This window comes from Agrobacterium tumefaciens (assembly GCF_013337285.1).
Lineage (GTDB): Bacteria > Pseudomonadota > Alphaproteobacteria > Rhizobiales > Rhizobiaceae > Agrobacterium > Agrobacterium burrii.
The window spans coordinates 229,167-286,837 of sequence record NZ_SUPW01000007.1; the positions used below are offsets into that span (position 1 = coordinate 229,167).

Here is a 57,671-nt window from a genome sequence, read left to right on the forward strand (position 1 = left end):
AGCAGCATGACCCCGACCATGAGGACAAGCGAAATCTTGCGCGCCGCAAACCATGCCAGCACCAGAAAGGCAAGCAGGACCAGCCACCATGGCAGGCCGCGCAATATCCATTCCATGAACAGGATAACCTGCAGAATGGTCTGCGAAATCGCCTTGAACACGAAGCCATAATTGACGACCAGCGACTGGACGAACTCATTGATCGGGCCACGAATGGAAATATGAAAAGTCTCAGGAAACATCGGGTGGCGTCCTCGCACTTTGCCGTCTTCCGTCCCCGACGGTCACGGCTCTGACGGGAAAAGAAAAAGCCGCATGCCAATCCGGTATGCGGCCCCGTGATTGCTACTTGATCGCGGCTTCGATGCGGGTTTTGGCCTCCGGCGACACCCATGCGCCCCAGATATCGCCCTTGGTCTTCAGGAAGCGCGTCGCTGCGGCTACCGCATCGGCCTTTTCGTCAACCATGTAAGCGAGGCTGGAATTGACCTCCTCGAGCGGGAAGGTCGCCTTGCCGAGGATTTCGATGATATCCGGCGCAGCCTTGGCGAAGTCGCTGTTGACGCCATAAGCAACCTCAACCGCAGGGAAAGCGCATCCCGCCTCCCGCTTGCCATCGGCGCTTGTCAGGTCCTTCCAGCAGGCTTCGGTGTAGGCCGGCTCGGAAAGCTGCACGAGCTTGTATTTGCCCATGATTGCGGTCGGGCTCCAGTAATAGAAGAGCAGCGGTTCGCCCTGAAGATAGGCGGCGCTGATCCCCGCATCCAGCGCCGTGCCCGTGCCGGGGCGGAAGTTCACGTAGGTCGTGTCGAGCTTGTAGGCCTGAAGCTTGGCGGTATTGACACCCTCACAGGTCCAACCCGATGGGCAATTGAGAAAACGCCCCTTGGACGGCTCTTCGGGATCCTGAAAGAGGGCGGCGATCTTCGGATCGGAAAGCTGCTCGACACTTTTCAGGTCGGGGGCCTTTGCCTCTATGCCCTTTGTGGCGTCGCCCTTGATCAGATATTCAGGAACGAACCAGCCTTCGGAGGCGCCCACGAAGGTCTTGCCGACCGAGGTAACCTGTCCTGCGGCAGCGGCCTTGTTCCAGACGTCGGACCGGCCGATCCATTCCTCAGCGAAAATCTGAACGTCGTTATTGGCCGTGGCCTGTTCCAGGGTCACCGAATTGCCGGGAATGGAATCAACCTTGCAATCATATCCCTTCGACAGAATGGCCTTCATGACTTCGGTGACGAAGGCGCCGCTTTCCCAGTCGATGCCGGCGAAAGTAACGGTCTTCCCCTCGCCGCAATAGCTGGCTGCATGGGCCGACCCCAAGGGCAGCGCCGCAAACAGGGCAGTGGCGGCAAGCGCGAATTTAAATTTTGCATTCAACATCTTATTCCCCTTTTTGATTGATGGTTGGCATGTTGTCGGCACAAATTCATGCGGTGCCGGCGCAGGATCTCCCTGAAAGTATGATGAACGAATATCGACCTTTCGTCGGGTCAGCAGGACCGTTCGCAGCAGGCCCGAACAAGACACCTATTCCCTGCCGGCAACGAAAGTAACTTTCCTTAAGTTCACTATACAACTTTGATGAAACAGCTTCGGTGATAGAGAATGGCAGCAAGCCGGAACGGCAATGGAAGAACGACTGGAGAGCCGGCATCGTCCGAACCCTGAACGCGGCCAATCCAGCCGTCTCGCGCCGAAACCTATGCGGTCGTCTGCAAACCACCGGAACCATAAACGGTTCATAACCACGCATTCACAGCTCTTTCTCCCAATATCGGCGAGCCAGCCTGCATTCTCCTTTCGGAGCCGGTCGGCACGCGGACATCCTCACCTCAACCACTCACGAGAAAAATGCGCCTGCAAAAGATCGATTTTTCAACTCCCATCGATGCTTCACAAGTTGTATATGTAACTTTGCATGGTTTTAGGAGACAAGCAAGTGCAAAGATGATATTTTGCATGCGTCCGTAATGCTGGTTATATTTTAGGCAATCTGCCGATTTTTAGGGAGTTTAAATGCCGTTCGTGATCGAAAGCGACCTTGCTACATCCAGCGAGTATCCTTCCCTGCCGCTCTATGAGCGTGTGAAAACGCAAATCAAGGCGAAGATCGCGAGCGGCGAATGGCCCCTCCACCACCGGGTCCCTTCCGAAAACGAGATGGTGGAGATGCTGGGCGTCAGCCGGATGACGGCAAACCGCGCGCTGCGGGAACTTGCGACCGAAGGTGTCATCGTACGTGTTCAGGGACGCGGTTCATTTGTCGCATCGAAAAAAAGAAGCGCCGCCATGATGGGTGTGCGAAACATCGCCGACGAGATCAAGGAACGAGGCTCTTCCCACCAGGCGAGCCTGATCCTGGCGCAGACCGAGGTATGCGGTCCCGATCTTGCCTCGGCGCTGGAGATCGACGTTGGTGCCAAGATTTTCCATTCGATCATCGTTCATCACGAAGACGACGTGCCGATCCAGCTGGAAGACCGTTTCGTGAATGCAGCGGTTGCCCCGGACTATTTACAGCAGGATTTCAGCTCCATGACCCCGAATGCCTATCTGACGGCATTGGCGCCAATTTCCCGAACCGAACAGTTCATCGAAGCCGCAGCGCCCCAGCCATGGGAATGCAAATTGCTGGCGATCGGCCGGCACGAGCCCTGCCTGCAGGTTCGGCGGCGGACCTGGTCTTCCAGCCGCGCGGTAACATCGGTACGGTTATTATATCCCGGAAGCCGCTATCGACTCGAAAGTCAGGAATAAGGGCTGTCAATGTGGCCATTGGCCAAAGGGTCACAATCTGGCGTCTTCATCCAAGTGTGCACCATCACATCGAACCTCGCTGCGAGGAAATGGGCAAGCTACTGATTAGCTAAGTTTTTTCGAGAACTTATCTATTTTCTCATCCGCGAATACCACAGAATTTGCGGTTGTACTTTATGCTGTATTTCATCCTGTAGTTTTCTAGGTTCCGTCGTTAAGGATTTGTTAACCAAATCGAGACGAGTATTAGATTATTCTAATTACCCGCTATTGGGGTGATCCTGCGTTATGACCGAGGAAATCAGCAGCGCAGCCGCTTGGGGAGAGAGCATGAAGTTCGCAACATCAGGCTACCTATTATCACTTGCGGCGTGCGCCCTTGCGCCGTCATCAGGCATGGCGCAGGTCGCCACCTCAAACTTCACGGTACAGATCACCATTCAGGCAGCATGCCAGATAAACTCGGCCGGCAATCTGGATTTCGGCACCAATGGTGTCATCAGCAGCAATATTGACGCGACCAGTCAGGTCGTCGTTCAATGCACCTCCAGCACACCCTTCAGTCTTGGCCTGAGCGCCGGCGCCGGTTCGGGCGCCACTGTCGCCAGCCGTCTGATGACCTCCCCGGCGGGTGCCACCATTGCATACTCGCTCTATACGACTGCGGCACATACCACGGTGTGGGGCAATACCGTGGGGACGGATCGCCAGACAGGAACGGGAACCGGAGCGCCGCAAACATTCACGGTCTATGGGCGCGTACCTGCCCAGACGACACCTGCGGTCGGCGTCTATACCGATACGGTGACGGCCACGCTCAATTACTGATCGCCATAGGGAGGATCGCGCATGCGTCTTTTTACCTTAGCGGCTGCGTTTATTGCCGGTTTGAATGTCTCACCTTCACACGCCGCATCTTTGCGGGTTTCACCAGTCATTCTGGATTTAAGAGCGCCCGCGGCGGCGTCCAGCCTGCGCATATGGAATGATGCGAAAACGCCCATCAACGTTCAGGTCAGGATATTCCGCTGGACCCAGCAAAACGGCTCAGACGTCTACACCGCGGCAGGGGACGTCGTCGCCAGCCCGCCAATGACGCAGCTGAAACCGGGCGCCGAGAACCTTATCCGCATCGTCCGGCTTTCCAAAACCCCCATCAGGGCGGAAGAGAGCTATCGCGTCATCGTGGACGAATTGCCCGCTGCGGGGAGACCCCAGTCCGGCACCGTCAATCTGGTCGTTCGCCACTCCATACCGGTTTTCTTTTCGCCCGCTTCCACAGGCGATGCCGAGCCGGTCTGGTCGATAACGCCACAGGGCAAAGGTTACAGGGTGTCCGTTGCCAATAATGGTCAGAAACGGATACGGATCGCCAACCTGAAAGTTCTGGGCAGCAACGGGCAAGCGGTTGCCCAGCAGCAGGGCCTGGTGGGCTACGTGCTCGGCAAATCCGGTGCAAGCTTTCTTGTTCCGGCAACCGGCGGCAAAAAAGCTGGTGGCGCACTGAAGATTTCGGCTGAGAGCGAAGGCGGCCCCGTCAATGCGACGGCGCGCGTCAACGGCGGCTGACCTTGCCGTTTTGACGATTGCAGGTTTGACGATCTTTTCATCGAGCAGTTTATCCGTGGCGCAGGATTTGCCCCCTGCGACGCCGCCCGCTTCTTTTGCCGCAAAAGAAGCGGGGCAATTGCAGCTCGAAGTCTACATCAATGATGTTTCAACGGAACTGATCGCCACATTTCGTCAAAACGACGCCGGGTCGCTTCTTATCGAACCGGAGCAGCTGAAGAACATCGGGATTTCTCCGATTGAAAGCGCTGCAGGCGATGATGGCTGGATCGATGTCTCCAGGCTGCCGGATGTGGTGACGCATTATGATGAAAGCACGCAGTCGGTCCATTTCACCCTGCCCACGGCGGCACGGGCGAACAAAGTCATCGACGCATCCGGCAGGAGCGCTGAGGAGGAAGACGAGGATGTGCAGGACAAGGCCACAAGCGATTTTGGAGGTCTGGTGAATTACACGATCTACGGCTCGTCCGGCGGCAACAAGTGGTCGGACCTGACCGACTTCAACGGTGTCTCCGCCCTTTTGGAAAGCCGGGTGTTTGGCCCGCTGGGCGTGCTGTCTTCGTCTCAGGTCTTGAGCACATCCCGCCTGTCGCAATTTGACACCCAGCGCCTCGACACCACCTGGAGCTACTCCGATGAGGACAGCCTGACGACATACCGGGCCGGAGACCTGATCACCGGCGGGCTGAGCTGGACACGTCCGACGCGGTTGGGCGGTTTGCAGATCCGCCGAAACTTCGATCTGCGACCGGATATCGTCACCATGCCGATGCCTGAATTTGCAGGCTCCGCAGCGGTACCTTCCACCGTCGATGTCTATGTCAACAATATCCGCCGCCTGTCGCAGGATGTTCCCGAGGGGCCATTCTCCATCACCAATCTTCCGGTCATCAGCGGTGCGGGCAATGCAAGACTGGTGGTGCGGGATGCGCTGGGGCGCGAAACCGTGTCCGAAACGCCTTTTTATACCTCGCCGGATCTGCTCGCGCAGGGTCTCATCGATTTTTCCGCCGAGCTTGGCTTTGCCCGGCGCAATTACGGCACTTCGTCTTTCGACTATGATGACAGACCACTCGGTTCTGCGACGGTGCGTTATGGATTATCGGACGGGTTGACGCTGGAGGGTCACGCCGAAGGCGGTGAGGATTTCTACAATATCGGCTTCGGCGGCGTCTTCACGCTTGGAGCCCATGGGCTGGCGGCGGTTTCGGGCGCATCGAGCCGTTTCGGCGCGGAAAGCGGTTATCAGCTTTCCGCGAATGTCGAAGCCGAATTGCTTGGAGTACGGTTAAACGCGCGCTCGCAACGGACATTCGGCGACTATAACGATATGGCATCCGTTTCCGCCGATACATCGAAAGTCCGCACGATAGCCGGCCTGCTCAGTGCGCGGCCGCCGCGTGCGCTCGACCAGATTTCCGTTTCCACGCAACTCGGTTTCGATGAGACGAGCCTCAATTTCTCCTACACACAGCTGGAAACTTTCGATGAGAGAAAATCCCGGCTGCTTGGCCTTTCCGCCACGCGACCCTTCGGCGAAAACGGCAATATCTTCATCACCGCTTATAAGGACCTCGAGGACAGCCATTCCTACGGCATCTATGCCGGTCTCTCCTGGTCGTTCGGCGGCGGCGTCTCCGGTTCGGCCGGCATGTCGTCCGATGCGGACGGATATTCCCTAACGGCCGAAGTCGGAAAATCCGAGGAACAGGCGGAGGGAAGTTATGGCTGGCGTCTGCGCGGTTCGATGGGCGGCAACGATATCGCCTCCGCCTCCGGCAGTTATCGCGGCAGCGTCGCACGTGTGTCTGCCGGTGTCGATCAATTCAACCGCACGACACAGGCCTATGCCCAGATCGACGGATCGATAGCGCTGGCCGGCGGCGATGTCTTTATTGGAAACCGGATCGATGACGCCTTCGCCGTCGTGGATGCCGGCGCGCCCGGCGTCGATATTCTGCTGGAAAACCGCCCCATCGGCCAGACGAACCGACGCGGAAAAATACTGCTTCCGAACCTGCGGTCCTATGACGTCAACAACATCACGCTGGACCCGAGCAATCTTCCCGTGGATGCCCGCATCGACACGACAAAACAAACGGTCACACCGACAGAGCGCGCGGGAGCAGTCGTCAACTTCGAGGTGGAAACCGGGGGGCAGGTGGCGCTGGTGACGCTGAAGGACGAAAGCGGCCAGTTTATCGAAACCGGATCGACCGGCAAGATCGACGGTGAGCGTGACTTCATCGTCGGTTATGACGGGCAGGCCTATCTCGATAATATCGGCGAAACACATCGGCTTTCCATCACGCAACCCACGAAGGGAGAGTGCGAAGCGCAGATTACCGTTTCCCCTGCCGCCAAGACACGCGCCACCCTTGAAGCCATATGCAGGAGCGTTCAATGAAGGTTCTGACCCGCGCTGCCCTTGCCATCGCCGCTTTCCTATTCGGAACACCGGTTCTGGCGCAAAGCTGCAGCTTCAGCATGTCGGACATGAGTTTCGGCTTCGTCAACCTTACAAGCGGCAGCGCCGTGGATACCACCGCAACATTGTCGGTGACTTGCTCCAACCCTTTGTCGCTGGCGCTTTCCATCCGCATCTGCCCCAACATCAACGCCGGCAGCGGCGGGCAATCGGGCGGTATCCGACGGATGCTGCAAGGCAGTAACATCCTCAATTATCAGCTGTACCAGAATTCCGGACGCACAACGCCCTGGGGATCGGTCACCCAGCCCGCGCTCGGATCACCTCCGCCTATCGATATGGCGCTGCCTCTCCTCCTCAACAGCACGAGCCGTACCGTTTACGGCAGGATTACCGCCGGTCAGGCCGCCGCAGCCCGTGGCCCCTACCTCTCCAGCTTTGCCGGCGCCGAGACCAATTTTACCTATACGTCATTTCTTTTATTGGCACCGAACTGCTCCGACATAACCCAAAACCCGACACAGGTGCCATTCAACGTTACGGCTGCGGTATCACCGACCTGCATTGTCTCGGCGCAAAACATCAATTTCGGCAGTCATGGCGTTCTCAACACCGCAGTCGACGCAACGGGGGCCATCGCTCTTACCTGCACCAGCAACCTGAATTACAGCGTCGCCCTCAACGGCGGCCTGAGCAACAGCCCACCGGCTTCGCGCCAGATGGTGCTGGCCGGCGGATCGATAACCTACGGGCTCTATCGCGACGTCAACCGCACGAATGTCTGGGGAAGTACGGCTGGCCAAATCACCACCGGCACCGGAACCGGCAGCCTGCAGACACTGCCCGTCTATGGTCGCGTCCCGGCGCAGAATACACCGGCGCCGGGAGTTTACAGCGATACCGTCGTTGTGACGGTGAGTTACTGAGTGATGTACCGCGCCGATTACCCATGCAACGCCGCGGTAAGCCAGGACGCCGCGCGGTCGATCGTCATTGTCCTTCGCGATTTGAACGGCAGGACAACGTTGTAGTGGGTGCCGGAAGGCATTCGGGTGTCATCAAAGGGTGCCCTGATCGCCAAAAACTGGACCGTTTTTGATTGGAGTTTTTCGCGCCAGAATCCCGGCGCGGATCAGCGAGGCGACCTATTTCAATTGGCGTAAGAAATATGCAGGCCTTCTGCCTGACGATATGCGTCGCCTGAAGGCTTTGGAAGAGGAGAACAGCCGCCTGAAGCGGATTGCCGCCGACCTGACGCTGGACCGGGAAATGTTGCAAGACGTTATCCGCGCAAAGCTCTGAGGTCTGCACGCAAGCGTAAGCTGATCGGCGGGATGCAGGTTGATTGGGGGATTTCGATTGACGGGCTTGCAAAGTCCTGAGGTTCGACACCTCGAACTACCACGAAGTTGAACGGCAGGGGGTCGTCAATTCCGGTGTCGGGAGCGCGTTGAGGCAACCGTGTTAGGGCCTTCAGACAGGTGAGTGGGTCGACGCCACAGGCGCGACGAGTAAGCATCAGGCTGCAGATCACCGCGCTGGCCTTGGCGCCCTCGACGCTGTCGCTGAACAGCCACGATTTTATTCCGGTCGCAAAAACTCTGATATCGCGTTCAAGAATGTCGTTGTCGATCGGCATTCTGCCGTCACTGGTATAGCGCGTCAGAGACGCCCACTGGTTTAGAGCGTGGGACACGGCGTCATCCAGCTTGGTGTCCGGGAAGACCTTTGGCGCAATGTTGTCGAGCCACACCTTTAGGGCGTTCAGGAGGGGCAAGCTGTGCTGTCGGCGGAAACGGCGTATACAGTCGACCTTCGTCTCCCCGGCATATGGGATGTTGTCTCCTGCCTGCTTTTCGATCCGGTAGAGTTGCTCGAAGAACCGGAGTGCCTGTTCCGGCGGTACGCCGGCCCGCTCGAAGGTCTGGGCAACGCGGTAGAGCGGTGCGCCATCGACGTATTTGTGAACAAGCGTGAAGGCCAGCGTTGAAGCCGTAGCAATGCTGCCAGGCAGGGGTCGTGTCGGCATCGGAGCGATCACGACAGGCGTGTTGATCCCCCGTGCGGTCGCAATGGCGGCAAGCGTACTTGAGCCGAACATTCTGCAGAGCCTTGTTGCCCCATCCCAGATGGGGCTCGACCCAGTGAGCGCGTCGAAAAATTAAAATATTAAACTATCGCCATTGCGTATTTCTCAGATTATTTGTAGTAATAATTAGAGGTATATTGTTTATTTAGAATATTATTTGAAAAATTGAAAAAATACTTAGCCGTGATGAAATTCGAGAATTACGCGGCATTGTCGTGTGGAGGCACGTCCAAACAAGGAAGAGCCGGAATTAGGCCTCCGCGGAAGATACTACAAAAGACCCGGAAGGAAATTTGTGTGACGACATTGGCCCACGATACTGGTTCGCAACGTTCCGAAAGCGAAAATGTCGCAACTGGTTTGCGCGTTCGGCTGCTTGAAGAGCGCGATACGACCCAGGTGCGCGAAATCATGAAGCAGCATCACGCTTCGACAGTTTTTCGCGATCAGGCATTTTCGGACTGGAAGCTCAACGAGCATTTCAATCTGATCCTGTCACGCCCTCCGCGCATGGTTTGCCCTGTGGCGCTTTGGAATGGCCGGCCGGTTGGCGTGGCATGGGCAATTGCCGATTCCTATATGCTGAGCGATGGGCCTTTGTTTGTAACCGTACAGGTCATTGCTGTGGATTTGACGTTGCCTGCAATCCGTCGTGCGAAAGTGTTTCTGGCACTGGTGGCGGCCATCAAAAAATGGGCCGCGTCTCTCCATGCAAGCCACTCATTCATTCACGTGACAACCGGCTCGCGTATTGAGGCAACAGATCGGTTGATGAAAGCTGCGGGGGCTATGTTAGTGGGTGGGGCATATGTTACATAAAATTTCGAGTTTATTTTAATAAATATCATTATTATCAAAAAACACGGAATCCGCATGAAAAGGATAGCCATATTATTCGGATACACTATATATATATTATTTATTTCCTTTTTTGTACTCATTGTTGCGGGATTGTTGTGGTACGGGTTCACAGACTTAAGGGGATCTCAAACATATTTCGAGGGAAACCCTGCTGAGTACCATCTTTGGGCCAATCGCCATGTAAGGACAGCTACACCGGATATGATAATCCAAGATTATTATAATAATGGGTTTAAAACTGTATGTGTATTTCCGAATGATGAAAGCGATCCAAAGCAAAGTGCAGCTTTCGAAGGAATCTCAATAAAAAAAATAGTTGGCGGTGAGGATGTTGATGTTTTCCCGCTTGGTTATCTTTTTCGTGTTTACTGGGTCAATAAATCTGGTGAAGCAATCGTGTGGAACTTTGATGAGCGTCGATTTGCTATCTCGTTTGGACCGGAACCACGGAATCACGACAAATTTGGTTGCAGGTTTGATTTGGTTGCTCGTGTTTCTTTTACAATTAAGGACGGAATTGTGGCGGCGTACATAAGTGATAACCATTTGGGGATAAGTGATGGATTGGTGGAGTGACGTTAAAGAATGGTCTTATAGCAACTTTACCCCTGCAGGTTGGGAAGATTGGGCCAAGTCTCAAAACGCTCACTATCAAGACGCAGCGGTAAGTTTGAATTCTAAAAACAATTTAGGATTTACCACGGAGAATATGGACTCATTGAAGCACACTATCGCCGCAGCTTATGGGGCCAACGCTGAAGGTAGATTTACTACAAGTCTTAGAGGATATGGCAATGAGATTGTTGCCGGAGCGAAAGGGAGAGACGGGTGGAATGAACACATCAAAGATATGTATAATAATGAGGTGGGGATGGCCGCGGCTTCGTGGCTGAAAGGCAGTCTAAATCGACCGGCCACCAACGCAGACATTGATGTTGTAGTAAGTCGACTAGCCAGAGCCGGCGAAATCGAGCGATCTGCTACCAAGTCAGAAGGTAGTTGGGGAAACGCGTTGAAGGCGGTCGTCTACCTTGGCGTTCCATTGAATTATGCCGCCCATCGCAATGTGTATGCTGCCTTAGACAAAATGAAACCAGACATCCTCAATGAGTTGAAAATGTCAGCTCAGTGCTTCCCTGCTGATGTTCTCATCACATCCGGCTCCGGCAAATCTGTATTCATATCCGACCTTCGTATCGGCGACGTCGTTTTAGCTTTCGATCCATCAACTGCCCTTGGGCGCGGCGCCTTCGTGCCGCGTCGGGTTACGCATCTGTTCCGCAATGTGACGACGTCTTGGCTGAAACTGACGTGGCAGGAAGCCGGCGAACCGCATGAACTCATCTGCACCCCCGGCCACCATTTTCTCGATCAATTTGGCAATTTCCCACCAATCGAAGAATTGATAGCGGCAGGCCGGGCGACCCTCGTTCTAGCATCGGGCGAGCTTGTCGAGGTTTCCGCCGAGCGCATTGTTTATTCGGTCGAGACGGCTGATCTGTTCGAGAAGGCCAAAGTCCAGGGCGCGGTGGCGGGCGCCACCGCCTTTCAGCCCGTTGTTGTAGAGGGCTGGCAGACTTATAATTTCGAAGTTGAGGACCTTCACACCTACGTTGCTGGTGGTGTGCGAGTTCACAACATTTCCGCCGATTGGGCGCACGATGAGGATCGAGCTCTTGCAAAAACCCTACAGGCTCTCGTTGTCAGTAAGGTACCTATCGAATATGCGGTTAGCCTCGGGCAAGGCGTCAGGGGTGTTGATGAAGATCGACGGACGGGGCAGCTTGTTGGCTTTACAACGGCCGGTCGCGCCATTCCATTAGATCGTACGGTTTATACTACTTTGCTTGCCGAGCGTGGCGGCGAGACCGCTTCTACCATAGACCGAGCTGAAATCGCAGCGCGCGGAGCAATAGAAAGAGGCGCTAGCAGATCTGATGCTCGAGCGGCGGCCTATGGCGAGGCGCAAAGGTGGGGTCTCGATACATACGAAGGCTTTGACCAAGTAATAGACCGTGCGATGAGACAACAAGCTGCTTCTCGAGGGACGAAAACCGGCGCGCAACCGTCCGGTTCCTCCGGCAAGGGCGGCGGCGGTGACGGCCAGTCGGAAAATTCCAGATCCTCAAGTAGATCGGAATCGTCCTCCGGCAGTTCCGGCAAGCCAATTCTTCTCGATCTAAACGGCGACGGTCTTTCCATTGACAGGCTGCGTGAATCCTCACAATTCATCGATTTTGACGGCGACGGTTATCTGCGACGCACGGCTTGGGCACAAAATGGTGACGGCGTACTCATTCTGGATGCAAACGGCGATGGCGTGATCACAAGGTCCAGCGAATTTGTATTTACGGATTGGGACCCGTCAGCTTCCGGCGATCTGGAAGCCGTCAAGAATGTTTTCGATACGAACCGGAATGGCAAGCTCGATGCTGGGGATACGCGTTGGAATGCGTTCAAGGTGTCGATCAATGGTCAGCTCAAATCATTGAAGGAACTGGGCATCGCGTCCATCGATCTGACGCCCAAAGGTAGCGGGCAGAGTTTTTCCGACGGCTCGGCGATTGTTGGTACGACCACTTTCACGCGGTCTGATGGCAGCACGGGTATGGTGGGTGACGCAATCCTTGCAAACGATCAAAACGACTACAAAATTTCTCGCTCAACCACGAAGAATGCCGATGGCACATCCAGCGAACTGATCGTCGGTTACGCCAAAGACGGCAATGTCGCGTTCCGCAATCTGGTTGGCAAAAGCGCAAACGGTTCGACCGTCACGACGAAATTCGATGATGATGGTGACGGTATTTTTGAGCGCAGCCAGAGCAAGTTTGTTTCGATCGAAATATCCGGAAATCGTATCGAGACCGTCAAGAATTTCAACCCCGACGGCTCTTTGACCAATAGCGATAAAACCGACAGAAGCCCTAATGGGCGAAAAATCACGACAACACTCGACAAGAATGGAGACGGCGCGGCGGACGAACGGCAGCTGCTGGAAAGTTTTGCAGATGGTTCTTCCCGGACAATCACTCAGCAACTGCATCTGGACGGCGCGGCATCGAAAACCGTTATCATAAATGTCTCCGCCGATGGTTTGAGCAAAACAACGTCCACCGATCTGACGGGCGACGGCGTTGCGGACCGTTATGTTTCGGACATCAAGACGTCAGGAAAAACGGCGCAGGAACGGGTGGTTACCGAGCTCGCGGGCAACGGCGCCCTCCTCTCCAAAGAAACCACCACGACCACGACTATCGCAGCCGCTGTAACAACTCTGACCGACAACGATTTCAATGGCGACGGCAAGCGCGATCGCTATGTTCAGGAACGGACATCCACTGATAACGTCGGCGACGTCATCACGAAACGCACGAGCTACAGCAGTAACAACGCCGTTCTGAAAGAGGAAGTTTTCCGAGTAACGGCTGACGGGCGTTCAAACTTCAGTTCTACAGATATCGACGGCGACGGCAAAGTCGATACCTATACCTCTGATATCATCGCTTTGGATGCTGCAGGCGCCTGGGTGCGGACCAAGAGAGCGAGAAGCGCCGCCGGACCGCTTCTTTCCCAGTGGACTTTCAAAATGCAGCCTGATCGCAAAAGCTACATAGAAACATTCGATATAAATGGCGACGATTTGTTCGATAAAAGTCTGGTTATGACGACCGGATCCGACGGGGCCACCACCACGACGGAAACACGCTTCAATACCGACCGCTCGGTCGTTTCCCGTTCGTCGATTGTTACGTCATCGAATGGTAATTCTACAACAGTCACGAATGACGCCAATGGCGATGGCGTCATTGATAGTAAGATTGTCACCACGAAAATCACGGCACCTGACAAGAGTTCCACCGTGACGACACAGACCCTGACGGGGAATGGCAAGCTTGTCTCGCAAACGATATCGAAGACAAGCCCGGATGCGACGAGCCGGAACTTTTCCGAAGATCTCGATGGCGATGGAGTTGCCGATCGCCAGACAGTCGATAGCGTCGTGCTCAATAGCGACGGCAGTCGTCAGAGAACGGTCACGATCAAAAGCCGCGATTCGACGCTTCTCGAGCGCACGACGACCGATATTTCCGCCGACCGTCGAACAACTGTCGTCACAGTCGATTCCAATGGCGATGGGATTGTCGATCAAACCACAAAAGAAAGCACGCTTGCCGACGGCCAAACCGTGATTGAGGAAAAACTCTTCACGCGAAGTGGTCAAGCCTATAAATCTTCCACGAAAACTGTGAGTGGCAACGGTTTAAAAACCACCGTCGGCACTGACACCAATGGCAACGGCGTGATTGAGTTTACAACCGTTACCGGGACCGTCATGAATGACGACGGAAGCCGAACCGAGACAACCAAAAATGTCAACGCCAATCAGAGAACCTTCTCCAGCTCCACGAAGATAGCGAGCGGCAACGGGCTTGCCACCACCGTCGAACAGGACCTGAACGGGAGTGGCAAGGCGGGAGATGGTCGCGTCGTACAATCCACCACTTACAATGCAAATGGGTCGATAACGAAATCTGAGTCCAGCTATAGCGGCAAAACTCTGATCAGCAGGCAGGAGACCGTGACAAGCGGTAACGGCCTGGGCACCGTGGTTTCGCGCGATGTCGACGGCGACGGTGATCTGGATCGGGTTCTTACCACGCTCCGGGTCATCAATGCGGATGGCTCAACCTCGGATCAGGAACTTGTCAAATCAGGCAATGGAAAACTGCTGTCAAAAACGATGACGACTGTCAGCACGGATCAGAAAAGCAAACAAACGGACTCTGACACGAATGGTGACGGCATCGTCGATCGTCGCATGACAACGTCCATCCGTGCGGATGGCGTCGAAAGCCAGACGACCGAAACGCTGTTTCGTCCCGGAACAGTTTCCAGCCGCCATGTAACGGAGGTGTCGGCCAACGGCTTTTCCGCATCCTGGCGCACCGATCTTGACGGTGATGGGACCTTCGAGGTGACCGGCACTGATATCAGTGCGATTTCAGTAGATGGTGGCCGAACAAGAACAGTTTCCCGGACGCGTAGCTACGATGGTCAGTCCCTTAAAGAAACGACTTTCACAAGTGCGGACGGTTTGACAAAGCGTGTCTCGTGGTCTGAGGGCTCTTCCGTCAAAAAGACCCAGCTGGACGTGAAAGTGCTGGAAGGCGACGGCGACACGACGCAAACGACCACGATAACAAAATCCGACGGTACCCTTGCGAGCCGTGAGGTCCGGAAGGAATCGAAACATGGTCTTGTTTCGACGCTTTCGCGCGACACCGATGGTGACGGCAAAATCGATCAAGAAATTACAAAATCGGTGCAAATCGATGGCAGCATAGAGCAAAAATACAAAGACTTTGCCGTAGACGGCAGGATAGCTGCCACAAAGACGGTAAACAGCCGCCTGGATGGCGTTGCGCGTGAGATCGTTGAATACGATTTCAACGGCGATGGTGTTCTGGACAAAAAAATCCAATCCGAAACCATCATCGGAAACGAGGGTGAAAAAGGCGTATGGTCGTTTGACTGGGTCATGACTAAAAGTGGCTGGAAACTCACCAATAGGTGGTTTTCCAATGAAAACGCGGACGGTCTCCACACTCTGAAAGACTTCGATATCGGCGGGGATCTTTCCAAGGACTACTATACGGTCGACTGGACACGGTTCGAAGAAAACGGCGAAAGGTTCCGAACTCTGGATGCTCGCCGCAATGATGTATTGGAGAGCAGGCGCGTTATCGCAACCAGCGCGAACGAGTTGACGACCATCACACTGAAGGACATGACTGGAGCCGGAAAGTTTGTGCGGACATCCACCGATGTTACCGTCCATACTCCTGACGGAATGCTACAACGAACGGTTCTCAACGTCAGACCTGACGGAACCGAATTGTCGCACTTAACGACGACCACGACGGCGGACGGTCAAACAACAGAAACAATTGAACGACGGGCCGGCCTGGCCCCGCGCAAGACCCGCTCATCTACCACTCTCCTGGCTGACGGCTCCACTACCGATGAAATTGCGCAATTTAGTATCGATAACCAACTGCTTAGTAAAACCTCAATTATAACACGCCCCGATAAACGAAGAAAAGTAACGTCTATCGACGCCGATGGCGACGGCATCATCGACCAGAAGCGAGGAGAAACACTGGAATGGTGGGGAGAAAAAATATCGGACACGACGAATTTTGGAGCGAAGGGCGCCGTTCTTCAGCGTATCGTTTCGGTGACGGCGGCGGACGGTCTTTCCTCGTTCATGACATGGGACTTGAATGGTGACGGGATCCTCGATCAGAAAAGAGTCGAAACAATCAGGCTGAACGCCGACGGCAGCCGTTTCATCACTCAGACCGACACCGATCTCATCAAGAAGAAAACCAAATCCGTTTCCACCGACGCTATGAGAGCAGATGGAAGACTTCGTACGATCTCCAAGGATCTCAACGGCGACGGTGTTTTTGACCAGATCGAGACCATAGAGACGACAATAACGGGCCAGACAAAATCAAAAATCGCTAACAATGTCACAGCCCGCGACATCAAATACCTGACGCCCGGTGGAGTAATCTGGAAAAATGCGATTGCGCATTTCGTGGAAAGCGAAAACTCTCTCGATGGTGATGTGCGGACCTCACGTTATGACTATGATGGGGACGGCAAGTTCGAGACTGAGGTGATCTCCCGCTCCAATATTGATGGCTCCGTTAGCGCCGACGCTGTGGAAACAACCGCCAGCGGTTCCGTTGTGGCGAAGGGATCGATATTCACTGCGGCGGACGGTCGGACGACCATTCTTACCAAGGATATGGATAGTGATGGCGATATCGACGAGCGGCAGACCTCCATCACCAGAGAAGATGACTCGATTCTTCTCAGAAAAGAGACGTTGCGACAGGATGGAACCGTGTCCGCTTCGGTTCTAGACCAAGTGGACTTAGTTGGAACGCTGACCTCGCGCACAACTTTCGACGATCTCGGGCGCAAAGCTCACCAAGTGACGACAGAATTTGATGGCAGTTCTCGAATAACGGCCTTCGATGCTGCCACGGGCGGCGTAACGAGCGTCAGCAAGGTGTCCTCGGCGAATGTTTTAATATCCGCGACCTTGTACGATTACGCGAACAACAAGGAATGGATCCGGATCGAGCAGACATTTGATGTCGAGGGCCGCAAGACTAAAGAAAAGCAGTTTCTCGATAATGGGACTTCGGTTACGATCTCCTTTGTCTCTGAATTTGACGGTGCCGGGCGAAAAACCATCGAGAAGCAATTCCTCGATAATGGGACTTCGATCACGATTTCCTTTGTCCCTGAAACCAGCGCGCAGATGAAGTCCGAGCATTTCGATGCGGCTGGTGTGAAAACAGGGTCGATCGAATACGACGTCCTCAACACTCAGCCTTGGCGCGAAATGCAACTTTCCTACAATGCGAGCGGCAATGTATTGACCCAAACTGAATTTAAGGACGATGGGGTCAGGATCGAATACACCTACGATGCAGCAAGCACTCAAAGTTGGTCGAGGCGCAGTAACCAATTTGATAGTTCCGGTCGTCATTCGTCTTTCTATCAACTCAACGATGACGGTACTGCGAATGCAATGACACTGGATGCGACCAACGTGCAACCGTGGTCGAAAGTTGAGCAGCTGTTTGATTCCGTCGGACGAATGACCGTTAATGTCGAATATATGGATAACGGATATCGAACCGACTATACATATGATCCTGCCGACAGTCAGCCTTGGCAACGTTACACTAGTCAATTCGACAGCAATGGGCGACATTTTTATTCCCATCAACTGAATGATGATGGCACCGCAAACGTACTTCATCTGGATGTGACGAATGTGCAACCTTGGTCAAAAGCGGATCAACTATTCGATGCGGCCGGGCGAATGACCATTAATATCGAATATTTGGATAACGGACATCGAGTTGAATACGTATATGATTCTGCTAACAGCCAAGCTTGGAACCTATTCTTTAATATGTATGATGGATCAGGAAACAACTACTATACTCAAAGACAATACGATGATGGAACGGTTATATTCATAGAGATAGATGTCTACGATACCAAAAATTATTTTCGACGATACGAGAGAGATCAAGATAGCTCTGGACGGATTAACTATATTGATGTTGTATACGATGACGGCACAAGAAAGGTCACTTTATTTGGCGATATGTGGGGTCGGTGGGAAGAAAAAAAAGTACTGATATTTGACAGAGAGGGAAGTATTACTTGGGAATATGACCAATATAATCAGCCCGAACCCTACCAAGGTTTTCACGAAAGTGACCAAGACATGAGCCCGGTCGTTATTGATCTAAACAATGACAGCCATATCGATTTGAGGCCGATTAGTCTGAGTAGCGACGGCCCTGCGACTGGTCCGACCCATTTTGACTGGGACGGAGACGGTCTAAGCGACGCTACTGCCTGGGCTGGTCCTCAAGATGGCTTCCTTGCGATTGACTTGGCGGTAGACGGCTCCTCCGGTCCCGACGGTCAAATCAACCAAGCAAAAGAACTCGCATTCACCCTATGGCCGACAGAAGAGCAAGGCGCGACCCACTCTGACCTGCAGGCACTTCGACTTGTCTTCGATACCGATAGCGACGGTTTGCTGAGTGTCGAGGATGCCCGCTGGAGTGAATTCCGGATCTGGCAGGATATTAACCAGAACGGGGTCAGCGAGGCTGGGGAGCTTTCGGCGCTCGATCAGCTTGGTATCAAATATATCAACCTGATACCGACGCCCGAGGGCGCCAGGAATTTTGCCGATGGTTCGGCCATAACCGGGACGAGCTTGCTCGAAAAACTTGATGGTAAAACGCAGCTCGTAGGAGACGTCAGGTTGGCCTATCGGCCTTCCCCGGCCTTTGCCTGATCATTTGCTTGTTGATTTTCATAGCGGCATTTCCGGCCGGTAGTTTGTTCCGGGAATGCCGCACCTCTTTGTTTCACCGCGTTTAACGCGACATAGTTTTCTGGAATTGCTCCAGGCACGCCTCTGCGCGACCGAGAAAATTTATCCATATTTGAATTGACAAATGGACACAGGCATACCGAATTCATCTTCTTCGGCAATGGACACCGATGCGGGACTAGCGTCGCTTGCGGCGGTCGCGGCGTTTTTTAGAGTCTCCTGTAATCCTGCGGATTTGGCGCGGGAACTGGCTCTGACGGCGCCGGCCGCGCGCGACGATATTTTAAGGGCGGCAAAGCGTGTCGGCCTCAAGGCGAAGCCTGTCAATGAGAAGCGCTTTTCCGCCGGCAGGGTTCTTCCGACGCCCTGTATCGCCGTCCTCTCTGACGGCAGCTTTGCGGTCTTTGCAGGAAAGACGGATGAGAATAGCTATCGGCTGGTCGATCCGCTGAGCTTTACGAGCCGGTCCATAGGCGTCGATGAATTGCTGTCTCTCACCTCAGGAGACTTCATTCTGCTGCAAAGGGGCTTCTCGGATGCGTCAGCATTCCAGCGGCGTTTCGGGTTCGTCTGGTTCCTTCCGTCCCTGTGGCGTTACCGCAGCGCGCTGGTCCACGTCTTTATCGCGTCGCTTTTCCTGCAGTTCTTCGCGCTCATCACCCCTTTGTTTTTTCAGGTTGTGGTCGACAAGGTACTGGCCCACCGAAGCTATTCGACGTTGACGGTATTGGTCGTCGGACTTGCCGCAATCGGCCTCTTTGAGGTCATTCTTCAATATTTGCGAACCTACGCGCTGACCCACACGACCAACCGGATCGATGTCGAGTTAGGGCGCCGGCTGGTCCGGCATCTCCTGAATTTGCCGCTGAACTATTTTGAAACGAGGGCCGCCGGCCAGACCATCGCGCGTGTTCGCGAGCTTGAAACGATCCGTGACTTTTTGACCGGACAAGCACTTTTTTCGGTTCTGGACCTTATTTTTACGGTGGTGTTCATCGCGGTGCTATTTGCCTATTCCAGCGTGCTGGCCTGGATCGTGGTCGCCTCCATCCCGTTTTTCGTCTTTATCGGATTTGTCATCCGGCCTTCCCTGAAACATCGCATCGATGAAAAATTCGATCGCGGCGCGCTCAGCCAGCAATTGCTCGTCGAATCCGTTATTGGCATGCAGACTCTGAAAGCCGCCGCGGTCGAGCCGGTGGTCGCGGCGCAGTTGGAAGAGCGTCTGGCGGCCTATGTGCAATCATCTTTCGCGGCCACCATGCTGGCCGCAAAGGGCCAGACGACCATCCAATATGTCAACAAGATCACCTCCGCCGCCCTGCTTCTGTTTGGCGCGCAGGCCGTCATTGACAATGAGCTGACGGTGGGCGGGCTGGTGGCGTTCAACATGATCGCCGGTCAGGTGTTCCAGCCCGTTTTGCGCCTATCGCAGCTTTGGCAGGATTTTCAGCAGGTGCAGGTTTCCGTCGAACGCCTGTCGGATATTCTGAATGCGCCGGAGGAACCGAAACCGGCGGTTCCTGTCAGCCTTCCTGCACCCAAGGGCTCCATCACATTCAAGACCGTGAACTTCCGATATGCGAGCGATGGTCCCGATATCCTTAAGAATATTTCCCTTTCTGTCCGCCCGGGCGATGTTATTGGCATTGTCGGTCCGTCCGGGTCTGGAAAGTCGACCCTGACAAAACTTTTGCAGCGTTTTTACCTGCCTTCAAGCGGCCAGATCATGGTCGATGGACAGGACATCGCCCACGTCAACCCCGCATGGCTGCGTTCGAATATCGGTGTCGTGCTGCAGGAAAATATGCTTTTCAATCGCACGATCCACGAAAATATCAGCCTTACCAATCCCGCTATGTCGCGTGCGGCCGTCATCAATCTCGCCCGCCTGTCGGGTGCCGATGAGTTTGTCGCCAAGCTCCCGAAGGGTTATGACACAGTCATCGAGGAACGCGGCGCGAACCTCTCCGGCGGCCAGCGGCAAAGGCTGGCGATCGCCCGGGCGCTGTCCAGCAATCCGCCGATCCTAATCCTGGACGAGGCGACCAGCGCTCTCGACTATGAAAGCGAGCGGCTGGTCCTCGCCAATATGCGTCATATTGTTCAGGGCCGAACGGTGTTGATCATCGCCCATCGGCTTGCGACCATCCGCACGTGTAACCGCATCATTGGCATGGCCGATGGACGGATTGTCGAAGAAGGCAGCCACGATGATTTGCTTGCCCGGGATGGCGGACTGTACAGGCACCTTTGGGAACTGCAGACTGGATCAGGCCGATGAGGAGTCGCAGGCTACGCCCTCAAAAGGCGTTAAACACAAAAGTCAGCGCTGATTATAGCGACTTTCTCCCCGCCGCCCTCGAAATCGTCGAGAAACCCGCCTCGCCCCTTCGGTATGTTCTCATCTGGTTCATCTGCATCCTCTTTGTTGCGGCGTTCGTCTGGAGCTATTTCGGCAGGATCGACATCGTCGCAACCGCGCAAGGAAAAGTGCAGCCATCCGGCAGGGTAAAGATTGTACAGTCGACACTGGCGGGGCGTGTCATTTCCGCGCCATTCGCAAATGGCGCGGAAGTCATGGCAGGTGACTTGCTGGTCAAACTCGACGATGTGGAGGTAAAAGCGGAGGAAACCCGTTTGGTCACCACGCTTCAGGCACTGATGGCCGAACAGGTGCGCCGCACATCGGAACTAACCGCCCTGAAGACGTATACCGCGAATGGCACGCCCGAGATTGTCACCGATATGGCATTGCAATTCGCCGAGGATACACCATTGGAGGTTCGCCATCGTGAGGGGGCGATTTTGACGGCGAACCTGCAGCAATTGAAAGAAACGTTGCGCAATCTCGTCGCGCAGATGCGATTGCAGTCGGCGACGATAGAGCGCCTGCAAGCCATGGTGCGAACCCAGGAAAATTTGATTGCAACGTTGAACGAGCGGGTGGCGATGCGATCCGGTCTGGTAGAACGATCGGCGGGACGAAAATCCGACGTGCTGGATGCAACACAGGCTTTACGAGAAGAAGAAGCGACTTTATCCGCTCACAATGGACAATTGCTGGAAGCACAGGCAAGCCTTGTCGTTGCGGAAACTGAGAAGAAAAAAACGCTTTCAACATTCATCGCCGAGAATGTTCAGAAGATTGGCGATCTCGCCCGGCAGGCGGACGAAACGCGACAGGAATTGGTGAAGGCGCAAAAGCGGCAAAGCGCTACCGCCATTCACGCCCCTTTAGATGGTATAATACAAGCCTCTGCAATCACGACCACCGGTCAGGTGATTTCCGCCGAAACGGAAATCATGCGCATCGTCCCTGGGAATTTACCGCTTGAGATCGAGGTGTTTCTCGCAAACCAGGATGTGGGCTTCGTGCAACCCGACCAATCCACTGTCATCAAAGTGGAGACATTTCCTTTCACCCGTTATGGAGTGCTCACAGGGCGGGTGAAATCGGTCGCGCAGGACGCGATACCAAACCCCGATGCGCAGGCCATGGAAGAACAGGCCGCTCCGCAATTCAGAAGCGTCGTTCCCTTTGGAAATGTCCAGAGGCTTCAAAATCTCGTTTATCCGGCGACGATCGTGCCCGACACCGCCGGGATAGAGGTGGGTGGCGTAAGCCGCCAGCTTGTTCCCGGCATGGCCGTTTCCGTCGAAATCAAAACCGGAAGCCGGCGGATTATCGATTATTTCTGGTCACCGGTAGTGCAGATCGCTTCAGAGGCGTTGCGGGAAAGATGACATCAAGGCGTGGATATATCTTTCGTAAGGAAATTTTATTTGTACTTAGTGACCTGCCACTGCGATTTTTTTTCCAAAATGGATTAGGATCCGGTCCATTGCGGACCACTTGTGAAGAAGCAGTAATTTACGGAAGAGCAAATCATTGCGGTGTTGAAAGAGTAGGAGGCCAGAGCGAAAGCGGCTGATCTTTGCCGTAAACACGGGATTTCCGAGGTGACATTTTGCAACCAAAAGGCGAAATCTGGCGGCATGGAGGTGTCTAAGGCCAAGCGCCTGAAGGCGTTTGAGGACGAAAACATCAGGCTGAAGAAACTGCTCGCCGAGCAGATGCTGGATACCGCCGCATTCCGCGAGCTTCTTTCAAAAAAATGGTCGGGCCTGCCGCCCAGCGTGACGCTGTCGAGCACCTGAAGGCCATCATAGGCCTTTCGGAACGGCGGCCTGCCAGATCATATCCGCAGACCGAAAAACGATCCGCTATCGATCCTCTCGATCGCCAGAGGTCGAGTTGCGAGCGAAGCTGCGCGATCTGGCCAATGAGCGCCGCCGGTTTGGCTATCGTCGATTATTCATCTTGCTTTGGCGAGATGGGGATCGTCCAGTGTCGATCTCGAAGAAGGTCATCGCGTACGCAAGCGGAAAGCCAAGCGGCGTGCTGTTTGCATGCGTGCTCCGATCCTCGTCGAAGCAAAGGCTTAATGTACGCTGGTCGCTGGATTTCGTCCACTATCAATTCGCCTGCGGCAGACGCTTCCACATCCTCAATGTGGTAGATGATGTCACGCGCGAATGGTTGGCGGCACTCCCAGACACATCGATATCAGGTGACCTTACCCCCAAGTTTTATCCAGCTTTGAGTTCGCTCCGGCGGTTTTTGGTTGCTGTATTTGGGTCGGTAGCGGGCGGGTTGCGGTGCGGAGCCGTTTCGGTTGCGCAGCACGGCATCACGTCGCGGTTTGAGTGTCTGAGCGAATTTGGCCGGTGTCAGCCAGCCAATGCCTGAATGCGGGCGTAGATCGTTGTAATCGCTACGCCAGTTCGAAAGCGCAGACCGGGTGTGAGCAAGCGACGAGAACAGAGTTTCATTCAGGAACTCTTCTCGCAGCCGCCCGTTGAAGCTTTCGATAAAAGCGTTCTGGATAGGCTTGCCCGGCGCAATGTAATGCCAGTCAACCTTGGTTTGGTCCGCCCATTGCAGGATCGCGCTGCTGGTGAACTCGCTACCATTGTCACTAACGATCATCCTCGGCTTGCCGCGCTCCTGTATAATCCGGTCAAGCTTTCGTGCGACGCGAAGACCGGAAAGCGATGTATCGGCGACGAGTGCCAGGCACTCTCTGGTGCAATCATCGACGACGGTCAGAATTCGCAACCTGCGCCCATCGGTGAACTGATCCGACACGAAGTCCAGCGACCAACGATCATTGGCCGCCGTCGGCACCAGCATCGGCGCTCGCGTGCCTATTGCTCGTTTGCGACCGCAACGCTTGCGCACCGTCAGTTTCTCCTCCCGATAGAGCCGGAAGAGCCTCTTGTGGTTCACGAGGTGACCCTCCCGCCGGAGCAGAACATGAATGCGTCGATATCCGAAGCGGCGACGTTCATGCGCCAACGCCTTCATTCGCTCGCGAAGCTCATGATCATCTTCGCGCCCGGTATCGTAACGGATCGTCATTCGGCAAGAACCAATGGCTTTACACGCCCGCCGTTCGCTCATCTCATGATGGCATCGCTGACGCCGTGCTTGCGGCAAAGCTCCGAGACAAAAGTGCCTACCTCATGCTCCTTTAGAATGCCGATGATCTGTTCGTCCGTGAAACGGTTGCGCTTCATCCTCTGGTCCTCTCAATGGGCCAGAGCTTACTTCAAAACGGATTATTTCAACGGGGTAAGGTCAGCAGCTTTGGGCTCTCGCCGAATATTGTATCGTAGTAATTGGTTGCGGGGGCCTGAGTACGCCGAGACTTGTTAATTCAGAGATATAGGCTGCCTTCAAATCTTCAGCCCCGTCACCGACAACAATTCCTCAAGACGGAGAAGGCAGCGATTGATTACATCTCGGCGCGCCGTAAAGCTGCAAGCGGACTTTGTGGATCAAACTCCTCCTGTTCGTGCACGAGTCCTGCCTGCTCAATTAGCGAAGCGAGCTCTGCGATTGCGCTCTCCGTCATATCGCCACCAACGCGATTTGCACGCTGCGCTTTCGAACCGACTTGCCAAAGAAGGTCTGTATTCATCATGTGTGGCTGCAAGCTTACTCCGATCGATGCAAGATGTTGCTCGATATAACGGAAGATGCGCACACCGCCCCCATCCATGTCTCCCCAATGGTAGGCCGGTGCGCAAGCCTGCCCCGTTAGCCTCACTATCGTCTCCAACACGGGCCGCGACGGGAACCCGCCTGAATAAATCACCAGTCCATTTTCGCTTTGCCCGATCTCACGGACATACCGAACAAAGGAGGCAAAATTCTCGATGGTAAGCAGATATTCCGGCCTCTTATAAAGGTTTACGCGCCCCGCGCATTCGGCAGGCACGCCAACAAAAGGCATTTTCGGAAACGGCTGCTCATCTAGCGAGACCGCGCCACCAATAAGAACAGGTTGGGGAAGTCGTTTTATCCCGACGCTGGCGAGAAGCTCCTCCGCATCCAGCGCGGCTTGCACTTCGTTTAATGAAGAAAGCCGCGAGATTGCGGACGCAACCGAGGTGAGATTGCTTTCGAGCGCTTTACTATCGCCCGATATAAGTCTGGAAAAACTGCGAAAATCGACGTCACCTGCGGAGGGTTCAGTAAGCCGTGCAGATATTGCGTCGGCAAGACGCAGGACTTGATCGAGTGTTCTACTCTCCCCCGGTGCAATATTCATATACGAACATTTGCGGCCCCAAGCGAGGGCGGCTTCATCGATCAGCAATGCAGTCTTACCTGGAAGGTCTTGCCGAGCGCGAAGTGTCGCTAAAGATGCCATCGCAAATTCCTGGGCTGGCCGCCGCTCAGTCTGTCGATAAAGCACTTCGGGATTTCGAAGTTTCACACTCTTTATCGAGCGCTCCCATTTCTGGCCGGTCCAAACAATCTCCAGTCCACCTTCCTTCTCCAGGAGGGCGAGAGCTTCTTCGAACGCATCACTCGCATTAACGGTCAAGCTATCCTGATCAATCGCGGCTATCCAACGGCTCGCATCCGGGTTCTTCTCGTATCCGTCGAGCAGGTAGTCGATCAAGGATGCCAAATTGGAAAAACGGCGGCGGCTCATTCTGCAGCCTGGGCCTCCGCATTCAGGCGCATAGCCAGCTCTTCCTTTGTTATATATTGCGGATTAGCCGCGCGCATCTCCTGACGAACCCGATCTTTTATCTTGATGGATTCCGCCATCGAGACATCACCGCTACGAAATATATCGATGATGTAATTCAGATTCTCATAGACAACGGCACGCTTCTCGGTCGGCGCGGCGATGACGACCTGAAGTCCGATATCGCGATAGAAATTCAGTAGCGTTCGCTGGTTCGGCCCGTCCATCTTGCTGAACGCCTCGTCAAACACGGCAAGCCCCATGCCGATCCCGGTATTATCCTCTGACTGCCGCGCGCCGTGATAGGTGACAGAAAGTGCTGCGCCAATCACCACATAGAACGGCACCTGTCGTTCGGCCCCGCTTGCGACCCCGCGTCGCCGGTCGAAACTCGTTGTGCGATCGGCTGCAGAATCATATATTTTCAGATCGTAGGTGAAATAGTTCTGATACTCCTCAAACACCGTAAAATCGAAGGTGTCGTCCGCCAGCAATTGCTCAACCTGCCTTATGGCCCTGCCATGTCGTTCATCTCGAGGCGGCACCTGCCCAAACAATGCATCGAGCACGCTGTCGTCGGTTTCGCTATCACGCACGAGACGATAAATATCCTCAAATTCCTGCTTGATCGAAGCCTTGAGGCTGTAGGCTTCGTTATTGAATGGACGCGACCGGAGCGCTTTCGCAAGCCTCTCCATCTCGACCTCCATTTGCCCGAACCGGCTGTTCAGCTCATGAATGAACGTGGTCTTGAATAGCAGGGTGACGCGGCTTGCCGCTTCATCCGCTTGCTCCCGGTAGCGGATAAGCTCGTTGCCTTGAAGCGTTGCAATGCCTTCCAGAACCCAGGGTTTGACCGTTTCGACAATCAAGGCCTGAGCGTAGCCCTCCAACGGGTCTGGAAACGCCATGGCATAACGTCCCAATGCGTTTCTGATACTCCCCCGCAGTTCCTGATATTCATCCTTTGCCTGACTGGCGCGGTTCGCCATATCTTCTGCAATTTTACGGGGCGAACGTAAAGCGTGCTCACCATAACGCTTCCGCACAGCCTGAAAGTGCAATACCGAACGAATTTCGTTTTTGAATTGGCGACGGCGGTGAGACAGACAAAGCCATGAACCGGGGTGCTCATCGGAACCTTTCAACTTTTGCGCGATCTGCTGAAGTTCTGATGTCACAGACGCACGTGTGGTGATGAGTCCGTCACGATCGTCCTTCAGGCTCTTGATCGTGCGCAATACACGCTGTTCGGCCTCAATAAGCTGCGGATCGACCTGCGCGCTGATCCTTCCAAGACGCTGGCGGGCCTCGGCGCGCCTTTCGGCAAGGTCACTATAGGTGGATGTGATGGCCTCCAGCCTGTCCTTTTCATCAACCGGCTCGGCGCATTGTTCGAGTCGACGCAGAACATCGTCAAAAAAGCGCTCTCTGTCATAATGGACTTGCCGCAGGCTGGTGTATTCACGAATCCGCTGTTGCAGCGTTTCGATCATGAGTGGCGCGGCAGCGCGCCCGATCTTCACGCCCTGGGCACGCCGCACCTCCGTGACGAGGCCATCATAGTATGCCCCATCGGCCATGACCGCCCGACCTCCAGAAAGAAGTTCGTCCTGGTTCGAGGCAAGGCGAACGTTTCCAACCCTGAAAACCAAGAATGCCATCACCAAAGAATCGTCACTATGGATGATCGAAGCCAGTGTTCCGCGCTCGGGCGCGTTTGAACGCGACTGGAGTTTGCGAGTATTCGCGACCCGGCAACCCGGATAGTCACCTCTTCCGCGCCTGAGAATTTCGGTTGCTCGATAAGCATGGTCAGGATCGACGATCACCGTTTCCCGGTCGCGGCCGAGCAATGCTTCGGCAGCACTACGCCAGTTTTCATCGAGAACCTCCGCGACCTCACAGAGCGTTCGAGGCCGCATCCCTTCACGGCGGAGGACATCCATGAATCTTATTGTTGCTGAATCAAGGAGCACCTGCCCCCCCAGCGCGGCGTCGAGTTGTTCGCTGTCCCGTTTTATGTCGCCTTCGACTATACGTTTCTGATAGATCGCTTCGTCGCGCTGCTGTGTGACTTTGTCCATGCGCGAGCGGGCTGCTTTTGCTACAGCCTCAAGCATCGTTTCCATGCCAGCAGGGTCACGGGGCCACTCGGGTGGCGTCACGCCCCGACTGGCCTCCGCAACCTGATCCAACGCACTGATCAACTCGCCGGGATTGATGATTGCCAGCCGGTCACGCAGCGTAAGCAGTTGTACGGCTCTCGCAGCAAAGAGATGCCTTCGATTAAGCCTATCCACAACGGTTGCGCTCTCTCGGTCAAGCTCTTTGATATATCTCTCGACCTCGTTTCTCTGGGCTTGCGCGCTGCTCGCTGCCAGTTGATCCTGTATTGCCTTCTGCGTCTGCTCTTCCCGCTCAATCTCCTCGTCGACACGGCTAAGTTCGGCCTCCGCCTCACGCAATTTATCCTGCTTCAGCCTTTTATCCGCAAGGTTGCCGAAAAGAGCGCTGATTGCTTCCCGGAGCAAGGCGGTCTTCTCGACGGCGCGGCAGGCCGCTTCTTCGTTCACAAGCTTTATGAATTCCTCGATCTGAAGACTGATTGCCTGCAGAGCCTCCAGACGCTCCTCAAGATTACCGATAGTCTTTTTGATTTCCTGATAACGCTTAATAGAATCCCTCAGCTCCCCTATCTTGATTGGGTTTGGTTCGAGAAGATGTTTTTTGACGAACTGTTCGACTGACGGCATGTCCGTAAAAGAAAGTGCCGCAATGAACGTGCGGATAAACCGCTCCGGATCACCGCGCAGCTTGTTCGTAAAGAGCACACGCATATATTCGCGAATAAATGTCCTTGCGTCATCGTGTGTATGAAGCTGGCCATCAGCCGCATTGCACGTCTGTTCCAGTCGCCGCTTCATCGCGCGCCATTCCGTCGGTCGCCGCACTCCGTCGTTCTCATCGATCAACATTCCGGAATCCAGACGAACGCCGTCCGCAACGAAACGGCCTACGATATCCGCCGTCTGCCCACGCATCGCTTCAATCGCCAATCCAAGCGTGACCGGTCGCCGTTGCCCGGCCGTGTCCTCAAAAACCAGCGCAATATAGCTCCGCGCATCTTGTCGAAGAAACGTATCGTCGTTGAGTTGCGCGAGGCAATATCCGGTCAGGGTACGTTCCGACCGTTGGCCGCCCTCGCCGGCGGATCGATTGAACTTGTAGAACCGTGACGAACCACCGGCCATAACCGCCTGGATCAGATCGATGATCGTCGATTTGCCCGCCGCGTTCCTTCCAAGAATCGCGGCATCGCCAGCCAGATCAAGATCGGCGCACGCCATAAGATGCCAATTGATCAGGACAATCCGCCTGAGTTCTATCACGATACGACCTCCGCGGTTATCTGCTCTTTCGCCTCAGAAGGAGTAGCGACAACGCCGGACAGAAGTGCTTCCAGCGACGCCACGAAATCGTCTCCAGCCACTGTGGCGACAAGTGCACGGATATCGAGATCCATGTCCTGCATTTCCGTGTCGAGTGCGCCCAATCGGACCAGCGCGCGCTTCTCCAGCATTTCGAGCACCTCACGGAAAGCGTTTGGAGACAAACTCGCCCGACGTGCACCAGCGACAATTTCCTGATAGGCCGCATAAGCTTCGTTCAAGCTCGTCCGTGCTGTGCCTTTATCTTCGATCTCCCCGAGCTGCAGTGCTTCCTCCCAGAGACGGCGCAATATCAGCAGCACTACGGTTTCATCGGTACGCATTCGCGGCAAAGATATCCGCTCCGGATCCGGCAATATTCCCGCCCATCCTTCGGTTTCGCGATGCACCAGACGATATCCGGCGACGTCGAAGTAAGCCTCTATCAACGCCTTCAATTTCGGACGAAATAACGTCTCCAGAAGCGTGGCAGAGCCGCGATCCTCTACGTGCACGAACTGATCGCGCATCAGATGCGCTATCAGTTGCGTAACCCTTTGGGAGTCCCGTGCATTGGTCTCTTCCAGCAAGGCGAACTCATGAAGCATGGCCCATCTCCAATGCAATGCCGCCGTCGAGGCGTTTGACGATAAATCCGGGGGAGTCCAGCCAATCATTGGAGATGTCCCGCGTGTTGTCATGAATGAACTCGAAGCGGTTCCGCATCGCGATCGATAGTGCAGAGCTGTCATCCGTGCCGAGGCCGCTGGCTACAAGCAGCCGCAAAGCTTCGAACACAAGAAAATCGTCCGCAGTCTCGATGATCAGGGATGCACCATGCACCTCTCCATACGGCGGCACCTGTCGCTCCAGAAACCGGCTAACCTTTACCGGTGAGATGATCAGACGCTCAAGATATTCCTTGTCCAACAGCCGGCGGTATTCCGCGATTGGATCGGGCGGAGCTATTGAAATATCGCCCTCCGACAGGGTGGGGCGTGCGCCGCGCGGCTTCGCCAGCAGATCTGGTGCAACAACAGGTGTCCGTTGCTCAAGCGACCCTCGAACTTCCACTTCACTGCCGGGATACGACATCACCTCATCCAGCTTCTGGATAAGCCGCTCGCTACGCTGAAGAAAACTGGTGCGCCTGCCAGCATATCGAACCACGTTGCGCAGCCTCGTCTCAAGCCGCGTGCGGTGCTGCTGAATGGCCTCGAAAGCTTCCTCAATTCGTTCAAACACGTGACGAATACTTGATATGTCTTCATAGACCAGATCGCGCGCTGCCGCAGCGTTCGGCGCCAACCTTGCTTCAAGATAGGCATCAGCGATGGCATCCGTATCGATGCTGGAATCTTCAAGCCTTTCCAAGGCGGTTAAGATCGCACGGCGATGGCGATAAGGATGAGCATTGGTCGTAATTGCGGTATAGTCCCGCAGAAGCACCTGCTCGACAAATTCCTCGAAATAATATCGCAGACGATCGGCGAGCGTATCAGAGGAAAGAACCTGGCGGTCGATATCCCTAAGTGCCGAAAGCACGCTGCGAAGATATCGTCCGAAAGCCGCCGCATCACGCGCCGCCTTGTTCAAGCCCAGTGCATTTTCCGCGGGCTTCTCCTCAACCGCGCGTATGGCGTTGCGGACCTCGATTACGAGACCGCCGAGTTGCTCCACAACACCTTCCTTAAGCGAGCATAGGAACTCTGCCAGGCGCATTGCACCCGACGGCATTTCCACGGTCGTTTTTAGTCCGTAACTGGCCTCATCCAGCCAACCGGTCTGGAGCATTCGATTATAAATATGACGACTGCGACTGATGGCAATTCCTGTTGCTTCGTCGTTCACACCTTCGACGCGACGTCGTCGCACTCGCCGACCCGTTCGCACGACGAGACGATCGAGATCAACAGCAACTTCTTCCTCCGCCCACAGGCCGGGCTCTCGACCGAGGCAATCGTAGATGACATTCACGACCTCGGCTTGACTGGGAAAAAGTAAATCCGATCGGTAAAGGTTCCTATAGACCGAGAGTACTACCCGTTCATAAAGCACACGATTGGCACCCGCGAAGAGTGTAAATATCTCCGGCTCGAGCTGCCCAAACAGCCGTGTGGTAGATTTTTCAACGGAAGATGTAGAACCGCTTTCTGCCAAGACGTCCCCCTGTCCTTGAGAAATTTCGGCAAAAAAAAGAATACGTCAAGGGTAGATCGTCACGAAATCAATCATAAATGGAACTCGTTAAAGTTGCCGACAGATAAACTCCAATGGGTCTGGCTGTCGGAAAGTTCTGATTCCAAGCGTTGGCTCCAGCGAACCACACATGAATACGGCCTCGTCGGATGTCGAAAAATAGAGAATTCGAGAAACAATCCAGCTAGATGCGCGATCAGCGCGAGGGTAATCCCGCGCTGATCGAACTTACATCATTTACCCGGCAGGCTTTTGATCGCATCAAACACGCGAGCCGTATAGGTCAGCGCAGCGCCGGCATTAAGCGAGATAGCCACGCCGAGGGCCTCGGCGATTTCTTCTTCGCTGGCACCCAGTTCGATGGCCTTCTTGGCATGAACGGCGATGCATCCGTCACATCGCGTCGTGACCGCAACCGCCAGAGCAATGATCTCGTGCATCTTCGGCTCAATCTTGCCGGTCTTGTTGCCGCTGGCTTCCATGATGTTCAACCCGCGAAGAACATCGGGGCTCAGCTTTGCGAAATCGCCGACGCGACCGATCAGGGCGTCGCGGTATGAATTCCAGTCCTGCATGTTGCTCATGAAAGCCTCCTACTGGCGGCCGGCGGTGACGCCGCCGTCTACGGGAAGAATCGTGCCGGTGATCCATGATGCCTGTTCGGACGCCAGGAAAAGGATCGCTTCGGCGACATCGCGCGGCTGGCCATTGCGACCGAGCGGATGGAAGGCATTAAAGGTCGGTAGAACCTGTTTGACCTGATCGTCCGACAGGAAGGTGTTGTAGACCGGCGTTTCGACAACGGCCGGAGCGACGGCATTGATGCGGATATTATAGGGCGCAAGCTCTATGGCGAGGTTGCGAACCATGGCGTGGACGCCGGCATTGGCTGCGGAATAGGCTGCGGATGGCGTCGCACCGATAGCCTGGATCGCCCATAGGGAACCGGTCTGGACGATCGCGCCGCCCTTTTCCTGCATCGCCTTCGCGGCAGCCTGTGCCGTGAAAAACTTGCCCTTCAGGATCGTGTCCAGATACCAGTCGTAATCCGTCTCGGTCAGTTCGAGAAATGGTTTCGGATTGAAGACGCCCGCATTATTCACCAGAACGTCGAGCTTACCGAACCCCGAAACCGCAGCATTGATGAGCGCGGCGCCGGTCTCCGGCTTTGCGATGTCGCCTGCAGACACGATGACGTTCTTGCCGCTCGGATCGATCTCCTTCGCGGCAGCCTCCAGTTTTGCCAGATCGCGGCCATTGATGGCGACCTTTGCGCCCTCCGCCAGGAATCGGGCCGCAGCTTCCTTGCCAATGCCAGAGCCACCACCGGTGATCGCAATAACCTTGTTTTCAAAACGCATTCTCTGTCTCCTTGTTGCCTATCTAACGTTAGATAGACAACCTACTTATGGATTGCACTTCGCGGATGCAAGCCCTATCTAACATTAGATAGAGAGGATTTTGAGAATGACCGATACGACAGGCGCTATTCTGGATGCCGCGGAAAGACGAATTCGAAGCGGCGGCTACAGCGGTTTCAGCTTCAGGGACGTGGCCGCAGATGTCGGCGTGAAAGCGTCTTCCGTCCACTACCATTTTCCGGCGAAGGAGAAGCTCGCCGCGGCTGTGGCCAAACGTTACACGGACCGTTTCATGGCTGCCGTGGACGCCGAGATCGACCGGGGAACGGGTGCCATAGAAGCCTGGAAACGAACCTTTTTCATCGCTTTGCGGCGTGACGGGCGCATGTGTCTGTGCGGCACGCTGGCGGCGACCTCACACGACCTGCCGGAAGATGTGCGAATGGAAGTGAAACGTTTCTTCCTGCTGGGCATCGAAAAACTGGAGGCTGCCGGCCTAGACAGAGATAAGGCGTTTCATGCGCTGGCGACGCTGGAAGGCACGATGCTGATCGCAAACGTCCTGGAGAACCCGTCAATATTCGAGAATGGCAGCGCTGCCCTCGTATGAGAGCATGCGCCGGCCAGGGAGGAAAGTCCGCTATGCAGAAGAAAGCGCCGGTCTATCTCAATGCGCTACGCGCCTTCGAGGCTAGCGCCCGGCACGGCAGTTTTTCCGGAGCGGCAGAGGAACTCAACGTTACCGCGGCAGCGGTAGGCCAACTTGTACGCGGACTTGAAGAGTGGCTCGGCATGCCGCTGTTCCATCGCAGCACCTCGGGCAAAACCCGGCTGAAGCTGACGGAGCCGGCGGAAAATGCGCTTCCGGACATTCGCGCCGGTCTCGACCGGCTCGGCATCGGGCTGCAGCGCCTGCACGAATCGACGACAAGCGGTATCCTCAACGTCACCGTTAGTCCCGCTTTTGCAGCCAAATGGCTGATGCCTCGGATCGACCGTTTTCAGGCTAGATGCCCGGACACGGATATCCGGATCGAGACGAGCCTGAAACTTGCCGATTTCAAGGCGCAGAGCCTCGATATCGGCGTGCGCTACGGCGACGGTACATGGCTGGAGCTTATCGCCGAGAAACTGATGGACGAGGATGTTTTTCCCGTTTGCTCGCCCGATTTTCACGCCGCACATGATCTGGCGTCACCACAGGACCTTCAAAACGCGCCTCTCATTCATGATCTGTCCGTTGACCCTTCGGTGGGTTTCATTGGCTGGCCGGCTTGGCTAGAGGCTGCGGGCGTCGCCGGGCCGCCGCCACAACGGGGCATGAGGATCAACAACTCGGCCGCTGTGCTGCAGGCCGCGATAGAGGGACGAGGTATTGCCCTGGCGAGAAGCATTCTCGCCCATGACGATCTCGCCGCCGGCCGGCTACGGAAGCTTTTTCCCAATATCCAGGTGGCCTCGAAACTGGCCTATTATGTTGTCTACCGAACAGAATATGCCGCGCTGCCTAAACTGAAGGCGTTCCGCGATTGGCTATTCGATGAAGCGCAGGCACGTTTCATATCGTGAGATAGTTTTTCTTTCCCGCAACGAAGAAAGTCTCATTTGTCCAAGGGGCGACTTCCGTTGAAGTTTGCGCATGCAAACTGCTGACGGCCGCCGGCCGTGCGCGAACCGAAAGGGAAATCATGGCCTACCTCGAAATTACGCTTCAAATCAAGGAAAGCGACCGCGCCGCTGCCGCGGGCATCTATCAGAAATACAAGCAATCATTCCTGTCTGAGATCGCCGGAGCCACATCCAAGGAGTTGTTGATCCGCCCGGATGACGTCCAGGTCCTGCACGGCTTCAACACGAGCGACCACGCGAAAGCCTATCTCGAGAGCGCAATGTTCAACCACGATGTCGTGACAGGATTGAAGCCCTTGCTTGTGGCCGCACCTGAAATCCGCATCTACGAGGTTGTCTGAGGGCTGGCCTAGTGCTGACTTCAGGTTCCAGCAATCAGATGATCCCTATCGGCACCAAACACGTACTCATTGTCGGCGGCGGACTTTCCGGCCTGGTGACGGCCTACAGGCTGCATCGGGCGGGCCTGCCTATCTGCCTGATCGAGGCCCGCAGCCGTCTCGGCGGGCGTATCCTGTCGGCGGGCGAGGACAACCGCCCGTCGGATGACGGCCTCGACCTCGGACCGTCCTGGTTCTGGCCGGACATGACGCCGGAGATTTTGCCTCTTGTCGATGAACTCGGGCTGACATTCGTTCCGCAATACACCGACGGCTTGATGCTTTTCCAGCGCTCGCATGGCGGGATGCCGGAGCGCTATCCCGCGTTCCGTCAAGAACCATCATCAATGCGGCTGGCGGGCGGCACCGGCGCAATGGTCTCGGCGCTGGCCGCTCGCCTCCCGCAGGATTGTCTGCACCTCGAATCCAGGGTTACCAATATCGCCCGCGCGCAGACCGGCCTTACCGTGACAGTTTCGAAGGTATCAGGTGTTGAAACAATCGAAGCCACACATGTCGTCTTCGCATTACCGCCGCGTCTCCTTGAAGCCACGGTGGAATTCTCGCCACCGCCCCGGAACGCGACACGCGCCCTGTGGCGAGCCACACCGACCTGGATGGCCCCGCATGCGAAGTTTTTCGCCGTTTACGAGCGGCCGTTCTGGCGCGAAGCCGGCTTGTCAGGTGCTGCGCAAAGCATGGCCGGACCGTTGGTTGAAATCCACGATGCGACGACGGCGTCCGGCAAGGCTGCGCTTTTCGGATTTGTCGGCATTCCCGCCCGGAGCCGGATGCAACTCAATGAAAAGGCCCTGCTTTCCGCCTCCATCGCCCAACTCGGCCAGATATTCGGTGCGGAAGCCCTCCATCCAATTGCCACGCTTTACAAGGACTGGGCCATCGACACCCTGACCGCGACGGAGCTTGACCTGACGGCGGCAGGACATCCCGCCGGCGGCCAGCGCGACTGGGTCGATGCTGACTGGAGTGAGTGGATTACCCTCTCCGGCAGTGAAACCTCAGCCAATTCGCCCGGCTATCTGGCGGGAGCCATTGAAGCAGGCGAGAGGGCCGCGGCGAACCTTATTCGCTGCAATTCAGATGTCATTGAACCTGCCTCACCGAAAGGGCGATAGCTCATGAAATCCACCTATAAGGCCGTGCAGATCTCCAGCCCCGGAAAGTTGGAAATTGTCGAGCGGCCGACGCCCTCACCGCCGGCTGGCGAAGTGTTGATCGCCGTGGAAGCCTGCGGCATCTGCGGTGCCGATGCCGGCGACATCGATCGCGCCGACCCGGCGCTTCAGCCGCTCCGGGTGCCGGGTCATGAAGTCGTCGGACGGATCGTCGCTCTCGGCGCCGATACGCCGGCGATCTGGAAAATCGGCCAGCGCGTGGGTGTCGGCCGTCTCGGCGGCCATTGCAACGAATGCGACCAATGCCGGCGCGGGCGCTTCAATCTCTGCCGCAACCAGCCCGTATTGGGATCGTCAAGGGATGGCGGCTATGCGGAGATGATGACGGCCAGGGCAACCGGGCTTGTATCGATCCCCGACGATCTTTCGTCGGAGGAAGCGGCCCCCATCCTTTGCGCCGGCATCGCCACCTTCAATGCGCTCAAGAAAAGCGGCGCGGAAGCAGGCGATACGGTGGTCGTCCTCGGCATTGGCGGCCTCGGTCATATGGCGTTGCAATATGCCCGGAAGATGGGTTTTCGTGTCGTCGCCATTGGCCGCGGTGCGGATATAGCCGAGGTCGCGCTCAGCCTTGGCGCCCACCGATACATCGATACAAATGCAGAAAGCGCGGTCGACATCCTCCGCGGGATGGGCGGTGCAAAGGCGATCCTGACAACGATTGGCAATGTTACAGCGGTCGCCGATCTCATGTCCTCGGTGGCTCCCGGCGGGCGTCTTGTCGTGCTCGGTATCGGCAAGGACCCGCTTCCCGTTTCCACCGGCTTCCTCGTCGGCGGCGAGCGTGGAGTGATCGGCTCGATCACGGGCTCTCCCTTCGAAAACGAAAAGACGCTGGATTTCAGCGTCCTGACGGGAATTCGGCCGATGATCGAAACCATGCCGCTGGAGCGCGCTCCCGAGGCGGTGGAACGCATGAGATCCGGCGATGTCCAGTTCCGGATGGTGCTGACCATGGGAGATCGGGCCGATGCTGATCAATGAAGACCTGACCGTCCCCGTCATCGTCCATGCATCCAGGCTGGACTGGATTCCGAGCCCGGCAGCCGGCGTTGATCGACGGATGCTATATCGCGTCGGAGCGGAGGTGGCGCGAGCAACGTCGATTGTACGTTATGCACCAGGCAGCGCATTTCCGCGCCATGTCCACGCCGGCGGCGAGGAAATATTGGTTCTCGAAGGCGCATTTCAGGATGAGCACGGCGACTACCCGGCCGGCACCTATTTCCGCAACCCGCCGGGCACGTCCCATGTGCCGGCATCCATCAACGGCTGCACGATTTTCGTTCGCCTCTGGCAATTTCGTGAAGGCGATGACGTGCAGATCGTCCAACAAGCGGGAGATGGTGTTCAAGGCACCGCGCGCAGCGAAAGCATATCCTCTCGGATACTGTTCGATGACGGTCACGAGCGCGTCTGCATCGAACAATGGCGCCGGAACACACGGGTCCGCGTCGAAAACCCTTCCGGGCTGGAATTTCTCGTCATTTCAGGGAGCATGATCCGGGACGGAGAAATACTGTCCTCCGAATGCTGGGGGCGATTGCCGGCCGGAGCGGATATGGACGTCACCACCGGTACCGATGGCGTGCGGATATGGCTGAAGCAAGGCCCTCTCCTGCATCCTGACGTGTTGCGCATGCCGGAGTAGGCGCATCGACTGCCGCCACATATGAATAGCTCGATCTGAAGGAATATGACGAATGAACATCGTCAAACCGACACCCTGCGAGGACGCAGGTTCATCGGAATACAAAACCATTGCCTCAAGAAACGTCTGGATATTGACGGCGGCGCAATCCCTTGGCGGGGCCAACTCTCCCATCGTCATTTCGCTGGGAGGGCTGGTCGGTCAGCAACTGGCGTCGCACCCGGCTGCCGCTACCCTGCCGGTCAGTCTCCTCAATCTCGGGCTTGCTGTCGGAACGCTTCCGGCGGCTGCCATGATGCTCCGGTTCGGCCGCAGGGCGGGTTATCTCCTTGGAGCAATCCTTGGCATCGCAGCCGGTCTGGTGGCGACGGCCGGCATCGTCCAGTCCAGCTTTGCGCTCTTTTGCATCGGCACCTTCCTTGCCGGCTTTTATAGCTCCTACGTGCAGAGCTACCGCTTCGCGGCTACGGACGGTCTCACAGGCGCCGATCGCGACAGGGCAATCTCCCGTGTGATGATCGGTGGCCTGATCGCGGCCGTAATCGGACCGCAACTGGTGATCTGGACGCGCGAAGCTTTTCCGGGTCATTCTTTCGCGGGCAGTTTTCTCAGTCAGGCGGTGCTAGCCGGCCTTGCCATACCGGTCCTGCTATACCTCCGCCGCCCGCCCCTTTCGGGACTGACAAGGGCCGATACGACAGGCGTCCGTCCGCTCTCCGGTATCCTGCTTTCGCCGCGCTATATGCTGGCCGTGGCCACAGGTATCGTGTCTTACGGGCTCATGACCTTTGTCATGACCGCCGCCCCGATGGCGATGGTGGGCCATGGTCATTCCGTCGATTCCGCTGCTCTCGGCATCCAATGGCATGTCCTGGCAATGTTCGGGCCCAGTTTCTTCACCGGTCGTCTGATGGCCCGTTTCGGCAAGGAGCGGGTTGCAGCCGTCGGCCTTCTATTGATCGGCATATCGGCCCTGATCGCGCTCGGCGGTCTTGACATCGCGCATTTCTGGGGTTCGCTGATCCTGCTGGGTATCGGCTGGAATTTCGGCTTCATCGGCGCAACGGCCATGGTCGCGGATTGCCATACGCCGGCGGAGCGCGGTAAGGCACAGGGCGCAAACGATTTTCTGGTTTTCGGAACGGTCGCCTGCGCTTCGTTCTTCGCTGGCTCGCTTCTCTATAATTCGGGATGGGGCAGCATCAACAGGCTCGTCCTGCCCGCCGTTGCGATCATTCTTGTACCTTTGGTCTGGCAGGCCGCCCGACTGAAGAAGAGCCGATAAACAGAGCGACAAAAGATGACATCCATATCGATCTGGAGATTGGCGTTGGTTTTCATGGCGACATTCGTCACGACAGCAGCGCCCGCATTCTCCTCGCCATCCGAAGCGAAATCGCTTTGTTCGAAAAGTGAAACCCTGACCGTGCAACTACCGGATCCCGCGTCGAGCCGCCGCTACGAGATCTATATCAGTCTGCCCGCAGATTATTTGGAGCGTCGAGAAAGAAGCTATCCCCTCTTAGTCATCGCCGATGGCGGCCGCGCCTTTCCAAAGTTGAGCTGCGACGCCCGCCTGCTTGCAGAAAACAGTCAAGTCGAGGAGGCCGTTGTCGTCGGCCTTTCCTACGCGCTCGGCGAGGCGCTTGAGGACAGTCGCCGTCGCGATTACACGCCGGTAAAACTTCCGGGAAGCGGCAGGATCTATGGCGGTGCCGCCGCCTATCAAAACTACCTGCGCGAAGTCGTCCTGCGTTATGTCGAGGGTCGCTACCGGATCGCATCCGGCCGCCGCATTTTCTGGGGGCATTCCTATGGAGGGTTGCTGGGTGCCCATATCCTCCTGACCGAACCTTCGCTTTTCCAGACCTACATCCTCGGCAGCCCATCCTTTTGGTTCGCCGACGAAGCAATCTACAGGCTCGAAGACGACTACGCCAAAAGGCGCCACCAACTTAACGCGCATGTACTCTTCTATGTCGGGGGTCTTGAGACGTCTCGCCACGATCCTGCGCGGAAGGGAAAGACGAACGACATGGTCGCCGGCATGCAGAAGTTCCAGTCCCGTCTTCGCTCACGCGGCTACGAGGGATTGAATATGTCCTCGAAGGTCATAGAGGGCACGGACCATATCAGCGCCGTAAGGCCGGGTTTCATGTGGGGACTCCAGGCGACACTCGGCAACTGACTTTCGCGTTGCGAAAACGAGCGTTCGGGTTCAACTGGCTAACTTGCTTCGGCTCTCGGAAAATATATCAGTGCACGGAGCCCGCCTTCAGCCCGGTTTGACAGCGTGAGCTGCCCTCCATGGGCGCGAATGATGGACAGGGCGATCGCGAGCCCCAACCCCATCCCGCCTGTTTCCCGGCTGCGTGAACTTTCCAGCCTGTAAAGCGGCTCGAAAACATGCGTGAGTTCCTCTTCGGGAATACCGGGGCCTGCGTCATCGATCATGATTTCAATCGTCTGCGGCGTCTCATGGATTGCAAGCTCGGCGCGGCCGCCATATTTCACGGCATTGTCGATCAGATTGGTCAATGCGCGTTTCAGCGTTGCCGGGTCGCAGGCGTAGATGATCGGCTGAGCGGCATCCATACTGACCGGCAGACCGGCATCGGCAAGATCGTCCGCCATGCTCTCGATCAGGGCCGCGAGGTCCGTCGGACGGCGGACAGGCTGTTGCGTCGCGCCGCTTGCGAATTCCAGTGTCGTTGCGACCATTTTATTGAGGTCGGCTATGGTCGAGAGCATTTTCTCCCGCTCGGCCGCATCTTCGACATTCTCCACCCTTAACCGCAACAGCGTCAGCGGCGTGCGGAAATCGTGAGAGATGGCGGCCAGCATTTTCGTGCGATCGTCGATCATGCCGCGCAAGCGCGCCTGCATGGCGTTGAAGGCGCGTGCTGCCTGCCGGGTCTCGACCGTTCCGACCTCCGGCATCGGCGGCGCGTTCAGGTCTTCACCCAACCTCAGGGCCGCCTTTGAAAGCGCCGTCAGCGGCGCCGATACCCGGCGGACGACCCAGATCGACACCAGCACCGTGATCGCCGCCATGATACTCATCGACACAAGGAAGCGCAGGGAAAAGGCCGCGCCGCTTTCCGGCAGAACCGTTTTAAAGGTCAGCCACTGTCCTTGCTCAACCGGAATGGCGACCTGCAACTCACGAAACCCCGCGAACTGACCCAGACTGCCAAACCCGGACATCATCGGGGTCTCTCCCATGCTATGCTGCGCCATCATTCGTTCTGCCATACCCGCCATCATGCCTCGCGGCCGGGAGGCCGAGACCCGCGGGTCGGAAGAACCATCCAGCGAAAGGCGTTCGATAAGGAGCTGTTTCAGTGCCTCCGCAGCAGATGTGTCGCTATCGGTCAATATCGCCGGGGGCGGCTCTGGCGAAAGCGCGACGTTAAACGTCTCGTCGCTGGAATCCTGCGTGATACGATCCCGCCACTCCGCAGGTGCATCGCGCACGAGCCGTGTCAGGTTCGTGATCCGTTGCGCTATCGCGAAACCGCCGACCGCACGCACAATCTGTCCCCGATCGGCGCTGTATATCCATGTGCCGATGAGATGGGACGCCAACAGACCAGCCAGAAGAATGAGCAAAGTCTGGCCGAACAGGCTCTGTGGAAGCAAGCGCTTCATTCGGATGTTACCTTTGGCACAAACATATAGCCACCGCCCCAGACGGTCTTGATGATTTTCGGTTCGGCGGGATCGACCTCAAGTTTTTTACGCAGCCGGCTCACCTGGGTGTCGATGCTGCGATCAAACGAACCGGCCGTCCTTCCCCGGGCGAGGTCCAGCAGCTGATCGCGGCTCAGCACCCGCCCGGGCCTTTCGATCAAGGCGAGGAGAAGATCGAACTCGCCGGTGCTGAGCGGCACCGCGATCCCGTCTTCCCGCTGGAGTTCCCTTGTGCCGGTGTCGAGACGCCAACGGTCGAAACAATATTGCCTGGCGCGCCGGGTCTGCTCTGACGCCGCATCATTCTCGCTACGGCGCAGCACGGCCCTTATCCGGGCGATCAATTCACGGCTGCCGAAAGGCTTCGAGACATAATCGTCGGCACCGAGCTCAAGGCCGACGACACGGTCGATCTCGTCTCCCTTGGCCGTCAGCATGATAATCGGGATGGCCGATTGCGCGCGCAACCCGCGACAGAGGGAGAGGCCGTCCTCCCCCGGCAGCATCAAATCAAGGATGATGAGGTCGATGTGAGCATCCGCCATCACCTTTCGCATCTCCCGCCCGTCGGCGGCGACACTGATGCGAAACCCTTCCTTGACGAGCGCGCGCGAGACCAGTTCGCGGATTTCGCGGTGATCGTCGACGATGAGTATATGAGGACTGCTTTGCATAACTTTCCACTTATCCCAATCGGGATGAGGCTGCCGGGAAAAGATGAAACAAGTATTGTCCGAACCGTTCCCTGTAACACTTTGTCACAAAAGAGCCGTGCCTTGAAAAACTTGGGTGACGTTTGCCGCGTCAAATGATGGTCATCGAACAGCTTAAGCCATCTGGAGAAAACCATGACCCGCAGAACGAAACTCACCGCGATTTCCACCCTCACACTGCTCACCGGCATTGTAACGATGTTACTGTACCATAGTTTCAGCCCCATTCCTCCTTTCCCGGCTCAGGCGGGCTTTAATGCAATATCGCCCATGGCAACCATGTGGAATGAAATGGGCTGGACGATGCTGTTCGGACCCTTCGCCATGCTTCTGATCTTCGGCGGCTTCGTTTCCCTGACCGTGTTGCTGATCACCGCGCTTACCCAATCTCTGGCTAGGCCCGACTGACCTTCGCTCCCCATCTCTTCATCGCCTGAATCATCCCTTCGCTTCCGTACCTGAATTCATAACGGTAGTTTCAGGGTAAAATCGCGAGATCGAACAATGACACATCCCATCTCACGCCGCAGCTTTCTTGCGGCTTCCGCTACCGCATCTGCCGCGCTTCTCCTGCCTGCCCGCGTCAGGGCGGCTCCCGGCGCGACCACGCTCACCGCCACGACGCGCACCATCGAGGTCGCCGGACGCGCCGCCACCGTCATGGGACTCGTCAATGCGCAGGGCCAACTCGGACTTACCCTTGACCCCGGGCAACGCTTCCGCGTGGATCTGACCAACGGGCTCGACAAAGAGACGATCATCCATTGGCACGGCCAGATTCCACCCAACGCCCAGGACGGCGTGCCCAATACCAGCCCGATGCTGCGCCCGGGCGAAACGCGTTCTTACGATTATGCCGCGAGAGCAGGCACCTTCTGGATGCACAGCCACATTCCGGCACAGGAGGTCGGCCTTCTGGCTGCGCCGTTGATCGTGCGTTCTGAAGCCGATCTTGCCGCTGACCGGCAGGAGGTTGTGCTGTTTCTGCACGACTTCTCCTTCAAGACGCCTGAGGCCGTGCTCAGCGAAGTGGCAGGCGGAACGGGCATGGATCACGCCGCGATGGGCCATGGCGGCGCACCGGAAGCGAAAGCGATGCCGGAAATGCCGGGTATGATGGACATGACGTCCATGAAGACGGATCTGAACGATTTCGAATTTGACGCCTATCTGGCGAATGATCGCACGCTCGGCGACCCGGAGGTGGTGCGCGTCGAACGCGGTGGACGGGTTCTCCTGCGGGCGGTAAACGCTTCGGCCATGACCGCATTCTGGATCGACCTCGGAACCGTGCGCGGACGGCTCGTGGCCACCGACGGCGAAACCTGCGTGCCGCACGAGGCAACCCGTTTCGGCTTCGCCTCCGCCCAGCGGCTCGACATCGAGATCGACATGCCGGCGGACGGATCGGCGCTGCCCGTGCTTTGCCTTCGCGAAGGCGCGCGGCAGCGGACGGGTATCATCCTTGCGCCCGCACGCGCATCCATTGCCCGGATGGCCGACATGGCGGACACGCAACATCCCGCCTTTTCCCGCAATCTCGACCAGGAGACGGTATTGCGCGCCATGACGCCGTTGATGCAGAGCGAGATCGTTCGACGCCACGATGTCGTGCTGGATGGCTCGATGATGCCCTATCGGTGGACAATCAATGGCCGGGGCTGGGGCGATCGCACCCCCATCCCGGCCCGAACCGGCGAGCGGGTGGAAATAACGTTCCACAACATGTCGATGATGGCCCATCCCATGCACCTGCACGGCCATGTCTTTCAGGTGGTCGGTGTCGGCATGCGGCGGATCGCAGGCGCGTTGCGCGATACTGTCCAAGTTCCGCCGATGAACAGGGTAACCATCGCATTCGATGCCGGCGAAGCCGCACCGTGGATGCTCCATTGCCACCACATGGGACACCTGGAAACCGGCATGATGACGGAACTCCAAGTTCAGGCTTAGCGTGCAGGGGAAAAGGGGCGTCTGCCAACCCGGCCGCACGTTATGATTGACATACAGCATCACGGCAAAGGTGAGCGTCCCATCTCCCGTGCGAGTTCGAGGAAGCCTTCGATATAAGGCGTCGTCTCCTCGCCACGGCGTACACCGAGATGAATGCTCTTGCGAATTCCCGCTTCGCCAAGGCTGAGCGCCCTGATTGGCAATCCCGCAGCATCTTCCTGCAAAAGCCAATCCGGCAGGACAGTGACTCCCCTGCCCGCGCAAACGAGTTGCAGCATGAGATCGATGGTCTCGGCGGTACGGTGCCGGCGGGGCCGGCAATGGGCAGGAACCAGAAACTGGGTATAAATATCCAGTCGTTCCAGGGTTACCGGCACAGTGATCAGCTCCTGATCGATCAGATCCTGAGGTAACACAAAACGCCGCGCTGCAAGCGGATGTGTCTCGTGTACCATCAGTACCAATTCATAATCGAAAACGGGCGTGAAGAGCAGGTCCGGCGCATCGACCGGATCCGGGGTGATGAGTAGATCGACTTCGAAGCCCAGAAGTGCTTCAATGCCATCAAAGCGAAAGGCGGTCCGAACGTCGAAATCGACGTCAGGCCAGTGAGTGAGATAGGGAGTGGCAATACGCGACAACCATCGCTGGCAGGGATGGCATTCCATGCCGACGCGCAACGCGCCCCTTCGTCCCAACGCGAAGTCGGTCAGAACCCGTTCCGCATGCTCCATCTGCGGCAAAATTCGCTCTGCGACGCTTAGCAGATATTCGCCCGTTTGAGTCAATCGCAGTCCGCGACCGGTTTTCGTCCACACTTTGATGCCGTGGCGCTCCTCTAACTTGGCGATCATATGGCTGAGCGCCGACTGCGTGGCATTCAGCTTCTCGGCGGCGGCGGTGACGCTACCGCGGCGGCTGACTTCCCGCAGGATCGCTAGATGGTGTCTATCGAGCATTATGAAAAAACCTCATTGAATAATGAAATCATACCATTTCCACTCATAATGAGTTGCAGCTAACCTTTTCGTCAACAGGTGGATCGATGCCAGCCTGGATGGACGAAAGGACATAGCAGTGACAAAACCGGCGACTGCAGCCCAGCATGCGACAAACAATGGATTTTCTCCGTCGATCTTCGACGAGGTCATTGATCGCCAGAACAGCAACTCGATGAAATGGGCCTATGCGGGCAAGCTGTTGACGCCGGACGAAGCTGCGGCCGATCCCCTGCCAATGTGGGTCGCCGATACCGATTTCAAAGCACCTCAAGCAGTCATTGACGCACTTCATGAAGCTGTCGAACACGGGGTGTTCGGTTATCCAGGCGGCGCTACGTCATCCTATGTGGACGCCGTGGTCAGGTGGCAGCAGCGGCGTTTCGGCTGGGATGTGCCGAAGGAATGGGTTCTCCAGACCTCCGGCATCATCACGACGCTGAAGACGGCCGTGCAGGCTTTCTCGGCCCCGGGCGACACCGTTCTGATCCAACCGCCAGTCTACGCGCATTTCCATAACGACGTTCTGCTGAACGGCCGTCATCTAGCCTTTGCGCCGCTCGAATTCACCAGCGACGGCTACCGGTTCAATGAAAAGAGCTTCGAGGCGGCCATACGCGGCAACACGAAAATTTTCATCCTGAGTCACCCCCATAATCCCACCGGAAATGTCTGGTCGGAAGACGAATTGCGCGCAATGGGCGAAATCTGCGCCCGCCATGGCGTGCTGGTCATTTCCGACGAAATCCATGAGGACCTCATCCTCAATCCGGACAGGAAACACATTCCTTTCGCCTCGCTCGGCGAAAAATTCGCGCAGAATAGCATCACCTGCACCGCCCCAAGCAAGACGTTCAATCTGCCCGGCCTGCAAAGCGCCAATGTCTTTGTCCCGAACAGAAGGCTGCGGGAAGAATTGCGCCGTCAGTATGAGCGCAACGTCTTCGAGCTGGTGAACGTCATGGGAATGGTCGCCGCAGAAGCGGCTTACGCCCATGGCGAACCGTGGCTTGAGGAGATGCTGGTTTATCTGCGCGCAAATCACGCACATTTCGCCAAATCGATCAACGCAGCGGACCCGCGCCTTAAAGTCCTTCCGACCGACTCTCTCTATCTGGCGTGGATGGATTGCCGCGGTCTTGGGCTGGATGCCGAAGCGCTCAATAAATTCATGCTGACCAAGGCGCGGGTCTGGCTCGATAAGGGCCAGAAATTCGGAATTGAAGGCCATGGCTTCATGCGCGTCAATCTCGGCTGCCCACGCTCCACGGTCGATGAAGCGATCGAGCGCATAACCGCCGCCGTCGCCGGACTGTGAGGGCGGAGCCAATATCATAGCCTATCGAACATCGTCTCGCCGAACGCGGGATCAAACAGGACCGAATGAAATAGGGAAACGCAACCGAACCGGACCGCGGAGAAATCGGTAAAAGCCACCCGCCGCCGGATCGCAACTGGGAGAATAGCAATGAAAATGACGACTGCTCTTGCCACGCTTGCGGCGGCGACGCTGACGGCCGGTATCGTTTCAGCCGGCACCATGGCCGATGTTCAGGCGCGCGGCAAACTGAATTGCGGCGTGACCACCGGCCAGCCCGGTTTCTCCGCGCCAGATGCCTCCGGCACCTGGCAGGGCCTGGACATCTCCTATTGTCGCGCCGTTGCGGCGGCCGTCCTCAAAGACCCCAAGGCGGTAAATTTCGTTCCCACGACGGCGCAGACCCGTTTTTCGGCTCTCGCTTCGGGTGAAATCGACATTCTGTCCCGCACGACGACCTGGACCTTTTCACGCGATGTCGATCTGAAATTCACATTTGCGGGCGTATCGTTTTATGACGGACAGACATTCATGGTTCCCCGGTCTCTGGGGATAAGCTCCGCAAAGGATCTCAACGGCGCAACCGTCTGCATCACCAGCGGAACGACGACAGAACTCAATCTCGCCGAATACTTTAAAAAGAACAACCTCACCTATGAGCCGGTCCCCGTCGAAAACGGCGCTGAAAACCAGCAGAAATATCTGGCCGGTGCATGTGACGTCATGACGAGTGACGGTTCCGATCTGGCCTCGATCCGCTCCAGTTTCGCGAGCCCTGATGATCACGTCATCCTCGCCGATATCATGTCAAAGGAACCGCTCGGACCACTGGTCCGCCAGGGCGATGACCAATGGGCCGACATTGCGCGCTGGACGCTGAACGCTCTGGTCTCCGCCGAGGAACTCGGCATCACCGCCGAGAATGTGACACAACTCGCCGCAAGCTCCGACAATCCGGAAATCAAACGTCTTCTGGGCAAGGATGGCGATCTCGGCCGGCAGCTTGGCCTCGACGCGGTCTGGGCCGAACGCGCGATCGCGGCGGGCGGAAACTACGGTGAACTCTTCGCCAAAAACCTCGGTGAGCACACACCGATCAAATTGTCCCGTGGGCAAAACGCATTGTGGGAACAGGGCGGCCTGATGTACGCGCTGCCGTTTCGTTGATGTCTTCGCGGCGCGGGTTCACCGCGCCGCATCGCATTTTACGAACAGAACCTCGCGCAGCCGGCGCGAGCCACGATAACCTTCACGCTACATGGTGAGAACTCATGACTACGAGAAACGCCGCTCGGAACGGGCCGTTTCGCCTGGGCATGCTCCTTCGCGACACCCGTTATCGCAATGGAACGATCCAGGTCATAACCTTCGCCCTTCTGGCAATCGGTCTTTTCTGGCTTGTCGACAACACGGTGCGGAACCTCGCCGCGCTGGGTAAGGATTTCTCCTTTGAATTCCTGTGGCGCACCGCCGGCTATGACATATCACAACGGCCGATCGACTACTCGAGCGCGAGTAGTCATGCCCGCGCCGCATTGGTCGGACTACTCAATACCTTGATCGTTGCCGTTATGGCATGCATCACCGCAACTGTTCTGGGCATATTCGCAGGCGTCCTGCGGCTTTCCAACAACTGGATCGTTGGGCGCGTGATGACGCTCTACGTGGAGAGCTTCCGCAATGTGCCGGCACTTCTGTGGATTATCGTCATCGCCGCCGTCATGTCCGAGGCAATGCCTGCACCCACCGATTTCCGCGGCGAGAACGCTCGCGCCTCTATGCTTTTATGGAACAGCGTCGCGGTAACAAACCGGGGAATCTACGTCCCTTCGCCCAGCTTTTCGAGCAGTCTCGGAGAACTCGACCTCCCCTTTGGGTCCATCAGTCTCGATCTGCCGGCAATGATTGCCGTGCTTGCCGGCTCGTTCGCCATGCACCGCCTCCTCCTAGACAATGCACGGCGGCGGCAAAGCCGCACCGGCAAGCGTCCCCATATCTGGTGGAAAAGCATCGCCGTTTTCGCAATACCTGTTCTGGCATTGCTGTACGCGCTCGGCTTCCACCTGCAATGTCCTGAGTTGAAGGGACTAAATTTCACCGGTGGCTTGCAGCTTCGAAATTCCCTGATCGCGCTTTGGATCGGGCTCAGCATCTATACCGGGGCGTTTATCGCCGAGATCGTCCGCTCGGGTATTCTTGCAGTTTCGCGGGGACAAACGGAAGCGGCCCATGCGCTCGGCCTGCGGCCGGGACAAACGATGCGTCTGGTGATCCTTCCGCAGGCCCTGCGCATCATCGTTCCGCCGCTCATCTCACAATATCTGAATATCACCAAGAACACATCGCTTGGCCTTGCCGTGGGTTATATGGATCTGCGCTCAACGCTTGGCGGCATCACCATCAACCAGACGGGCCGTGAACTCGAGGGAATGCTGATGATGATGCTGATCTACGTCTCGATCAGCCTAACCATTTCCAGCGTCATGAATGTCTACAATAATCGTATCATGCTGAAGGAGCGCTGAGATGAACGTCCATAGTGTCTCCTGGGTCCGAGAAAACATGTTGCCCCCCTATGAGCGACCGGCAGGCCAAACCGGTATCTTCCAATGGATGAAGAAGAACCTGTTTAACAGCTGGACGAGCACACTTCTGAGCATCGCTTCGGTGGCCGCGGTCCTATGGCTCGTATCGGCTATCGCCCCATGGCTTGGCAATTCCATCTGGAAAGCCAATTCCCTTGCCGAGTGTCGGCAGATTCTCGATGGAGCGTCCGGCGCCTGCTGGGGCGTCATTCGGGATCGATGGACGCAGCTTCTTTTCGGTTTTTATCCGCCGCAATCCTATTGGCGGCCGGTCGCGGCCTTCGTGCTCCTCCTGCCTGCATTGGCGCCGGCCCTTTTTGCAGCCCTGCCCCGAAAGATGCTCTGGTTCAGCGCCGTTTATCCGGGATTGGTCTGCTGGCTGATCTGGGGTGGCTCGTTCTGGTTTCCCGTCACGCTTTATCTTGCCTTCGCCGCTGGCGCGGTCGCCTTCGCCCTGCTGACGCGGAAAAACGCGGCGGCGGCAACCGCAATGGCAATCTTCACGACCGTCCTCTGGTGGGTCTATCTCGCCGGTCCACTCGCGACATTCCTCGAAAAAGCGGCCCCGGTCTCGCTTGAAAGCGTGGCATCGAGGCAAATCGGCGGGTTTCTGCTGTCGATGATCATCGGGGTCACCGGTATCGCAATGTCGCTGCCGCTCGGCATCCTGCTCGCACTCGGCAGGCGTTCCGGCATGCCCCTCATTCGGACTTTGAGCGTTGTTTTCATCGAATTCATCCGCGGCGTTCCGCTGATCACGCTGCTGTTCACGGCCTCGCTCCTTCTCAATTATTTCCTGCCGCCGGGTACGAATTTCGACCTCATCCTGCGTGTCGTGATCATGGTGACCCTCTTTGCCAGCGCCTATATGGCCGAGGTCGTTCGCGGCGGACTGGCGGCACTGCCGCGCGGTCAATACGAGGCTGCCGAGGCGCTGGGGTTGAATTATTGGAAAGCACAACGCCTGGTCATTCTCCCGCAAGCGCTGAAAATCTCGATACCCGGCATCGTCAACTCGTTCATCGGGCTCTTCAAGGACACGACGCTCGTCATGTTCATCGGCCTTCTCGACCCAATCGCTCTCGCCGCCGCCATTCGCGCCAACACCAATTGGCAAGGCATATATTGGGAACTCTACATCTTCATCGGTGCCGTGTTCTTTGTCTTCTGTTTCGGCATGTCGCGCTACTCGATGTATCTCGAGCGCCGGCTGAAAACGGATCATCGTTAGGAGAATATGGATGACCAATACAAACACGCAACGCACGCTTTTGCAGGACGACCGGATCGGATTTGCAGGTATCGCTGTCGAAATCACGTCCATGAACAAGTGGTATGGCGATTTCCATGTCTTGCGCGATATCGATCTGACGGTGCGGCGGGGAGAACGGATCGTCATCTGCGGACCGTCCGGCTCTGGAAAATCGACCATGATCCGCTGCATCAACAGGCTCGAGGAGCACCAATCCGGCAAAATCGCCGTTGATGGCATCGAACTCTCCAGCGACCTGAAGAAAATCGAAGAAGTCCGTCGTGAAGTCGGCATGGTATTCCAGCACTTCAATCTCTTTCCGCACCTGACCATCCTTCAAAACTGCATTCTTGCCCCTATCTGGGTCCGCAAGTTGCCGGAAAAAGAAGCCCGGGAGCTTGCCATGCACTTTCTGGAGAAGGTCAGGATACCGGATCAGGCGCATAAATATCCGGGCCAATTATCAGGCGGCCAGCAGCAGCGCGTGGCGATCGCGCGATCATTGTGCATGAAGCCGAAAATCATGCTCTTCGATGAGCCCACCTCCGCACTTGATCCGGAGATGATAAAGGAGGTACTCGATACAATGATCGCGCTTGCCGAAGACGGTATGACCATGCTTTGCGTGACCCACGAGATGGGATTCGCGCAGGCTGTGGCCGACCGGGTGATCTTCATGGACCAGGGTCAGATCGTCGAGCAAAACGAACCCAAGGCCTTCTTCAGCGCCCCGCAATCGGAACGCTCGCGGGCATTCCTCGGTCAGATATTGGGACATTGAGTTTTTGACGGACTAAAAATGATTACACTGCTATTCAAACCGATCCGCCACGCCGCGGTACTGCTCGGTATCGTGCTCTTTCTACCGTTTGCCGCAGGCGCGACCGATCTTCTGCAACCGCTCGGCCGCGCGGACCTCCCGGTGGGCTCCGCGACCGCTCCGGTCACGGTGATCGAATACTCATCTCCCACCTGTTCTCACTGTGCGACATACCGAAACGAGACAGCGCCGAAGATCGAGGGGGAATTTGTTGAAAGCGGGCAGATTAGAATTCTGTTCCGGCCTTTGGTTCGCAATAACGTGGACCTTGTCATTTTCATGCTAGCGGAGGCGCAGCCGCAACCGATGCTCGTTCTGGACAGGTACTACGCCCGTCAGGACGAGATCGCGAACTCCAGTAATCTGGAACAGACGTTACGCGAAATCGCAGCCTCTGTGGGAATCGATCGCGACGCTTTTAATGCGGCAGTGGCGGACCAATCTGTATTAAACAACCTCAAGACGCTTACCGATCAGGCGCAGAACGACTTCAAGGTGGAGGGCACGCCGACATTCTTCATCAACGGTAAGAAAATTTCCGGCGCCCCAAGCCTTGAAGCAATGCGGCGCGAGATCGCCGCGGCTCTGGAAAGAAAATAGCTTCTGTTGCCAACCGGCGCGCAAGCCTGACAGCACAATTCGCACGACGAAGAAGCCGCGCCGGTTGAGTTCCTCGTACATCGTATCACTGGCCAGGCGCTGCGGGACCATGTGAGGTATCCGGAGACGGCGGGAATAGATGGCTTTAAACGCAATAAAATCCTCCGCGTTCTTCGCTCCAAGTTTAACTTCGAACATCCCTTGCTGGCGGCAAACGTCGCTGCCCGCTCTCCTGCCCCTTCAAATCTCGATGATTTGTGCATTCGTGAACCGCACGCCTTGCTCCGTCAGTCTTCTCACCTCGACGGACGCTAAAGGAATTTGGAGGAGCGGCGCAATCGATGACTATACCCGGTGGGGATGGAGCGTTCGCCAGCGAAGGAATCCGTGGATGCTATCGCGACAAACCGGAAACCATAGGTATCAATTCCGCCGACATGGATATGGCGACGGAACTCCTGTTCACGAGCTTCAGCGATCACCAAAACCCCGGCTTTTTTCCAGGAAACCCGCCTCCTCCAGAGGCATGCTGCCTACCAACGCGCCGACAAGACGGCGGAACTCGACTCGTCCGACCCTTGCACCCGTCTCATCAACGATATGCCAAGGAACGCTACGGCTCCTCCCAGACCATCCTGCGCAAGAACCTAGAGGATCGGGTGCTGTCTTATCTGCCCGCCGCATTCTTCGGCATGTGTTCGACGATGTCGCCGGACAGGCGCGCCGCAACCTCGCAGCGACCGTCAAGAATGAACCCGACGAGCGCCAGCGCATTTCCGGGGAGTCGAAGGCTGTCGAACAGGAGCAGCGCCAGATCATCCAGCAGATCAGCGACCGTGCCGCCGAGCTCGACAACCTTGAGGAGCGCCTGGCCAGGCTCCAAGCGCGCCTGAAGCAAACGTCGGCGTCAGCGCCGCAAGGTAAGTCGGCTTTGCAAGGGCATCACCAACGCTGACACACACAACAGCAATAACAAGCACGGGTATACTGGTGGCGAGACCAACCGTGACGAAGCCTACGGAGATCAACATTCCGTCGGAAAACCTCTGTGCATTGCTGGATATGCTATCATTTAAGAAAGCGGCCACTTTAAAGCGAACCACGCGACGAGTGAGATTCTCGATAAGCTGGAGCAACGGGGCGTGAAGATGAACTGACGGCGGGACGAACTGTCAAACCTCTTTCCATGACCATGCGGGAATCAAAAGGAAGCTCGCTCCAACTCCGAGATTCGATCTTAATCCTTCAAACTGGACCAGTTGGCCAAGAGTATTTCGCTTGCCCTCTGGGTTGATGTCGAGCACGACAAAGTATTGGGTGCCCAAGCACGCTCTTTCATTTCATTATCCCTTACCGTCCTACTGAAGTTGCCCCTCGCATACCCAGTTCTCGGTACGCCTGAAGAAATTCGCCGGCAGCAGCCCTTGAGCGTGAAGACGCCATTGATATCGTGCCCGAACTATAGCGGCAGCACGCGTATCGAGGAGTACGCGGCCGCTTCCGGGGAGGATTTCATGAAGTTTTTTCTGGCGCTTTCGCGCGCCATTGATACCGCCAATTCTGCTATTGGAAAAGGTATTTCGTGGCTGCTGCTCGCCGCCATTCTCGTCAGCGCCATCAATGCCGCCATGCGCAAGGCGTTCTCGATGAGTTCCAACGCCTGGCTTGAATCCCAGTGGTATTTGTTCTCCGCTGTGTTTCTGATCGCCGCCGCCTACACGCTCCTCAACAACGAGCATGTGAAGGTCGATCTGATTTACGGAAGCCTGCCGCGCAAGGGGCAATTGTGGGTCGATATCCTCGGGACCATTTTTTTTCTTATGCCCTTCTGCCTCATCACGGTTTATCTCTCCTGGCCGGTGTTCCTGCAGAAATTTGCCTCCGGTGAAGTTTCCAACAACACGGGCGGGCTCATTCAATGGCCGGTCTGGGCGCTGATACCAATCGGCTTCAGCTTACTCGCCCTTCAGGGCGTCTCGGAACTCATTAAACGCGTCGCAATCCTGCGCGGCGATATCCCCGATCCGGTTGCAGCGGCTGATGCCGCGGCAGCAATGCTCTGATCGAAGGAAGAAACAATAATGGCATTCCTTGCGGAAAATCTCGCGCCGATCATGTTCGCCGCGCTCATCATCGTGCTGCTGTTCGGCTATCCGGTAGCCTTCGCGCTGGCTTTTGTCGGCTTTGTCTTCGGCTTCATCGGGATAGAACTCGGCCTGCTGCCAGCCACGCTGTTCCAGGCCATTCCCGATCGCATATTCGGCCAGATGTCGAACGAAACGCTGCTGGCGATACCGTTCTTCACTTTCATGGGGCTCATTCTTGAAAAGAGCGGCATGGCGGAGGATTTGCTGGACACGATTGGCCAGCTGTTTGGACCGGTCCGCGGCGGCATTGCGTTTGCCGTGATCTTCGTCGGGGCAATTCTGGCCGCCACCACCGGCGTCGTCGCCGCCTCGGTCATCTCGATGGGCCTCATCTCGCTTCCCATCATGTTGCGCTATGGTTATGACCGCAAGGTCGCCGCCGGCACGATCGCGGCTTCCGGCACGCTGGCGCAGATCATCCCGCCCAGCCTCGTCCTTATCGTGCTGGCTGACCAGCTCGGCCGTTCGGTGGGCGACATGTACAAGGGCGCGCTCGTTCCGGGTCTCATGCTCGTGGCGGCCTATACGCTCTATATCATCGTGACCTCAATCATCAGCCCTACAAAGGTCCCGGCCCTGCCGCTGGAGGCGCGGACCCTGCGCGGCACCAAGCTGCTGCTCAAGGTCATCACCTCGCTGGTGCCTCCGCTCGTCCTGATATTCCTCGTGCTCGGCACGATCTTTCTCGGGATCGCCACCCCCACGGAAGGTGGCGCCATGGGTGCTGTCGGCGCGCTCGCCCTTGCGCTTGCCAACCGTAAGCTCAATTTCGGCCTGATCCAGCAGTCGCTTTACGCCACGGCAAAGCTGTCGTCCTTCGTTCTGCTCATCCTGCTCGGCGCGCGCGTCTTTTCCCTGACCTTTTATGGCGTGAACGGTCACGTCTGGGTCGAGCATCTGATGACATCGATCCCCGGTGGCGAGATCGGCTTCCTGATCGTCGCCAACCTGCTGGTGTTTTTCCTGGCCTTCTTCCTCGACTATTTCGAGCTGGCCTTCATCATCATCCCGCTGCTGGCGCCGGTCGCCGATGCGCTTGGCATCGATCTGATATGGTTTGGCGTGATGCTGGCGGTCAACATGCAGACGTCGTTCATGCACCCGCCCTTCGGTTTTTCGCTGTTCTTCCTGCGGTCGGTCGCACCGACGCGTGCCTATAAGGATCGGATCACGGGACAGACAATCCAGCCGGTCACCTCGACCCAGATTTATCTCGGCGCCATTCCCTATCTTTTCATCCAGCTCGCCATGGTCATCATCATCATCGCCTTCCCCGGAATAGTGATGCACTACAAGTCGGGTGCCAAGGTCGCCGATCCCTCGGCCGTCCATATCAATGTACCGATGCCCGGCGCAGGTGGCGACGCCGATCCGTTCGCTAATCCTTTCGCCCCTGGCGGCAACGCACCAAGCTTCGGCAAGCCAAGCAACCCCTGACATTCGGACGGGCATACAAGCGCCCGCCACACCCCATCGACGCACCAAGCGTCGGTCACTTCAATAAGAGGAGGTAATCTTATGAGGAACAATCTGGACCGCAGACACTTCTTGTCCGGCGGCGTGCTTGCCGGGGCGGCTGCGGCCGCTTCGACGCTCGCCACGCCAGCCATAGCGCAATCTTTGCCGAACGTTCGCTGGCGCCTGACGTCAGGCTTTCCGAACAATCTGGACACCATCTACGGCGGCGCCGTGGTCATGGCGAATGCGCTGAAGGCAATCACCGGTGGTAAGTTTGAAATCCAGGTCTTCCAGGCCGGTGAAATCGTTCCCGGCGCCCAGGCCATCGACGCCGTAAAAGCCAATACCGTCGAGATTTCCCATACCTGCGGCTACTATTTCACGGGGAAAGATCCGACATTCGCCATCGGCTCGACCATCCCCTTCGGCCTGAACGCCCGCCAGCAGAACGCATGGCTCTACCATGGCGGCGGCAACGAGGCTTACAACGAATTCCTTTCCGACTACGGCGTCATCGGCATTCCCGGTGGAGCGACGGGCGCCCAGATGGGCGGCTGGTATCGCAAGGAAATCAAGAGCGTCGAGGATATCAAGGGCCTCAAGATGCGGATTGCCGGCGTCGCAGGGCAGGTGCTTGCCAAGCTTGGTGCCGTGCCACAGCAGCTCCCGGGCGGCGACATCTATCCGGCGCTGGAACGGGGCACCATCGATGCCGCAGAGTGGGTCGGTCCCTACGACGACGAAAAGCTCGGCTTCTACCAGATCGCGCCATACTACTATTACCCCGCGTTCTGGGAGGGCGGACTGACGATCCACTTCTTCGTCAACAAGGACCAATATGCAGCCCTGCCTGATGAATACAAGGCAGCACTCGACGCCGCCTGCAAGGCCGCCAACATCAACATGCAGGCGCTTTACGACGTCAAGAACAAGGATGCGATCCGCTCGCTGGTTTCCAAGGGCACGCAGCTTCGCCCGCTGCCCCGCGATGTGCTCGACGCCGCCTACAAGGCGACCTTCGAGCTTTATGACGAGTACACACAGAAGCATCCCGCATGGGCCAAAATCTATCCGGGCTGGAAGAAATTCCGCGACGAGAGCTTCGAATGGTTCCGCGTTGCCGAATATACCTATGACAGCTACGGCTATGCCATGCAGACGGCCGGCAAATAAGCCGACATAGACTTTACCGAGGCCCCTGGATGGCGACGTTCCGGGGCCTCGAGCCTCTGGCGGCTATTCTTTGATAAGCCCGTTATCTATCGCATAGCGAATGAGACCGGCAGTCGTCGCTATATCCAGTTTCCTCTTGATATTCTTGCGATGGGTTTCCATCGTGCGCTCGGCGATGTCGAGCGCCAGGGCAGCGTCGCGATTACTCTTTCCGCGCGCGATCAGCAGCAGAACCTCCTGCTCGCGTGTCGTCAGCGCCTTCAGCCTGCCGGAAGACCCCTCCATCAGCACATCGCGAACGCCAGAGGAAAAATAGGTGCCGCCGGCAGCCACGGTTTCGATTGCGGCAACTATTTCTTCGGTCGCCACGTCCTTCAGAATGTAGCCGGCCGCACCATACATGACCGATGTCGATATATATTCCCGGCTGTCATGCATCGACAGCATCAGCACCCGGGCGGAAAGCTGCTTTTCCTTGAACAGTTCCAGGGCATCGATGCCATTGATCTGCGGCATGTTGATATCCATCAGCACCACATCGGGCCGCGTGGCGACAGCTGCGTCGATACCGGCCATGGCGGACAATGCGGTTCCAACGACTGCGAGATGCTCGTAAGTCTCGAGGACGGCCCTCAACCCATCCAGAACCAGAGGATGGTTGTCGATCAGCAGCACACGGATCGGATGAACGGTCACTCGGCGGCCTCCTGTAAGCCGCTATTGCGATCCTTCATAGCGGTGATGGGCAGCACCGCCCGCAGAACGGTTCCCCTTGCGGAGCTTTCGACATCCAGCCTGCCCCCGAAATGCGTCATGCGTTCCTGCATGTTTCTCAAACCGAGCCCCTTGCTTGCCGGCATCCCGTTCTCTGTCCGAACGGTCGGAAAGCCGCGGCCATTGTCGCTGACATCCATCTGTACCCGTTCATCGCGACTGGAAAACCGGATGGCGACCTGTGTCGCGCCGGCATGGCGCTCGATGTTGGTCAGCGCCTCCTGTGCGACACGGTAAAGCGCAACCCGTGCCTCCGGGACAAGCATATGCTTGAAGGCTACGGATTCAAGCATCGCCGCTATTCCCGTACGTTCGGAAAAACTCGAGATGAGGGATTCCAGAGCTGCCGTCAGCCCCAGATCGTCGAGGACACGCGGTCGAAGATCGTGGGAAATACGACGTACCTCCTTGATCGCCTCATTTAATGCGACGGCGCCCTTGCCGATCGCCTCGGCGGCTCCGACATTGTCAGGCGCCACCTTGCGCCGCGCGAGATCAATCGCAAAGCGCACTCCGACGAGATTTTGAGAAATGCCGTCATGCAATTCTCTAGCAATGCGCAGGCGCTCCTCTTCCTGGGTATCGATAACCCTCTGCATCAGTTCCTTGAGCCGTCCGTCTGCCAGCCTCT

The 57,671-nt window shown here is 56.6% G+C and carries 43 protein-coding genes and 4 pseudogenes (2 of these 47 cut by a window edge); 31 read left to right on the forward strand and 16 right to left on the reverse strand.

Features of this window, described 5'->3' with window-relative positions:
- Positions 1–242 carry the start of an ABC transporter permease gene (locus FCH38_RS18855; RefSeq protein ID WP_174374729.1) on the reverse strand. The gene continues 616 nt to the left of window position 1, outside the view, so only the first 242 of its 858 coding nucleotides appear in the window; the start codon lies at positions 240–242; its stop codon lies off the left edge, out of view.
- 103 nt (positions 243–345) lie between these two features.
- Positions 346–1,383 carry an ABC transporter substrate-binding protein gene (locus FCH38_RS18860; RefSeq protein WP_149901307.1) on the reverse strand — a complete coding sequence of 346 codons (1,038 nt, stop codon included), beginning with the start codon at positions 1,381–1,383 and terminating at the stop codon, positions 346–348.
- 636 nt (positions 1,384–2,019) lie between these two features.
- Between FCH38_RS18860 and hutC the strand changes: the two genes are divergently transcribed.
- From hutC to FCH38_RS18890, 6 genes and pseudogenes are all read left to right on the forward strand, one after another.
- Entirely contained in the window at positions 2,020–2,760 is a 741-nt protein-coding gene (gene hutC, locus FCH38_RS18865) for a histidine utilization repressor (RefSeq protein WP_149901308.1), read from the forward strand.
- 330 nt (positions 2,761–3,090) lie between these two features.
- Entirely contained in the window at positions 3,091–3,588 is a 498-nt protein-coding gene (locus FCH38_RS18870) for a Csu type fimbrial protein (RefSeq protein WP_153515797.1), read from the forward strand.
- A 21-nt stretch (positions 3,589–3,609) separates the two neighbouring features.
- A complete protein-coding gene (locus FCH38_RS18875; protein WP_174374730.1) occupies positions 3,610–4,329 on the forward strand; it encodes a fimbrial biogenesis chaperone in 720 nt (239 codons plus the stop codon).
- Positions 4,301–6,739 carry a fimbria/pilus outer membrane usher protein gene (locus FCH38_RS18880; protein WP_174374731.1) on the forward strand — a complete coding sequence of 813 codons (2,439 nt, stop codon included), beginning with the start codon at positions 4,301–4,303 and terminating at the stop codon, positions 6,737–6,739. Before FCH38_RS18875 ends, FCH38_RS18880 begins: the two co-directional genes overlap by 29 nt.
- Positions 6,736–7,686 (forward strand): Csu type fimbrial protein, encoded by a 951-nt coding sequence (locus tag FCH38_RS18885; RefSeq protein WP_153515655.1) that lies wholly within the window; start codon positions 6,736–6,738, stop codon positions 7,684–7,686. The genes FCH38_RS18880 and FCH38_RS18885 overlap by 4 nt, the downstream gene beginning before the upstream one ends.
- A 199-nt stretch (positions 7,687–7,885) precedes the next feature.
- Positions 7,886–8,160: pseudogene (locus FCH38_RS18890) on the forward strand (transposase); the annotation flags it as partial.
- 5 nt (positions 8,161–8,165) lie between these two features.
- Here the strand turns inward: FCH38_RS18890 and FCH38_RS18895 are convergent.
- Positions 8,166–8,892 (reverse strand): annotated as a pseudogene (locus FCH38_RS18895) (IS66 family transposase); the annotation flags it as partial.
- A 254-nt stretch (positions 8,893–9,146) separates the two neighbouring features.
- Between FCH38_RS18895 and FCH38_RS18900 the strand changes: the two are divergent.
- The 6 genes and pseudogenes from FCH38_RS18900 to FCH38_RS18925 form a co-directional block, all read left to right on the forward strand.
- Positions 9,147–9,668: a hypothetical protein gene (locus FCH38_RS18900; protein ID WP_174374732.1), complete on the forward strand. Its 522-nt coding sequence runs from the start codon at positions 9,147–9,149 to the stop codon at positions 9,666–9,668.
- A 54-nt stretch (positions 9,669–9,722) separates the two neighbouring features.
- On the forward strand, positions 9,723–10,286 hold the full coding sequence (locus FCH38_RS18905; protein WP_153515654.1) for a hypothetical protein: 564 nt from the start codon (positions 9,723–9,725) through the stop codon (positions 10,284–10,286).
- Entirely contained in the window at positions 10,270–18,621 is an 8,352-nt protein-coding gene (locus FCH38_RS18910) for a hypothetical protein (RefSeq protein ID WP_153515653.1), read from the forward strand. The genes FCH38_RS18905 and FCH38_RS18910 overlap by 17 nt, the downstream gene beginning before the upstream one ends.
- 163 nt (positions 18,622–18,784) lie before the next feature.
- Complete coding sequence (locus FCH38_RS18915; RefSeq protein ID WP_153515652.1) at positions 18,785–20,944, forward strand: type I secretion system permease/ATPase; 2,160 nt, start codon at positions 18,785–18,787, stop codon at positions 20,942–20,944.
- A complete protein-coding gene (locus tag FCH38_RS18920; protein ID WP_174374733.1) occupies positions 20,941–22,407 on the forward strand; it encodes an HlyD family type I secretion periplasmic adaptor subunit in 1,467 nt (488 codons plus the stop codon). The genes FCH38_RS18915 and FCH38_RS18920 overlap by 4 nt, the downstream gene beginning before the upstream one ends.
- Positions 22,408–22,548: 141 nt before the next feature.
- Positions 22,549–23,236: pseudogene (locus FCH38_RS18925) on the forward strand (transposase); the annotation flags it as partial.
- Between the two features lie 17 nt (positions 23,237–23,253).
- Here FCH38_RS18925 and FCH38_RS18930 read toward each other — a convergent pair.
- The 7 genes and pseudogenes from FCH38_RS18930 to FCH38_RS18960 form a co-directional block, all read right to left on the reverse strand.
- Positions 23,254–24,243 (reverse strand): annotated as a pseudogene (locus tag FCH38_RS18930) (IS3 family transposase).
- A gap of 218 nt (positions 24,244–24,461) precedes the next feature.
- Positions 24,462–25,670 (reverse strand): Wadjet anti-phage system protein JetD domain-containing protein, encoded by a 1,209-nt coding sequence (locus FCH38_RS18935; protein WP_153515650.1) that lies wholly within the window; start codon positions 25,668–25,670, stop codon positions 24,462–24,464.
- Positions 25,667–29,101: an SbcC/MukB-like Walker B domain-containing protein gene (locus tag FCH38_RS23610; RefSeq protein WP_174374734.1), complete on the reverse strand. Its 3,435-nt coding sequence runs from the start codon at positions 29,099–29,101 to the stop codon at positions 25,667–25,669. Before FCH38_RS23610 ends, FCH38_RS18935 begins: the two co-directional genes overlap by 4 nt.
- Positions 29,098–29,748, reverse strand: a complete 651-nt coding sequence (locus FCH38_RS18945) for a DUF4194 domain-containing protein (RefSeq protein WP_174374735.1) — start codon at positions 29,746–29,748, stop codon at positions 29,098–29,100. Before FCH38_RS18945 ends, FCH38_RS23610 begins: the two co-directional genes overlap by 4 nt.
- Entirely contained in the window at positions 29,738–31,300 is a 1,563-nt protein-coding gene (locus FCH38_RS18950; RefSeq protein ID WP_210251591.1) for a Wadjet anti-phage system protein JetA family protein, read from the reverse strand. Before FCH38_RS18950 ends, FCH38_RS18945 begins: the two co-directional genes overlap by 11 nt.
- A 272-nt stretch (positions 31,301–31,572) precedes the next feature.
- A complete protein-coding gene (locus FCH38_RS18955) occupies positions 31,573–31,923 on the reverse strand; it encodes a carboxymuconolactone decarboxylase family protein (protein WP_371418902.1) in 351 nt (116 codons plus the stop codon).
- Positions 31,924–31,932: 9 nt separating this feature from the next.
- Positions 31,933–32,700: an SDR family NAD(P)-dependent oxidoreductase gene (locus tag FCH38_RS18960; protein WP_153515647.1), complete on the reverse strand. Its 768-nt coding sequence runs from the start codon at positions 32,698–32,700 to the stop codon at positions 31,933–31,935.
- Positions 32,701–32,806: 106 nt separating this feature from the next.
- On the opposite strand from FCH38_RS18960, the gene FCH38_RS18965 reads away from it, so the two are divergent.
- From FCH38_RS18965 to FCH38_RS19000, 8 genes are all read left to right on the forward strand, one after another.
- Positions 32,807–33,310, forward strand: a complete 504-nt coding sequence (locus FCH38_RS18965; RefSeq protein WP_174374736.1) for a TetR/AcrR family transcriptional regulator — start codon at positions 32,807–32,809, stop codon at positions 33,308–33,310.
- Between the two features lie 32 nt (positions 33,311–33,342).
- Complete coding sequence (gene gcvA, locus FCH38_RS18970; protein ID WP_174374737.1) at positions 33,343–34,269, forward strand: transcriptional regulator GcvA; 927 nt, start codon at positions 33,343–33,345, stop codon at positions 34,267–34,269.
- Between the two features lie 119 nt (positions 34,270–34,388).
- On the forward strand, positions 34,389–34,670 hold the full coding sequence (locus tag FCH38_RS18975) for a hypothetical protein (RefSeq protein WP_174374738.1): 282 nt from the start codon (positions 34,389–34,391) through the stop codon (positions 34,668–34,670).
- 38 nt (positions 34,671–34,708) lie between these two features.
- Positions 34,709–35,845, forward strand: coding sequence for a flavin monoamine oxidase family protein (locus FCH38_RS18980; RefSeq protein WP_174374739.1), 1,137 nt, complete (start codon positions 34,709–34,711; stop codon positions 35,843–35,845).
- A 3-nt stretch (positions 35,846–35,848) separates the two neighbouring features.
- Positions 35,849–36,889: an alcohol dehydrogenase gene (locus tag FCH38_RS18985; RefSeq protein ID WP_174374740.1), complete on the forward strand. Its 1,041-nt coding sequence runs from the start codon at positions 35,849–35,851 to the stop codon at positions 36,887–36,889.
- Entirely contained in the window at positions 36,876–37,556 is a 681-nt protein-coding gene (locus tag FCH38_RS18990; RefSeq protein WP_174374741.1) for a cupin domain-containing protein, read from the forward strand. The genes FCH38_RS18985 and FCH38_RS18990 overlap by 14 nt, the downstream gene beginning before the upstream one ends.
- Before the next feature lie 52 nt (positions 37,557–37,608).
- Complete coding sequence (locus FCH38_RS18995) at positions 37,609–38,841, forward strand: MFS transporter (RefSeq protein WP_174374742.1); 1,233 nt, start codon at positions 37,609–37,611, stop codon at positions 38,839–38,841.
- A 54-nt stretch (positions 38,842–38,895) separates the two neighbouring features.
- Positions 38,896–39,744: an alpha/beta hydrolase gene (locus FCH38_RS19000; protein WP_174374743.1), complete on the forward strand. Its 849-nt coding sequence runs from the start codon at positions 38,896–38,898 to the stop codon at positions 39,742–39,744.
- A 38-nt stretch (positions 39,745–39,782) separates the two neighbouring features.
- Here FCH38_RS19000 and FCH38_RS19005 read toward each other — a convergent pair whose 3' ends face one another.
- Positions 39,783–41,207, reverse strand: coding sequence for an ATP-binding protein (locus tag FCH38_RS19005; protein ID WP_174374744.1), 1,425 nt, complete (start codon positions 41,205–41,207; stop codon positions 39,783–39,785).
- Positions 41,204–41,923 carry a response regulator gene (locus FCH38_RS19010; RefSeq protein ID WP_174374745.1) on the reverse strand — a complete coding sequence of 240 codons (720 nt, stop codon included), beginning with the start codon at positions 41,921–41,923 and terminating at the stop codon, positions 41,204–41,206. The genes FCH38_RS19005 and FCH38_RS19010 overlap by 4 nt, the downstream gene beginning before the upstream one ends.
- A 174-nt stretch (positions 41,924–42,097) precedes the next feature.
- Here FCH38_RS19010 and FCH38_RS19015 point away from each other — a divergent pair, with 174 nt between their 5' ends.
- Entirely contained in the window at positions 42,098–42,370 is a 273-nt protein-coding gene (locus FCH38_RS19015; protein WP_174374746.1) for a hypothetical protein, read from the forward strand.
- A gap of 96 nt (positions 42,371–42,466) precedes the next feature.
- Complete coding sequence (locus FCH38_RS19020) at positions 42,467–43,915, forward strand: multicopper oxidase family protein (RefSeq protein WP_174374747.1); 1,449 nt, start codon at positions 42,467–42,469, stop codon at positions 43,913–43,915.
- 59 nt (positions 43,916–43,974) lie between these two features.
- On the opposite strand, the gene FCH38_RS19025 is transcribed toward FCH38_RS19020, so the two are convergent.
- Positions 43,975–44,874 carry a LysR family transcriptional regulator gene (locus FCH38_RS19025; protein ID WP_174374748.1) on the reverse strand — a complete coding sequence of 300 codons (900 nt, stop codon included), beginning with the start codon at positions 44,872–44,874 and terminating at the stop codon, positions 43,975–43,977.
- Positions 44,875–44,992: 118 nt separating this feature from the next.
- Between FCH38_RS19025 and FCH38_RS19030 the strand changes: the two genes are divergently transcribed.
- The 6 genes from FCH38_RS19030 to FCH38_RS19055 all read left to right on the forward strand — a co-directional run bounded on the left by FCH38_RS19030 (position 44,993) and on the right by FCH38_RS19055 (position 51,488).
- Positions 44,993–46,231, forward strand: a complete 1,239-nt coding sequence (locus FCH38_RS19030) for a MalY/PatB family protein (RefSeq protein WP_336510811.1) — start codon at positions 44,993–44,995, stop codon at positions 46,229–46,231.
- Between the two features lie 150 nt (positions 46,232–46,381).
- The gene (locus tag FCH38_RS19035) at positions 46,382–47,398 is read left to right on the forward strand and encodes an amino acid ABC transporter substrate-binding protein (RefSeq protein ID WP_174374749.1); all 1,017 of its coding nucleotides are present in this window, start codon (positions 46,382–46,384) and stop codon (positions 47,396–47,398) included.
- Between the two features lie 104 nt (positions 47,399–47,502).
- A complete protein-coding gene (locus FCH38_RS19040; protein ID WP_210267252.1) occupies positions 47,503–48,756 on the forward strand; it encodes an amino acid ABC transporter permease in 1,254 nt (417 codons plus the stop codon).
- A 1-nt stretch (position 48,757) separates the two neighbouring features.
- A complete protein-coding gene (locus tag FCH38_RS19045; RefSeq protein WP_174374750.1) occupies positions 48,758–50,047 on the forward strand; it encodes an amino acid ABC transporter permease in 1,290 nt (429 codons plus the stop codon).
- A 10-nt stretch (positions 50,048–50,057) separates the two neighbouring features.
- Positions 50,058–50,849 carry an amino acid ABC transporter ATP-binding protein gene (locus FCH38_RS19050; RefSeq protein WP_272872208.1) on the forward strand — a complete coding sequence of 264 codons (792 nt, stop codon included), beginning with the start codon at positions 50,058–50,060 and terminating at the stop codon, positions 50,847–50,849.
- An 18-nt stretch (positions 50,850–50,867) separates the two neighbouring features.
- Positions 50,868–51,488, forward strand: coding sequence for a DsbA family protein (locus FCH38_RS19055; RefSeq protein ID WP_153515630.1), 621 nt, complete (start codon positions 50,868–50,870; stop codon positions 51,486–51,488).
- A 667-nt stretch (positions 51,489–52,155) separates the two neighbouring features.
- On the opposite strand, the gene FCH38_RS19060 is transcribed toward FCH38_RS19055, so the two are convergent.
- Entirely contained in the window at positions 52,156–52,371 is a 216-nt protein-coding gene (locus FCH38_RS19060; RefSeq protein WP_153515629.1) for a hypothetical protein, read from the reverse strand.
- Between the two features lie 631 nt (positions 52,372–53,002).
- Here FCH38_RS19060 and FCH38_RS19065 point away from each other — a divergent pair.
- The 3 genes from FCH38_RS19065 to FCH38_RS19075 all read left to right on the forward strand — a co-directional run bounded on the left by FCH38_RS19065 (position 53,003) and on the right by FCH38_RS19075 (position 56,266).
- Positions 53,003–53,551 carry a TRAP transporter small permease subunit gene (locus tag FCH38_RS19065; RefSeq protein WP_174374770.1) on the forward strand — a complete coding sequence of 183 codons (549 nt, stop codon included), beginning with the start codon at positions 53,003–53,005 and terminating at the stop codon, positions 53,549–53,551.
- Positions 53,552–53,566: 15 nt separating this feature from the next.
- Positions 53,567–55,072: a TRAP transporter large permease subunit gene (locus tag FCH38_RS19070; RefSeq protein WP_336510813.1), complete on the forward strand. Its 1,506-nt coding sequence runs from the start codon at positions 53,567–53,569 to the stop codon at positions 55,070–55,072.
- An 81-nt stretch (positions 55,073–55,153) separates the two neighbouring features.
- Complete coding sequence (locus FCH38_RS19075) at positions 55,154–56,266, forward strand: TRAP transporter substrate-binding protein (protein WP_174374752.1); 1,113 nt, start codon at positions 55,154–55,156, stop codon at positions 56,264–56,266.
- 63 nt (positions 56,267–56,329) lie between these two features.
- Here the strand turns inward: FCH38_RS19075 and FCH38_RS19080 are convergent, their stop codons facing one another.
- Positions 56,330–56,962, reverse strand: a complete 633-nt coding sequence (locus FCH38_RS19080; RefSeq protein ID WP_046802201.1) for a response regulator — start codon at positions 56,960–56,962, stop codon at positions 56,330–56,332.
- Positions 56,959–57,671, reverse strand: the 3' portion of a protein-coding gene (locus tag FCH38_RS19085; protein ID WP_174374753.1) for a cache domain-containing protein. It continues 685 nt past the right edge of the window; only the last 713 of its 1,398 coding nucleotides appear in the window; the start codon falls outside the window, past its right edge — the gene reads right to left on this strand; the stop codon is at positions 56,959–56,961. Before FCH38_RS19085 ends, FCH38_RS19080 begins: the two co-directional genes overlap by 4 nt.

Coding starts and splice junctions, on each gene's coding strand:
- FCH38_RS18860 (WP_149901307.1), bottom strand. CDS start 1,383: ATGTTGAATGCAAAATTTAAATTCGCGCTTGCCGCCACTGCCCTGTTT.
- hutC (WP_149901308.1), top strand. CDS start 2,020: ATGCCGTTCGTGATCGAAAGCGACCTTGCTACATCCAGCGAGTATCCT.
- FCH38_RS18870 (WP_153515797.1), top strand. CDS start 3,091: ATGAAGTTCGCAACATCAGGCTACCTATTATCACTTGCGGCGTGCGCC.
- FCH38_RS18875 (WP_174374730.1), top strand. CDS start 3,610: ATGCGTCTTTTTACCTTAGCGGCTGCGTTTATTGCCGGTTTGAATGTC.
- FCH38_RS18880 (WP_174374731.1), top strand. CDS start 4,301: ATGCGACGGCGCGCGTCAACGGCGGCTGACCTTGCCGTTTTGACGATT.
- FCH38_RS18885 (WP_153515655.1), top strand. CDS start 6,736: ATGAAGGTTCTGACCCGCGCTGCCCTTGCCATCGCCGCTTTCCTATTC.
- FCH38_RS18905 (WP_153515654.1), top strand. CDS start 9,723: ATGAAAAGGATAGCCATATTATTCGGATACACTATATATATATTATTT.
- FCH38_RS18910 (WP_153515653.1), top strand. CDS start 10,270: ATGGATTGGTGGAGTGACGTTAAAGAATGGTCTTATAGCAACTTTACC.
- FCH38_RS18915 (WP_153515652.1), top strand. CDS start 18,785: ATGGACACAGGCATACCGAATTCATCTTCTTCGGCAATGGACACCGAT.
- FCH38_RS18920 (WP_174374733.1), top strand. CDS start 20,941: ATGAGGAGTCGCAGGCTACGCCCTCAAAAGGCGTTAAACACAAAAGTC.
- FCH38_RS18935 (WP_153515650.1), bottom strand. CDS start 25,670: ATGAGCCGCCGCCGTTTTTCCAATTTGGCATCCTTGATCGACTACCTG.
- FCH38_RS18945 (WP_174374735.1), bottom strand. CDS start 29,748: ATGCTTCATGAGTTCGCCTTGCTGGAAGAGACCAATGCACGGGACTCC.
- FCH38_RS18955 (WP_371418902.1), bottom strand. CDS start 31,923: ATGAGCAACATGCAGGACTGGAATTCATACCGCGACGCCCTGATCGGT.
- FCH38_RS18960 (WP_153515647.1), bottom strand. CDS start 32,700: ATGCGTTTTGAAAACAAGGTTATTGCGATCACCGGTGGTGGCTCTGGC.
- FCH38_RS18965 (WP_174374736.1), top strand. CDS start 32,807: ATGACCGATACGACAGGCGCTATTCTGGATGCCGCGGAAAGACGAATT.
- gcvA (WP_174374737.1), top strand. CDS start 33,343: ATGCAGAAGAAAGCGCCGGTCTATCTCAATGCGCTACGCGCCTTCGAG.
- FCH38_RS18975 (WP_174374738.1), top strand. CDS start 34,389: ATGGCCTACCTCGAAATTACGCTTCAAATCAAGGAAAGCGACCGCGCC.
- FCH38_RS18980 (WP_174374739.1), top strand. CDS start 34,709: ATGATCCCTATCGGCACCAAACACGTACTCATTGTCGGCGGCGGACTT.
- FCH38_RS18985 (WP_174374740.1), top strand. CDS start 35,849: ATGAAATCCACCTATAAGGCCGTGCAGATCTCCAGCCCCGGAAAGTTG.
- FCH38_RS18990 (WP_174374741.1), top strand. CDS start 36,876: ATGCTGATCAATGAAGACCTGACCGTCCCCGTCATCGTCCATGCATCC.
- FCH38_RS18995 (WP_174374742.1), top strand. CDS start 37,609: ATGAACATCGTCAAACCGACACCCTGCGAGGACGCAGGTTCATCGGAA.
- FCH38_RS19000 (WP_174374743.1), top strand. CDS start 38,896: ATGGCGACATTCGTCACGACAGCAGCGCCCGCATTCTCCTCGCCATCC.
- FCH38_RS19005 (WP_174374744.1), bottom strand. CDS start 41,207: ATGAAGCGCTTGCTTCCACAGAGCCTGTTCGGCCAGACTTTGCTCATT.
- FCH38_RS19010 (WP_174374745.1), bottom strand. CDS start 41,923: ATGCAAAGCAGTCCTCATATACTCATCGTCGACGATCACCGCGAAATC.
- FCH38_RS19015 (WP_174374746.1), top strand. CDS start 42,098: ATGACCCGCAGAACGAAACTCACCGCGATTTCCACCCTCACACTGCTC.
- FCH38_RS19020 (WP_174374747.1), top strand. CDS start 42,467: ATGACACATCCCATCTCACGCCGCAGCTTTCTTGCGGCTTCCGCTACC.
- FCH38_RS19025 (WP_174374748.1), bottom strand. CDS start 44,874: ATGCTCGATAGACACCATCTAGCGATCCTGCGGGAAGTCAGCCGCCGC.
- FCH38_RS19035 (WP_174374749.1), top strand. CDS start 46,382: ATGAAAATGACGACTGCTCTTGCCACGCTTGCGGCGGCGACGCTGACG.
- FCH38_RS19040 (WP_210267252.1), top strand. CDS start 47,503: ATGACTACGAGAAACGCCGCTCGGAACGGGCCGTTTCGCCTGGGCATG.
- FCH38_RS19045 (WP_174374750.1), top strand. CDS start 48,758: ATGAACGTCCATAGTGTCTCCTGGGTCCGAGAAAACATGTTGCCCCCC.
- FCH38_RS19050 (WP_272872208.1), top strand. CDS start 50,058: ATGACCAATACAAACACGCAACGCACGCTTTTGCAGGACGACCGGATC.
- FCH38_RS19055 (WP_153515630.1), top strand. CDS start 50,868: ATGATTACACTGCTATTCAAACCGATCCGCCACGCCGCGGTACTGCTC.
- FCH38_RS19065 (WP_174374770.1), top strand. CDS start 53,003: ATGAAGTTTTTTCTGGCGCTTTCGCGCGCCATTGATACCGCCAATTCT.
- FCH38_RS19075 (WP_174374752.1), top strand. CDS start 55,154: ATGAGGAACAATCTGGACCGCAGACACTTCTTGTCCGGCGGCGTGCTT.